Annotated in this window: 58 protein-coding genes (2 of these 58 running past the window's edge); 33 read left to right on the top strand and 25 right to left on the bottom strand. The window is 70.3% G+C overall.

Annotated features, from left to right (window positions below; translation table 11 throughout):
• A protein-coding gene (locus OG542_RS21565; protein ID WP_184599268.1) for a TetR/AcrR family transcriptional regulator crosses the window boundary here: on the bottom strand, positions 1 to 450 show its 5' portion. It extends 153 nt beyond the left edge of the window; 450 of the gene's 603 nt are visible here — the first part of the coding sequence; its start codon is at positions 448 to 450; its stop codon lies off the left edge, out of view.
• 72 nt (positions 451 to 522) lie between these two features.
• On the opposite strand from OG542_RS21565, the gene OG542_RS21570 reads away from it, so the two are divergent.
• The 3 genes from OG542_RS21570 (at position 523) to OG542_RS21580 (ending at position 3567) form a co-directional block, all read left to right on the top strand.
• Entirely contained in the window at positions 523 to 1446 is a 924-nt protein-coding gene (locus OG542_RS21570; protein ID WP_328413065.1) for an oxidoreductase, read from the top strand.
• A 187-nt stretch (positions 1447 to 1633) separates the two neighbouring features.
• Positions 1634 to 2641, top strand: coding sequence for a bifunctional lytic transglycosylase/C40 family peptidase (locus OG542_RS21575; protein ID WP_311126470.1), 1008 nt, complete (start codon positions 1634 to 1636; stop codon positions 2639 to 2641).
• Between the two features lie 221 nt (positions 2642 to 2862).
• A complete protein-coding gene (locus OG542_RS21580) occupies positions 2863 to 3567 on the top strand; it encodes a phosphatase PAP2 family protein (protein WP_328413067.1) in 705 nt (234 codons plus the stop codon).
• Positions 3568 to 3694: 127 nt separating this feature from the next.
• Here OG542_RS21580 and OG542_RS21585 read toward each other — a convergent pair whose 3' ends face one another.
• Positions 3695 to 5251 carry an FAD-binding oxidoreductase gene (locus OG542_RS21585; protein WP_328413069.1) on the bottom strand — a complete coding sequence of 519 codons (1557 nt, stop codon included), beginning with the start codon at positions 5249 to 5251 and terminating at the stop codon, positions 3695 to 3697.
• Between the two features lie 360 nt (positions 5252 to 5611).
• Here OG542_RS21585 and OG542_RS21590 point away from each other — a divergent pair, with 360 nt between their 5' ends.
• Both OG542_RS21590 and OG542_RS21595 read left to right on the top strand, forming a co-directional pair.
• Positions 5612 to 6463, top strand: coding sequence for a hypothetical protein (locus OG542_RS21590; protein ID WP_328413071.1), 852 nt, complete (start codon positions 5612 to 5614; stop codon positions 6461 to 6463).
• An 85-nt stretch (positions 6464 to 6548) separates the two neighbouring features.
• Complete coding sequence (locus OG542_RS21595; RefSeq protein ID WP_311126467.1) at positions 6549 to 6731, top strand: hypothetical protein; 183 nt, start codon at positions 6549 to 6551, stop codon at positions 6729 to 6731.
• A gap of 22 nt (positions 6732 to 6753) precedes the next feature.
• On the opposite strand, the gene OG542_RS21600 is transcribed toward OG542_RS21595, so the two are convergent.
• Complete coding sequence (locus OG542_RS21600; RefSeq protein ID WP_261680954.1) at positions 6754 to 7086, bottom strand: metal-sensitive transcriptional regulator; 333 nt, start codon at positions 7084 to 7086, stop codon at positions 6754 to 6756.
• 204 nt (positions 7087 to 7290) lie between these two features.
• On the opposite strand from OG542_RS21600, the gene OG542_RS21605 reads away from it, so the two are divergent.
• Positions 7291 to 7911 carry a DUF47 domain-containing protein gene (locus OG542_RS21605; RefSeq protein WP_062927701.1) on the top strand — a complete coding sequence of 207 codons (621 nt, stop codon included), beginning with the start codon at positions 7291 to 7293 and terminating at the stop codon, positions 7909 to 7911.
• A gap of 7 nt (positions 7912 to 7918) precedes the next feature.
• Entirely contained in the window at positions 7919 to 8917 is a 999-nt protein-coding gene (locus OG542_RS21610) for an inorganic phosphate transporter (RefSeq protein WP_193479609.1), read from the top strand.
• Positions 8918 to 9047: 130 nt separating this feature from the next.
• Here OG542_RS21610 and pstB read toward each other — a convergent pair whose 3' ends face one another.
• The 7 genes from pstB to OG542_RS21645 all read right to left on the bottom strand — a co-directional run bounded on the left by pstB (position 9048) and on the right by OG542_RS21645 (position 17285).
• A complete protein-coding gene (gene pstB, locus OG542_RS21615; RefSeq protein WP_311126466.1) occupies positions 9048 to 9824 on the bottom strand; it encodes a phosphate ABC transporter ATP-binding protein PstB in 777 nt (258 codons plus the stop codon).
• 43 nt (positions 9825 to 9867) lie between these two features.
• Complete coding sequence (gene pstA / locus OG542_RS21620; protein WP_328413074.1) at positions 9868 to 10929, bottom strand: phosphate ABC transporter permease PstA; 1062 nt, start codon at positions 10927 to 10929, stop codon at positions 9868 to 9870.
• A complete protein-coding gene (pstC, locus tag OG542_RS21625; RefSeq protein WP_328413076.1) occupies positions 10926 to 11927 on the bottom strand; it encodes a phosphate ABC transporter permease subunit PstC in 1002 nt (333 codons plus the stop codon). Before pstC ends, pstA begins: the two co-directional genes overlap by 4 nt.
• A 133-nt stretch (positions 11928 to 12060) precedes the next feature.
• The gene (pstS, locus tag OG542_RS21630) at positions 12061 to 13185 is read right to left on the bottom strand and encodes a phosphate ABC transporter substrate-binding protein PstS (RefSeq protein ID WP_328413078.1); all 1125 of its coding nucleotides are present in this window, start codon (positions 13183 to 13185) and stop codon (positions 12061 to 12063) included.
• 176 nt (positions 13186 to 13361) lie between these two features.
• Positions 13362 to 13856 carry an NUDIX hydrolase gene (locus OG542_RS21635; RefSeq protein ID WP_328413080.1) on the bottom strand — a complete coding sequence of 165 codons (495 nt, stop codon included), beginning with the start codon at positions 13854 to 13856 and terminating at the stop codon, positions 13362 to 13364.
• Positions 13853 to 14938, bottom strand: coding sequence for a CHAD domain-containing protein (locus OG542_RS21640; protein ID WP_328413082.1), 1086 nt, complete (start codon positions 14936 to 14938; stop codon positions 13853 to 13855). The genes OG542_RS21635 and OG542_RS21640 overlap by 4 nt, the downstream gene beginning before the upstream one ends.
• Entirely contained in the window at positions 14919 to 17285 is a 2367-nt protein-coding gene (locus OG542_RS21645; protein ID WP_184599282.1) for an RNA degradosome polyphosphate kinase, read from the bottom strand. Before OG542_RS21645 ends, OG542_RS21640 begins: the two co-directional genes overlap by 20 nt.
• Positions 17286 to 17632: 347 nt before the next feature.
• On the opposite strand from OG542_RS21645, the gene OG542_RS21650 reads away from it, so the two are divergent.
• The 5 genes from OG542_RS21650 to OG542_RS21670 are packed head-to-tail and all read left to right on the top strand — an operon-like array spanning position 17633 to position 22026.
• On the top strand, positions 17633 to 18184 hold the full coding sequence (locus OG542_RS21650) for an RNA polymerase sigma factor (RefSeq protein WP_311126460.1): 552 nt from the start codon (positions 17633 to 17635) through the stop codon (positions 18182 to 18184).
• A complete protein-coding gene (locus OG542_RS21655; RefSeq protein ID WP_311126459.1) occupies positions 18181 to 19017 on the top strand; it encodes a cupin domain-containing protein in 837 nt (278 codons plus the stop codon). Before OG542_RS21650 ends, OG542_RS21655 begins: the two co-directional genes overlap by 4 nt.
• The gene (locus OG542_RS21660) at positions 19014 to 19874 is read left to right on the top strand and encodes an ABC transporter ATP-binding protein (RefSeq protein ID WP_328413085.1); all 861 of its coding nucleotides are present in this window, start codon (positions 19014 to 19016) and stop codon (positions 19872 to 19874) included. Before OG542_RS21655 ends, OG542_RS21660 begins: the two co-directional genes overlap by 4 nt.
• The gene (locus tag OG542_RS21665) at positions 19871 to 21388 is read left to right on the top strand and encodes an ABC transporter permease (protein ID WP_328413087.1); all 1518 of its coding nucleotides are present in this window, start codon (positions 19871 to 19873) and stop codon (positions 21386 to 21388) included. The genes OG542_RS21660 and OG542_RS21665 overlap by 4 nt, the downstream gene beginning before the upstream one ends.
• Positions 21376 to 22026, top strand: a complete 651-nt coding sequence (locus tag OG542_RS21670; protein ID WP_328413089.1) for an ABC transporter — start codon at positions 21376 to 21378, stop codon at positions 22024 to 22026. The genes OG542_RS21665 and OG542_RS21670 overlap by 13 nt, the downstream gene beginning before the upstream one ends.
• Positions 22027 to 22179: 153 nt before the next feature.
• On the opposite strand, the gene OG542_RS21675 is transcribed toward OG542_RS21670, so the two are convergent.
• A complete protein-coding gene (locus tag OG542_RS21675; RefSeq protein WP_328413091.1) occupies positions 22180 to 22485 on the bottom strand; it encodes a DUF6300 family protein in 306 nt (101 codons plus the stop codon).
• The gene (gene dnaE, locus OG542_RS21680) at positions 22482 to 26078 is read right to left on the bottom strand and encodes a DNA polymerase III subunit alpha (protein ID WP_328413093.1); all 3597 of its coding nucleotides are present in this window, start codon (positions 26076 to 26078) and stop codon (positions 22482 to 22484) included. Before dnaE ends, OG542_RS21675 begins: the two co-directional genes overlap by 4 nt.
• Before the next feature lie 164 nt (positions 26079 to 26242).
• Here dnaE and OG542_RS21685 point away from each other — a divergent pair, with 164 nt between their 5' ends.
• Positions 26243 to 27178, top strand: coding sequence for a LysR family transcriptional regulator (locus tag OG542_RS21685; protein WP_328413095.1), 936 nt, complete (start codon positions 26243 to 26245; stop codon positions 27176 to 27178).
• Positions 27179 to 27212: 34 nt separating this feature from the next.
• Here the strand turns inward: OG542_RS21685 and mshD are convergent, their stop codons facing one another.
• Positions 27213 to 28139 carry a mycothiol synthase gene (mshD, locus tag OG542_RS21690; protein ID WP_328413097.1) on the bottom strand — a complete coding sequence of 309 codons (927 nt, stop codon included), beginning with the start codon at positions 28137 to 28139 and terminating at the stop codon, positions 27213 to 27215.
• Positions 28140 to 28285: 146 nt separating this feature from the next.
• Between mshD and OG542_RS21695 the strand changes: the two genes are divergently transcribed.
• The 4 genes from OG542_RS21695 (at position 28286) to OG542_RS21710 (ending at position 33558) form a co-directional block, all read left to right on the top strand.
• On the top strand, positions 28286 to 30109 hold the full coding sequence (locus OG542_RS21695; RefSeq protein WP_328413099.1) for a bifunctional metallophosphatase/5'-nucleotidase: 1824 nt from the start codon (positions 28286 to 28288) through the stop codon (positions 30107 to 30109).
• Between the two features lie 58 nt (positions 30110 to 30167).
• Complete coding sequence (locus OG542_RS21700) at positions 30168 to 31445, top strand: LmeA family phospholipid-binding protein (RefSeq protein WP_328413101.1); 1278 nt, start codon at positions 30168 to 30170, stop codon at positions 31443 to 31445.
• 131 nt (positions 31446 to 31576) lie between these two features.
• Positions 31577 to 32386: a hypothetical protein gene (locus OG542_RS21705; RefSeq protein ID WP_328413103.1), complete on the top strand. Its 810-nt coding sequence runs from the start codon at positions 31577 to 31579 to the stop codon at positions 32384 to 32386.
• Between the two features lie 137 nt (positions 32387 to 32523).
• Complete coding sequence (locus OG542_RS21710) at positions 32524 to 33558, top strand: glycoside hydrolase family 5 protein (RefSeq protein WP_311126448.1); 1035 nt, start codon at positions 32524 to 32526, stop codon at positions 33556 to 33558.
• 74 nt (positions 33559 to 33632) lie between these two features.
• On the opposite strand, the gene OG542_RS21715 is transcribed toward OG542_RS21710, so the two are convergent.
• From OG542_RS21715 to OG542_RS21730, 4 genes are all read right to left on the bottom strand, one after another.
• Positions 33633 to 35687 (bottom strand): pectinesterase family protein, encoded by a 2055-nt coding sequence (locus tag OG542_RS21715; protein WP_328413106.1) that lies wholly within the window; start codon positions 35685 to 35687, stop codon positions 33633 to 33635.
• A gap of 79 nt (positions 35688 to 35766) precedes the next feature.
• Complete coding sequence (locus tag OG542_RS21720) at positions 35767 to 36615, bottom strand: hypothetical protein (protein ID WP_328413108.1); 849 nt, start codon at positions 36613 to 36615, stop codon at positions 35767 to 35769.
• Between the two features lie 124 nt (positions 36616 to 36739).
• A complete protein-coding gene (locus tag OG542_RS21725) occupies positions 36740 to 37006 on the bottom strand; it encodes a hypothetical protein (RefSeq protein ID WP_328413110.1) in 267 nt (88 codons plus the stop codon).
• A complete protein-coding gene (locus tag OG542_RS21730; protein ID WP_328413112.1) occupies positions 37003 to 37218 on the bottom strand; it encodes a hypothetical protein in 216 nt (71 codons plus the stop codon). The genes OG542_RS21725 and OG542_RS21730 overlap by 4 nt, the downstream gene beginning before the upstream one ends.
• 140 nt (positions 37219 to 37358) lie before the next feature.
• Here OG542_RS21730 and OG542_RS21735 point away from each other — a divergent pair, with 140 nt between their 5' ends.
• Positions 37359 to 38186: a helix-turn-helix domain-containing protein gene (locus OG542_RS21735; protein ID WP_328413114.1), complete on the top strand. Its 828-nt coding sequence runs from the start codon at positions 37359 to 37361 to the stop codon at positions 38184 to 38186.
• Positions 38183 to 38359, top strand: a complete 177-nt coding sequence (locus OG542_RS21740) for a DUF397 domain-containing protein (RefSeq protein ID WP_328413116.1) — start codon at positions 38183 to 38185, stop codon at positions 38357 to 38359. The genes OG542_RS21735 and OG542_RS21740 overlap by 4 nt, the downstream gene beginning before the upstream one ends.
• Positions 38360 to 39248: 889 nt before the next feature.
• Here OG542_RS21740 and OG542_RS21745 read toward each other — a convergent pair.
• The 6 genes from OG542_RS21745 to OG542_RS21770 form a co-directional block, all read right to left on the bottom strand.
• Positions 39249 to 40715 carry a sensor histidine kinase gene (locus OG542_RS21745; RefSeq protein ID WP_328413118.1) on the bottom strand — a complete coding sequence of 489 codons (1467 nt, stop codon included), beginning with the start codon at positions 40713 to 40715 and terminating at the stop codon, positions 39249 to 39251.
• A complete protein-coding gene (locus OG542_RS21750) occupies positions 40712 to 41449 on the bottom strand; it encodes a response regulator transcription factor (protein WP_193479635.1) in 738 nt (245 codons plus the stop codon). Before OG542_RS21750 ends, OG542_RS21745 begins: the two co-directional genes overlap by 4 nt.
• A 100-nt stretch (positions 41450 to 41549) precedes the next feature.
• The gene (locus OG542_RS21755; protein ID WP_328413120.1) at positions 41550 to 41732 is read right to left on the bottom strand and encodes a hypothetical protein; all 183 of its coding nucleotides are present in this window, start codon (positions 41730 to 41732) and stop codon (positions 41550 to 41552) included.
• A 46-nt stretch (positions 41733 to 41778) separates the two neighbouring features.
• Complete coding sequence (locus OG542_RS21760) at positions 41779 to 42786, bottom strand: S1C family serine protease (RefSeq protein WP_328413122.1); 1008 nt, start codon at positions 42784 to 42786, stop codon at positions 41779 to 41781.
• 100 nt (positions 42787 to 42886) lie between these two features.
• Entirely contained in the window at positions 42887 to 43909 is a 1023-nt protein-coding gene (locus tag OG542_RS21765) for a LacI family DNA-binding transcriptional regulator (RefSeq protein ID WP_311126437.1), read from the bottom strand.
• 127 nt (positions 43910 to 44036) lie between these two features.
• Positions 44037 to 44816 (bottom strand): winged helix-turn-helix transcriptional regulator, encoded by a 780-nt coding sequence (locus OG542_RS21770; RefSeq protein WP_328413125.1) that lies wholly within the window; start codon positions 44814 to 44816, stop codon positions 44037 to 44039.
• Positions 44817 to 44987: 171 nt separating this feature from the next.
• Here OG542_RS21770 and OG542_RS21775 point away from each other — a divergent pair, with 171 nt between their 5' ends.
• From OG542_RS21775 to OG542_RS21810, 9 genes are all read left to right on the top strand, one after another.
• Complete coding sequence (locus OG542_RS21775; RefSeq protein WP_328413127.1) at positions 44988 to 45839, top strand: alpha/beta hydrolase; 852 nt, start codon at positions 44988 to 44990, stop codon at positions 45837 to 45839.
• A 37-nt stretch (positions 45840 to 45876) separates the two neighbouring features.
• Entirely contained in the window at positions 45877 to 46131 is a 255-nt protein-coding gene (locus tag OG542_RS21780) for a MoaD/ThiS family protein (protein ID WP_193479641.1), read from the top strand.
• Between the two features lie 2 nt (positions 46132 to 46133).
• A complete protein-coding gene (locus OG542_RS21785) occupies positions 46134 to 47180 on the top strand; it encodes a hypothetical protein (RefSeq protein ID WP_328413129.1) in 1047 nt (348 codons plus the stop codon).
• A 420-nt stretch (positions 47181 to 47600) separates the two neighbouring features.
• Entirely contained in the window at positions 47601 to 48338 is a 738-nt protein-coding gene (locus tag OG542_RS21790; protein ID WP_184599309.1) for an LmeA family phospholipid-binding protein, read from the top strand.
• Between the two features lie 204 nt (positions 48339 to 48542).
• Positions 48543 to 48623, top strand: coding sequence for a putative leader peptide (locus OG542_RS40755; RefSeq protein WP_350310325.1), 81 nt, complete (start codon positions 48543 to 48545; stop codon positions 48621 to 48623).
• A gap of 137 nt (positions 48624 to 48760) precedes the next feature.
• On the top strand, positions 48761 to 49606 hold the full coding sequence (locus OG542_RS21795) for a sulfurtransferase (protein WP_193479644.1): 846 nt from the start codon (positions 48761 to 48763) through the stop codon (positions 49604 to 49606).
• Between the two features lie 40 nt (positions 49607 to 49646).
• The gene (locus OG542_RS21800) at positions 49647 to 49934 is read left to right on the top strand and encodes a DUF1416 domain-containing protein (RefSeq protein ID WP_003991226.1); all 288 of its coding nucleotides are present in this window, start codon (positions 49647 to 49649) and stop codon (positions 49932 to 49934) included.
• Positions 49935 to 50019: 85 nt separating this feature from the next.
• Complete coding sequence (locus OG542_RS21805; protein ID WP_184599311.1) at positions 50020 to 50280, top strand: DUF3099 domain-containing protein; 261 nt, start codon at positions 50020 to 50022, stop codon at positions 50278 to 50280.
• Between the two features lie 20 nt (positions 50281 to 50300).
• Complete coding sequence (locus OG542_RS21810) at positions 50301 to 50696, top strand: VOC family protein (protein WP_328413131.1); 396 nt, start codon at positions 50301 to 50303, stop codon at positions 50694 to 50696.
• Here OG542_RS21810 and OG542_RS21815 read toward each other — a convergent pair.
• Positions 50690 to 51052: a DsrE family protein gene (locus OG542_RS21815; RefSeq protein ID WP_193479646.1), complete on the bottom strand. Its 363-nt coding sequence runs from the start codon at positions 51050 to 51052 to the stop codon at positions 50690 to 50692. The two genes, OG542_RS21810 and OG542_RS21815, sit on opposite strands and share 7 nt — an antisense overlap.
• A gap of 203 nt (positions 51053 to 51255) precedes the next feature.
• Here OG542_RS21815 and OG542_RS21820 point away from each other — a divergent pair, with 203 nt between their 5' ends.
• Genes OG542_RS21820 through ygfZ form a run of 3 tightly spaced genes read left to right on the top strand, consistent with a single transcriptional unit; the run spans position 51256 to position 53260 of the window.
• A complete protein-coding gene (locus OG542_RS21820) occupies positions 51256 to 51831 on the top strand; it encodes a heme-binding beta-barrel domain-containing protein (RefSeq protein WP_311126434.1) in 576 nt (191 codons plus the stop codon).
• A 15-nt stretch (positions 51832 to 51846) separates the two neighbouring features.
• Positions 51847 to 52284, top strand: a complete 438-nt coding sequence (locus OG542_RS21825; RefSeq protein ID WP_328413134.1) for a Fur family transcriptional regulator — start codon at positions 51847 to 51849, stop codon at positions 52282 to 52284.
• Between the two features lie 10 nt (positions 52285 to 52294).
• On the top strand, positions 52295 to 53260 hold the full coding sequence (gene ygfZ / locus OG542_RS21830; RefSeq protein ID WP_193479648.1) for a CAF17-like 4Fe-4S cluster assembly/insertion protein YgfZ: 966 nt from the start codon (positions 52295 to 52297) through the stop codon (positions 53258 to 53260).
• A gap of 19 nt (positions 53261 to 53279) precedes the next feature.
• Here ygfZ and dtd read toward each other — a convergent pair whose 3' ends face one another.
• Positions 53280 to 53705 carry a D-aminoacyl-tRNA deacylase gene (dtd, locus tag OG542_RS21835; protein ID WP_030242984.1) on the bottom strand — a complete coding sequence of 142 codons (426 nt, stop codon included), beginning with the start codon at positions 53703 to 53705 and terminating at the stop codon, positions 53280 to 53282.
• A 212-nt stretch (positions 53706 to 53917) separates the two neighbouring features.
• On the opposite strand from dtd, the gene OG542_RS21840 reads away from it, so the two are divergent.
• Positions 53918 to 54550, top strand: coding sequence for an RsiG family protein (locus tag OG542_RS21840; RefSeq protein WP_328413137.1), 633 nt, complete (start codon positions 53918 to 53920; stop codon positions 54548 to 54550).
• A 78-nt stretch (positions 54551 to 54628) separates the two neighbouring features.
• A protein-coding gene (locus OG542_RS21845) for a GNAT family N-acetyltransferase (RefSeq protein ID WP_328413139.1) crosses the window boundary here: on the top strand, positions 54629 to 55609 show its 5' portion. 282 nt of this gene lie beyond the right edge of the window; only the first 981 of its 1263 coding nucleotides appear in the window; it begins with the start codon at positions 54629 to 54631; its stop codon lies beyond the right edge, outside the window.

A 55609-nucleotide genomic window follows, 5' to 3' on the forward strand; every position in this document is an offset into this window, starting at 1 on the left:
GATGATCTCGCCGCGCTCCTGTGCGTCGGCGATGACCCGCTCCAGGGAGCCCACCGTCCGGTCGACGGCCGCGGCCATCTGCTCCGAGGCGTCCGGCTCGTGCTTGCGGGCGTACATGAGCTCCAGCAGCTCCGCGTTGTCGATCGCGAAGGCGAGATAGCTCCGGGCGAGGGCGGTGAGCCGCTGTTCCAGCGGGAGGGTGGCGTCGTCGGCGCCGTCCAGGGCCTGGCCCAGCCGGTCGTATCCGGCGAGCGCCAGGGCGTTGAGCAGGGCCTGCTTGTCCTTGAAGTGGCGGCCGGGTGCGGCGTGGCTGACGCCGGCCTCGCGGGCCAGTTCGCGCAGCGAGAGCGCGCCGGCCCCCTTCTCCCGCAGGGTGCGCTCGGCGCCGGCGAGCAGGGCGGAGCGCAGGTCTCCGTGATGGTAGGGGCGGCTCTCGGGCATGCGCACCATCGTATCCCGATGTTGATGCCGTCATCATTGTAGTCATTGACAGCATTGTTGGCGGCGCCTACATTCGAGAGCATGGCTGAGCAGAACACGAAGAGCAACGAGACATGGAACGCGCGCCGCCTGCCCGACCTCACCGGCCGGACCGTCGTCGTCACCGGCGCCAACAGCGGCATCGGTCTCACCGCGACCGACGCGCTGGCCCGGGCGGGGGCGCACGTCGTCCTCGCCGTGCGGGATCCGGAGCGGGGGCGGGCCGCGGCGGCGACCGTGCACGGCAGCACCGAGGTGCGCCGCCTGGACCTGGCGGACCTCTCCTCCGTGCGGGAGTTCGCCGAGGCCTGGCGGGAGCCGCTGCACGCGCTGATCAACAACGCCGGCGTGATGATGCTCCCCAGGCAGCACACCAAGGACGGCTTCGAGATGCAGTTCGGCACGAACCATCTCGGTCACTTCGCCCTGACCAACCTGCTGCTGCCGCACATCACCGACCGCGTCGTCACGGTCTCCTCGGGCGCCCATCGCTGGGGTGGCGCGCGGATCGGCTTCGATGACCTGGACCTGACGGCGAACTACACGCCGCAGCGCGCCTACGCCCAGTCCAAGCTGGCGAACCTCCTGTTCACCCTGGAACTCCAGCGCCGGCTGGCGGAGTCGGGCTCCACCGTCCGCGCCCTGGCCGCCCACCCCGGCTACTCGGCCACCAACCTCCAGAGTCACGCGGCCAGTCCGGCGGCGCGCGCCTTCATGCGCCTCGGCAACAGGTTCCTCGCGCAGGACGACCGGGCGGGTGCCCTCCCCACCCTCTACGCCGCCACCCAGGACCTGCCCGGCGCGAGCTACGTCGGCCCCGACGGCCTGGGCGAGATGCGCGGCGCCCCGACCCTGGTGGGCCGCTCCCGCGCGGCCAGCGACCCGCAGACGGCTCGTCGGCTGTGGCGGGTGTCGGAGGAGCTGACGGGCACGCTGTTCCCGCTGGCCGTGGGGGAACCGGCGTAAGAGGGGTGGGTCACCCGCTCCTGTGACGACCCCGTGCGCCGGTCCCTCCGGGCGTGCTTCCGCCGTGCCGCCCGTGCCGTGGCCGGTTCTTCCTTCCGCCCCCGACTCTCCTCTTCGTGATCATTCCTGAGTGCGGCAGCCCCCTCTACACTGACCAGGCGACGGACTCGCGTGCGGTGAGGGGCGGTTGACGGTGCGTAAGGCATGGATCGTGGCGAGTGTTGCGATCAGCTCCGCCCTGGCCTTCGTGATGCTGCTCGTCGTAGGGGTCTACATCGTCGCCGGGAACCTGGCCAACGGCGTGGGCGGTGGGGCGAAGGCGCTGGCCAAGGGGGCCGTGCCCGCCGCGTACTCGGACCTGGTGCAGAAGTGGGGCAACCTCTGTCCCGCCATCAGCCCGGCCCTGCTCGCCGCCCAGCTCTACCAGGAGAGCGGGTTCAACCCGAGGGCCCAGAGCCATGCCGCCGCGCAGGGGATAGCGCAGTTCATCCCCGGCACCTGGGCCTCGCACGGCATCGACGGGGACAAGGACGGGGACCGGGATGTGTGGGACCCCAAGGACGCGATTCCCTCTGCCGCGTCGTACGACTGCGAACTCGCCTCGTACGTGAAGAAGGTTGGCGGAAACCAGACCGAAAACATGCTGGCCGCGTACAACGCCGGGGCGTACGCGGTGATCAAGTACGGGGGCGTGCCGCCGTACAGCGAGACCCGGAACTACGTGAAGCGGATCACGACGCTCTCGGAGAGCTTCGCGGCGCCCGTCGGGCGGGTCGACCCCTCCGAGCAGGCCGCCGGCGCGATCGAGTACGCGCAGAAGAAGCTCGGCACGCCCTATCTGTGGGGCGGCACCGGTACCGCTGAGCAGGGTGGACGCTTCGACTGCTCGGGGCTGACGCAGGCCGCCTACGAGACCGTGGGCATCAAGCTCCCGCGCGTCGCCAACGACCAGTACAACGCGGGACCGCACCCGAGCCGGGACGAACTGCTCCCCGGCGACCTCGTGTTCTTCTCGGACGACCCCACCAATTCACGGGCCATCCGGCATGTCGGTATTTATGTCGGAGGCGGGTACATGATCGACGCGCCGCGTACGGGTGCTGTGATCCGGTTCGACCCGATCGACACCCCCGACTACTTCGGAGCCACCCGAGTCACCGAAGATGGCGCGAAAGCACTGCCCACGACGGTGTGAGCCGAGCGTGAACCCACCCCCTGAGCTGCGAAGACGTATCTCTCTTCGATAACGTCTGCGTGATCATTCGGTGGAGTGTGGAACGTATCAACGGGGACCATGCGTTCCTGATGACGTAGCCGAGCGGACGTCAGTGCGGAAGCGGATCTACAACCACGGGGGTGGCAGGAGCGGCGCACGCACAGGTGCGCCCGAGAGACGACGAAGGGGCCCGCAGCACCATGGCTGGACTCGCCGAATCCGGGTCGAACCCTGACGTCGACCTGCTCTACGACATCAATGGCCTGGCCAAGGACGCGCCGGGGTGGTTCGACCGGGTCATGGAGTTCGTGGGCGAATACGGGCTGCTGCTCGCCATCGTCCTGCTCGTGGTCTGGTGCTGGTGGACCGTGCGACGCCGGGGGGACGAGGACGCGGCGTCCTCTGTCGCGGCGCTGGTCTGGGCGCCGCTGGCGGCGGGGATCGCCGTGCTGGTGAACGTCCCGATACGGGGGTTCGTGGAACGGCCGCGGCCGTTCCTCGACCATCAGGGGCTCGAGGTGCTCGTCTCCGGCAAGACCGACTACTCGTTCGTGAGCGACCACGCGACGATCGTCATGGCGATGGCGGTGGGGCTGTTCGTCGCCCACCGGAAGTTCGGGCTCGTCGCGTTGGTGCTGGCGGTGTTCGGCGGGTTCATCCGTGTCTACATGGGTGTGCACTATCCGACGGACGTCGTGGGCGGGTTCGCGCTGGGTACGGCTGTGGCGTTGCTGTTGTCGCCGGTGGCCATGGCGTTGCTGACGCCGGTGGTGCGGGCGGTTGAGCGGTCGGCGCGGGTGGGGTGGCTTGTGCGGGGCCGCGGGCGCGGGGCCGGTGACGGGGAGGGTGCGGTGATTCCCGGGGCTCGGCGGGAGCAGGCTTCTGAGCGGGACCTTGCTGCGTAGTGACCGGCGTTTCTGCTGAGGGCGGGTCGGTGCGCAGCCCGGCGTGGCGGGGTGCCGCTGCGCCCACCCGTGCCGCCCCTAGCGGCACGCATGCCCGCAGCTAAGCGGGACGGTGCCCGCAGCTGGGTCAGAGTGCTTGTGGGTACGTGAAGAAGTGGTTCGGGTCGTACTCGTTCTTCAGTTTGGTCAGGCGGGTTGCCGCTTCTCCGTAGTACGCCTTGCGCCAGTTCGGCAGGGTCGGGTCCGTGTAGTTCTGGTAGGCCGCGCCTGAGGCGTGGGGGCGCATGGACTTGTGGGCCGAGGCCAGCCAGTCGCGGGCCGTGGCGCCCGTCGTGGCCGGGCGCCAGGCGGCGATGTACTGGGCCAGCATGCGCGAACGGCGGTGGACGAAGGCCGTGGACGTCGGGGAGACGCGGTTGACCGCTCCGCCCAGCGCGGTGAGCGCGATGCTGCCCGTGCCGCCGCGTACCGAGCTGATCTGGGACAGCAGCGTGCGGATGCCGGCCGCGGAGAGGGAGCGGTCGAAGAAGTCCGACGCCGCGGCGTACGTCTCGCGGCCCAGCGCGCCCTTCGGGGAACGGCCCGGGGTCGAGCCGGGGAGATGGCACTGGGCGTCCGTCGGGAACGAGGAGCAGCCGGCGTACACCTCCATCGACTCCTCGTAGGAGCGCCGCTTCAGGGAGACGCTGCTCGCCGGGGCGCCGACGCGGTCGGCGAGGCGGTCGACCGCGTTCTTGAGCTCGCCGTAGGTGCCGAGGGAGAAGGCCGCGACGGAGACGGTCGGCCTGCCGCCGGCTGCGCTCGCCAGGTGGAGGGACGACCAGATCTCGTCCGGCTGTGACGGGCCCCACTCCTGCCAGGCCTTCACCACCGCGGCCGCCTTCGACGAGGGCCAGGACAGGTACGCCGAGACGCCCTGCGGGGCCGGGTGGGTCTTGAAGTGCAGTTCCGTCACGACGCCGAAGTTGCCGTTGCCGGCTCCGCGCAGGGCCCAGAAGAGGTCCTTGTTCTCGCGGGCGTTGGCGGTGAGCTGCTTGCCGTCCGCGGTGATCAGCGTCGCCTGGGTGAGGCTGTCGCAGGTCAGGCCGTACGCGCGGGAGACCACGCCGTGTCCGCCGCCGAGGGTGAGGCCGGAGACGCCGACGGTGGGGCAGGAGCCGGCGGGGATCGTGACGCCCTTCGCGGTGAGGGCACGGTAGACGTCGATGAGTTTGGCGCCGGCGCCGACCACCGCGGTGCTGCCGGAGGACCGGACGCGGTTGAGTTTCGAGACGTCGATGATCAGGCGGCCGTTGCCGGAGGACCAGCCGGCGTAGGAGTGGCCGCCGTTGCGGATCGCCACGCGCAGGCCCTGGGCGTGGGCGTAGGACAGGGCCGTGCGGATGTCGTCCGGGTGGTCCACGTACGCGACCGCGGCGGGCTTGAGGGTGTCGAAACGGGTGTTGTAGAGCTGCCGGGCCGTGGTCCAGGCGGTGTCGCCCGGGCGGACGAGGGGGCCGTCGAGGTCGCGGGCGAGGGCGGACCAGTTGGCGGCGGTGACGTTCGACTTCGTGCCGGTGGCCGCGGTCCTGGCGGTGGCTCTGGCCCCGGTGCCCGTGTCCGACTTCGTGCAGGCGGTGGTGAAAGGGGCTGCGGCCGCGGCTATGCCTGCCGTGCCGGCTGCGAGGAATGTACGCCGTTCCATGGGGCCTCCCGGTGGTTCCGTCGTGGGAGACGGGGCCGTGGGGGTGGGGGTTCCATGGTGTTCGGCCTTGTCAGCCCGCCGCGTGCTTCTCCGCGTCCGTGCGCGCCTGGCTTCTCGCTCTTCTCGCCGGGCCTCGCCAGCCGCAGGTGCAGTGGGCCATGCAGAAGCGGCCCTTCTCCGTTGTGCTCGTGAGGTGTTCCGGCCCGTCCTGCTGCGCCACGCGGACCACGTTACCCATCCCAGGTAAAGGGTTCGCATGGCGGCGGCCGCGTGCTCGCGTGACGGGGGGCACATACCCGTCGTTATCAGGAAACAACGAGGGGGCCCGTGACGGACGTACCGGCTGGGGGTAGGCAGGCGATGACTGGGCGGCAGCGGGAACGATGGCACAGGCGGACGGGTGCGGCGGTCGTCGCGGCCGGGATCGTGGCCGGGGTGGGGCTGGGGGCCGGCGGGTGTTCGGGCGGTGACGCGGCCGCCGGGGACTCCCGCGGCGGGGACCCGGTCGTCGTGCTGCACCGGGCCGCCGACCGGCTGGTGGAGGCGGGGAGTTCGAAGGCCCGTACGTCGATGGAGATGGCGGCCGGCGGGACCCGGGTGACCATCCGGGGCACCGGGGTCTACGACTACCGGAAGCGGATGGGGCGGCTGAAAGTGCTGCTGCCGCAGGATCCCGCGGGGGCCCTGGAGCATCGGCCCATCACCGAACTGCTCGCGCCCGGGGCGTTGTTCATGAAGAACCGGGGCGCCGGTGTGCCGCCGGACAAGTGGGTGCGGGTGGACACGCGGACCCTGTCCGACGGGAACCTCGTCACGGGCGGGGCCACCGATCCGTTCGCGGCGGCCGAGGTGCTGCGCGGGACGCGGTCGGCGACATACGTGGGCAGGACCGAGGTCGCGGGCACCGGGGTGCGGCACTACCGGGGGACGGCGGATCTCGTCGATGCCGCGAAGCGGGCCTCCGGTGGCAACAAAGGGGCCCTGGCCGCTGCGGCGAAAGGGTTCGCCACGGCCGAGGTGCCGTTCGACGCCTACCTCGACGACGAGGGCCGCGTCCGCAAGGTCCGGCACCGGTTCAGCTTCGCGGGCGGGCAGCAGAAGAGACCCGTCGCCGTCGCCTCGACCACGCTGCTCTACGATTTCGGGGCTTCGGTGCGCGTACGGTTGCCGGACGACGACGACATCTACGCGGGCAAGATCGCCGAGAACTGACCGGCGTGAACTAGCCCGTCCGTGCCATGCGCGGTGTGTAGGCCGCTCCCTACTCTAGGAAGTCGGTAACGGCAGAGACGAGGTGATGCACGTGGCTCCGGTCGGCGGTACGGCAGTTCAGGACCACGTGGCCCTCGCCGAGATCGAGCTGTGCGGAGAGCTGATCATCGCGGCCTCGGCCGCCCACGAGGAGCGGCTCAGCCTGGAGAGCATCGACGAGGTGCTGAAGGTGGCCGAGGAACGTAGCGCCTCGGCTTCCAGGCGGTAGCCGGTTCCAGGAGGTAACCGGCTCACGTCCGCAGCATGCGGGCGATCGCCTGGGTCGCCTCCTTGACCTTCGCGTCGATCTCGTCACCGCCCTTGAGGGCCGCGTCGGCAACGCAGTGGCGCAGGTGCTCCTCCAGCAACTGCAGCGCGAAGGACTGCAGGGCCTTGGTGGAGGCGGAGACCTGAGTGAGTATGTCGATGCAGTAGACGTCCTCGTCGACCATGCGCTGCAGGCCGCGGATCTGGCCCTCGATGCGGCGCAGGCGCTTGAGGTGTTCGTCCTTCTGCTTGTGGTACCCGTGAACACCGGCGTCAGTGACATTTTCGACATCGGTGGCGTCGGTCACGTCCGTCATCGGATCCTCCTGGTGGGCAGTGAGCCGACTTATACCCCTAGTGGGTATATGGTACCGAACTTTGCTGGGTATACGGCCCCTCGGACCGCCCCCGTGCTCACCACTGTGCCCGATGGGCGACACTGGGGGGCGGCCCGATAGCCGTGGCCGAATGATGCGCCTAGCATCGGCCTGACCGAAACCGAAGCACCCCGAGGACCCCACGTGCGCTTTCGTCTGACCCCCAGGGAGACGAGCTTCTACGACATGTTCGCCGCTTCCGCGGACAACATCGTCACGGGCTCGAAGCTCCTGATGGAACTGCTCGGGGCGGACGCATCCGCCCGGGCCGAGATCGCAGAGCGTATGCGGGCAGCGGAACACGCAGGTGACGATGCCACGCACGCGATCTTCCACCAGCTGAACTCCTCGTTCATCACGCCGTTCGACCGCGAGGACATCTACTCCCTCGCCTCGTCCCTCGACGACATCATGGACTTCATGGAGGAGGCCGTCGACCTGGTCGTCCTCTACAACGTCGAGGAACTGCCCAAGGGCGTCGACCAGCAGATCGAGGTACTGGCGCGCGCTGCCGAACTGACGGCCGAAGCCATGCCGCATCTGCGGACGATGGAGAACCTCACCGAGTACTGGATCGAGGTCAACCGGCTGGAGAACCAGGCCGACCAGATCCACCGCAAGCTGCTCGCGCACCTCTTCAACGGCAAGTACGACGCCATGGACGTGCTCAAGCTCAAGCAGATCGTGGACGTGCTGGAAGAGGCGGCGGACGCGTTCGAGCACGTGGCTAACACGGTGGAGACCATCGCCGTCAAGGAGTCCTGAGCCCTACATGGACACCTTCGCTCTGGTCGTGACCATCGCGGTCGCGCTCTTCTTCACGTACACCAACGGCTTCCACGATTCGGCGAACGCGATCGCCACGTCCGTGTCGACGCGGGCGCTGACGCCGCGGGCCGCGCTGGCCATGGCCGCGGTGATGAACCTCGCCGGCGCGTTCATGGGCTCCGGGGTCGCCAAGACCGTCAGTGAGGGGCTGATTCAGACGCCCGTCGGGTCGAAGGGGATGGGGATCCTCTTCGCCGCGCTGGTGGGTGCGATCGTCTGGAACCTCATCACCTGGTACTTCGGACTGCCTTCTTCCTCCTCGCACGCGCTGTTCGGCGGCATGGTGGGTGCGGCGCTGGCCGGCGGGACGACGGTCTACTGGAGCGGGGTGCTGGAGAAGGTCGTCATCCCGATGTTCATCTCTCCCGTGGTCGGTCTGCTGGCCGGCTATCTGGTGATGACCGCGATCATGTGGATCTTCCGCAAGGCCAACCCGCACAAGGCCAAGAGGGGTTTCCGCATAGCCCAGACCGTCTCGGCCGCGGGTATGGCGCTGGGGCACGGTCTGCAGGACGCGCAGAAGACGATGGGCATCGTGGTGATGGCGCTCGTCATCGCGGATGTCGAGGACTACGGCGATCCGATTCCGGTGTGGGTGAAGATCGCCTGCGCGGTGATGCTGTCGCTGGGCACGTACGCCGGTGGCTGGCGGATCATGCGGACGCTGGGGCGGAAGATCATCGAGCTGGACCCGCCGCAGGGGTTCGCGGCGGAGACCACCGGCGCGTCGATCATGTTCACCACGGCGTTCCTGTTCAAGGCGCCGATCTCCACGACGCATGTGATCACGTCCGCGATCATGGGCGTGGGCGCGACGAAGCGCGTGAACGCCGTGCGGTGGGGCGTCGCCAAGAACATCATTCTGGGCTGGTTCATCACGATGCCGGCGGCCGCGCTGGTCGCCGCGGCGTCGTACGGGATCGTGAGTCTGGCCTTCCTCTAGACGGCCGCCTGGAGCGCCGAACCCATACAGCACGCGAAAAAGGCCCGCCCCTGGGAGCAGGGGCGGGCCCTTTTTCGGCCTCGCGGTGGCACCGCCATGCAGCACCGCGAGGAGTCTCGGCAGGGCCGGATCAGCCGAAGCGGCCGGAGATGTAGTCCTCGGTGGCCTGGATCGACGGGTTGGAGAAGATGCGCTCCGTTTCGTCGATCTCGATGAGCTTGCCGGGCTGGCCGACCGCCGCGAGGTTGAAGAACGCCGTGCGGTCGGAGACGCGCGCCGCCTGCTGCATGTTGTGCGTCACGATGACGATCGTGTAGCGCTCCTTCAGCTCGCCGATCAGGTCCTCGATGGCGAGGGTGGAGATCGGGTCGAGTGCCGAGCAGGGCTCGTCCATGAGGAGGACGTTCGGCTCGACCGCGATCGCCCGCGCGATGCACAGGCGCTGCTGCTGGCCGCCGGAGAGGCCCGAGCCGGGCTTGTTCAGGCGGTCCTTGACCTCGTTCCAGAGGTTCGCGCCCTTGAGCGAGCGCTCGACGATGTCGGCGAGCTCGCTCTTCTTGTAGCTGCCGTTCAGCCGCAGGCCCGCCGCGACGTTGTCGAAGATCGACATGGTGGGGAACGGGTTCGGCCGCTGGAACACCATGCCGACCTCGCGGCGCACGGACACCGGGTCGATGCCCGACCCGTAGAGGTCCTCGTCGTCGAGCAGCACCTTGCCCTCGACGCGGCCGCCGGACGTCACCTCGTGCATGCGGTTCAGCGTGCGCAGGAACGTCGACTTGCCGCAGCCGGACGGGCCGATGAACGCCGTCACCGAGCGCGGCTCGACGGTCATCGAGATGTCCTCGATCGCCTTGTGGGAGCCGTAGTAGGCGGTGAGTCCGCTTACGTCGATTCGCTTGGCCATTAGTACGTCACTTCCAGACTCAGACAGTCGCTGTATGGCCGCGTCAGCGACCGGTCTTCGGGGCCTTCCAGCGGGCGATCCCGCGGGCCACCAGGTTCAGGAGCATCACGAAGGCGATGAGGGTGAGCGACGCCGCCCAGGCACGGTCGTAGGCCGCACCGGAGCCCGCGCTGTTCGCGTACTGCTGGTAGATGTACAGCGGCAGCGAGGCCTGCGCACCCTCGAAGGGGTTGGCGTTGATGAACGCGTTGCCCCACACCAGCAGCAGGACCGGGGCGGTCTCGCCGGTGATGCGGGCGATCGACAGCATGATGCCGGTGGTGATGCCGCCGATGGAGGTCGGCAGGACCACCTTCAGGATGGTGCGCCACTTCGGGATGCCGAGTGCCAGGGAGGCCTCGCGCAACTCGTTCGGGACGAGCTTGAGCATCTCCTCCGTGGAGCGCACGACGACCGGCATCATCAGGATTGCCAGGGCCAGCGAGCCGGCGAAGCCGAAGGGCTCCATGTCGAACATCAGCATGAGGCTGAGGATGAACAGACCCGCGACGATCGACGGGATGCCGGTCATGACGTCGACGAAGAACGTGATGGCCTTGGAGAGGTTCCCGCGGCCGTACTCCACGAGGTAGATCGCGGTGAGCACGCCGATCGGCGCGGCGATCACCGTGGCGAGACCGACCTGCTCCAGGGTGCCGAGGATGGCGTGGTAGATACCGCCGCCGGGCTCGGTGTCGGCGACGACGCCCATGGAGTGCGTCAGGAAGTAGATGTCGAGGACCTTCACACCGCGCACGACGGTCGACCAGACCAGCGAGGCCAGCGGTATGACGGCGAGCAGGAAGGCGACCCAGACGAAGGAGGTCGCGATGCGGTCCTTGGCCTGGCGCTTGCCCTCGACGGCTGTGGCGATGCCGTACGTGCCGACGAGGTAGAGGAGCGCGGCGATCAGGCCCCACTGGACCCGGCTGTGCAGGCCGCCGGCGACGCCGACGCCGATCGCGACGGCGACGGAGCCGACGGCGATGCCGTACGGGGCCCACTTCGGCAGGCGGGCGCCGCGCAGGGTGCTGGGGCCCTTGGGGGTGACGGTTGCGGTGCTCATGCGTTGGCCCCCGAGTACTCCTTGCGGCGGGCGATGATCGCGCGGGCCGCGCCGTTGACCAGCAGGGTGATGACGAACAGGACCAGACCGGAGGCGATCAGCGCGTCCCGGCCGAACTCGGTGGCCTCACCGAACTTGCTGGCGATGTTCTGCGCGAACGTGCCGCCGCCCGGGTCGAGCAGGCTGGTCTCGATCAGGAAGGTCGGAGAGAGCACGGTGGCGACGGCCATGGTCTCGCCGAGGGCGCGGCCGAGGCCGAGCATCGAGGCGGAGATGACACCGGAGCGGCCGAAGGGGATGACCGCCATGCGGATCACTTCCCAACGGGTGGCGCCGAGCGCCAGGGCCGCCTCCTCGTGCATCTGCGGGACCTGGCGGAAGACCTCGCGGCTCACGTTGGTGATGATCGGCAGGATCATGATCGCGAGCAGGATGCCGACGGTCAGCATGGAGCGGGGGGCGCCGCCCTCCCAGGAGAAGACGCCGGTCCAGCCGAGGTAGTCGTTCAGCCAGCTGAAGAGGCCGGTCATGTTCGGCACGAGGACCAGCGCGCCCCAGAGGCCGTAGACGATGGACGGCACGGCGGCGAGCAGGTCGATCACGTAGGCGATCGGGCCCCGCAGCCGGCGCGGGGCGTAGTGCGTGAGGAACAGCGCGATGGCGACGGCGATCGGGACCGCGATGACCATGGCGATGATCGAGGAGACCACCGTGCCGAAGGCCAGGACGGCGATGCCGAAGTTCGGCGGGACGAGGTTGGTGTCCCACTCGAACGTGGTGAGGAAGTTGCCCTGGTCCTTGCTGATCGCGAGGGAGGCGCGGTAGGTCAGGAAGACCGCGATCGCGGCCATGATCACCAGCAGCAGGATGCCCGAGCCGCGGGAGAGACCGAGGAAGATCCGGTCTCCGGGCCGGGTGGCCCCGCGCGCCGCGCGCTTGTCGGTGGCCGGTTGCGGAGCGGGGGGAGGTGCGTCTGTTATCTGTGTGGATGTGTCCATCAGGTTCTCCGGTCTGCGGAGCCGGGCGCGCTGTGCGGCGGCTCTGCGGAGCCGTACACGGGGTACGGCCACTGGCGGCGGTGCACCGGACGGTGCGGCCCGGTCCCGGGGAGGGAGCCGGGCCGCACTCGGGTCAGCTCAGGCCCTCGATGGTGGTGCGGACCTGGGAGATGATGTCGGCGGGGATCGGCGCGTAGTCGGCCTCGGCGAGGATCTTCTGGCCCTCTTCGGAGGCGATGTAGCGCAGGAACGCCTTGGTGGCGGGCAGCGTCTCGGCCTTGTTGCCCTTGTCGCAGACGATCTCGTAGGTGACGAGGACCATCGGGTAGGCGCTCTCGGCCTTGGTGCCGTAGTTCAGCTCCAGCGCGAGGTCCTTGCCCGTGCCGACGACCTTGGCCTCGGAGATGGCCTTGGTGGCGTTCTCGACGGTGGCCTTGACCGGCTGGGCGGCGCCCGTGTCGAGGTCGACGGTCGTCAGGCCGTCCTTGGCGTACGACAGCTCGAAGTAGCCGATGGCGCCGTTGGTCTGCTTCACCTGCTGGGCGACACCGGAGGAGCCGGAGGCGGACTGGCCGCCCTTGGCCTGCCAGGTCTTGCCGCCGTCGTAGGGCCAGTCCTTCTTGGCGGTGGCCATCAGGTACTTGGTGAAGTTGTCGGTGGTGCCGGAGTCGTCCGAGCGGTGGAACGCCTGGATCTTGAGGTCCGGAAGCTTCGCTTCGGGGTTCAGCTTCGCGATCGCCGGGTCGTTCCAGTTGGTGATCTCGTTGTTGAAGATCTTCGCCAGGGTGGAGGCGTCCAGGACGAGGCTGTCGATGCCGTTGACGTTGACACCGACCGCGATCGGGCCGCCGACCATCGGCAGGTCGATGCCCTGGCCGCCGGAGCAGGTCTTCTTGGAGGCCGTGACCTCGTCGGGCTTCAGCGCGGAGTCGGAGCCGGCGAAGGCGACCTGGCCCTGCGTGAACGCGGTGACACCGGCGCCGGAGCCGCCGCCCTTGTAGTTGATCTGCGTGCCCTGACAGGCGGCGGTGAACTGCTTGACCCAGGCGTCGATCGCGTTCTTCTGCGCGGACGAGCCGTCGGCCAGCAGCTGGCCCTGGGCGTCGTCGCACTTGATGCTGCCCGGCTTGGCGGCCGCGGACGAGCCGCCGCTGCTGGTGCCCGTGTCGTCGGAGCCGCACGCCGTGAGGGCCAGGGCGCCGGAGACGGCAAGAGCACCGAGAGCGAGGGCCCGCCGGTTCATGCGCTGAAGCTTCACTTGAGTTCCTTCCAGGAGCCGCCGTCCTGATTCGGCGGCGTGCGGTGTCCGGATGACGCGCGACGCTGACACGCGGCAGGCGCGGTTCGCGTCGGGTAAGGCTGAAATTAGGCAGATCAGGTGAAGCCGCCTATGGCCATAAATGAACGAGGGGTGAACCCCTGCCGAAGGTGCGGTTAGGTCACGGAACGCTTACGGAGAGAGCACGTGCGGGTTCCGCTTTCCGGGGCGGGTAACGCGAGCAGCGCGTCGACCAGGGGGCGGTCGTGGGGCTGCGTGAGACGGGCGCGGGCGGCGGCGGGTGTCAGCCACAGGACCCGGTCCACCTCGTCCGTCGGGGAGAACTCGCAGGTCATCGCCTCGGCAGCCCAGTAGCGGACCTGCTTGGGGCGGCCGTTCGCCAGATAGTGCTGGGTGGGCAGCTCGGCGCCCGGCACGGCCCGGCAGCCCGTCTCCTCCGCCACCTCGCGCAGGGCACCGGCGAGTGCCTCCTCGCCGCGTTTGAGCTTGCCCTTCGGCCAGGACCAGTCGTCGTATTTCGGCCGGTGGACGAGGCAGACCTCCAGCTCGCCCGTGACGGGGGAGCGGCGCCACAGGACGCAGCCCGCCGCCTGAACAGTGGTGTCGTCGTCGGAGCCCACCTGACCGCCTCCTGAGCCGTGGCCGGTCATGACGTGCTGACGGTTTCCTTCTGCCAGCACTGTTGAAACGCGAAACGCGCAGCCTCGACCTCGTGGCGCTGGTCGGCGTGGAGCACGCCGAGGGCGTACGCCGTCGCGGGGGCGATGCGGGGGGTCCGGGCCGCCTGGGCCGCCGCTGCCGCCGCCTCCGATGCGTCGCGGTGGAGGTTCAGGGCCTGGCCGGCGGAGAGCAGGCGCAGGTCGACGACGGCGTTGCCGTTGGGCTCGCCGCGCTGGGCCTCGCGGGCGTAGCGGTGCAGGCGCAGGAGCAGGCGGACCTGGTGCCAGGGGGCGTCCTGCGGGTGCGGGACGGTGTCCGGGGAGAGGCCGTGGACGAGGGCCGAGGCGTTGTACGGGTTTCCCGCGGTGACGAGTGGGAGGGCGGCCACGGCGTCCGTGAGGCGGCCCTCGGCCGCCGAGGCGAGGGGGCGGAGGTCGGTGGTACCGGCGGTCTTGGTGAGGGGGACCTCGCTGGCCAGCACCGCGACCTTGTCCGCGATGGCGTGGAAGCGGCTGCTTCCCAGGGCCTGCAGGGCCGTGGAGTGCGCTCGGGTCCGGGCGAGGTTGAGCTGGCGGTCGAGAAGGGCGCCTGCCTTGGCCGCGCCGACTGTGAGGTTGCCGCGTTCCGGTGCGGAGGTCGGGTGGGCCGGGGCACTGGCCTTGGCGGGTGCCGCCGCGGCTGCCGTTTGCCCTGGGAGCGCCGTGGAGCCCGACAGGCGGTGCAGCGCGCTCAGCAAACGTTCCAGGCGGGCGGTGTACGCGTGTTCCATGGCCAGGGTTCCCGAGACCCAGGCCAGTTCCGGGCGCATGCCCTCGCACCAGTCCGTGTCCAGGAGGGACTGGAACGTGTGCAGGCTGGCGCTGATGCGGCGGGCCGAGCGGCGCAGGGCGCGCGCCGCGTCGGCGGACCCCTCCGAGCCGCCCGCGCCCGACCCCGTCTCGCGGTGCAGGCGCAGCGCCCGGAGGAACTCCGTGGCCTGGGCCCGCAGGTAGCCCGCGAGGGCGTCCCCGGTGGGGACGGGGCCGGCGTGCCTGGACCGGGGATCCGTCGGGTCAAGGTGTCGCTGTGCCACGCCGGCGCCTCCGCGCGTCTATGAGCATCTCCTGGACGTTGCGCAGCGGCTGGCCGTCCGCGTCCGTCGCATGCCGGGTCCAGTCGCCGTCCGGGCCGAGGTGCCAGGAGGCGGTGCCGTCGGACATGCCGGTCTCCAGCAGCCGGTTCAGGGCTGCCCGGTGGGCCGGGTCGGTGACCCTGACCAGGGCCTCTATACGGCGGTCGAGGTTGCGGTGCATCATGTCGGCGCTGCCGATCCACACCTCGGGCTCGCCGCCGTTGCCGAAGCCGAACACCCGGGAGTGCTCCAGGAAGCGGCCGAGGATCGAGCGGACCCGGATGTTCTCCGACAGGCCCGCCACGCCCGGGCGCAGCGCGCAGATGCCGCGCACCCACACGTCCACCGGCACGCCCGCCTGGGCCGCGCGGTAGCAGGCGTCGATGACGGCCTCGTCGACCATCGAGTTGACCTTGATACGGACGTGCGCGGGCCGTCCCGCGCGGTGGTGCTGGATCTCCTTGGTGATCCGCGCGACCAGGCCGTCGCGCAGCGACTTGGGGGCGACCAGGAGACGGCGGTAGGTCTCGCGGCGGGAGTAGCCGGAGAGGCGGTTGAAGAGGTCCGAGAGGTCCGCGCCGACCTGGGGGTCTGCCGTGAGCAGGCCGAGGTCCTCGTAGAGGCGGGCCGTCTTCGGGTGGTAGTTGCCGGTGCCGACGTGGCTGTAGCGGCGGAGCGTCTCGCCCTCCTGGCGGACCACCAGCGACAGCTTGCAGTGGGTCTTCAGACCGACCAGGCCGTAGACCACGTGGCAGCCGGACTCCTCCAGCTTGCGCGCCCACTTGATGTTGGCGTGCTCGTCGAAGCGGGCCTTGATCTCGACCAGGACCAGGACCTGCTTGCCGGACTCGGCGGCCTCGATGAGGGCGTCGACTATGGGGGAGTCGCCCGAGGTCCGGTACAGGGTCTGCTTGATCGCGAGGACGTCCGGGTCGCCCGCCGCCTGTTCCAGGAAGGCCTGGACGGAGGTGGAGAACGAGTCGTACGGGTGGTGCAGCAGGACGTCCCGCTCGCGGAGGGCGGCGAAGATGTCCGGCGCGGACGCCGACTCGACCTCGGCGAGATCGCGGTGGGTGCCGGCGACGAACTTCCGGTACTTCAGCTCCGGCCGGTCGATCGAGGCGATCCGGAAGAGGCCCGTGAGGTCCAGGGGACCCGGCAGCGGGTACACCTCGGCCTCGCTGATCTTCAGCTCGCGCACCAGCAGGTCCAGGACCTCGCGGTCGATGGACTCCTCGACCTCCAGGCGCACCGGCGGCCCGAAGCGGCGCCGCATGAGCTCCTTCTCCAGGGCCTGGAGCAGGTTCTCCGCGTCGTCCTCCTCGACCTCCAGGTCCTCGTTCCTGGTCAGGCGGAAGGCGTGGTGCTCCAGGACCTCCATGCCCGGGAACAGCTCCTCCAGGTGGGCGGCGATGACGTCCTCGATGGGGACGTAGCGGCCCGGGGAGCTCTCCAGGAACCTCGACAGCAGCGGCGGCACCTTCACACGGGCGAAGTGCTTGTGGCCCGTGACCGGGTTGCGCACGACGACGGCCAGGTTCAGGGACAGGCCGGAGATGTACGGGAAGGGGTGCGCCGGGTCGACCGCCAGCGGGGTCAGCACGGGGAAGATCTGGTGCCGGAACAGGGTGAACAGGCGGGCCTGCTCCTTCTCCTGCAGTTCACTCCAGCGGACCAGGTGGATGCCCTCCTCCGCGAGGGCGGGGGCGACGTCCTCGTGGTAGCAGGCGGCGTGCCGGGCCATGAGCTCGCGGGAGCGGGCCCAGATCATCTCCAGCACCTCGCGGGGCTGGAGGCCGGAGGCGGAGCGGGTGGCCACGCCGGTGGCGATACGGCGCTTCAGACCGGCCACCCGGACCATGAAGAACTCGTCCAGGTTGCTGGCGAAGATCGCGAGGAAGTTGGCCCGCTCCAGCAGGGGTGTGCTCGGGTCCTCGGCGAGTTCGAGCACGCGCTCGTTGAACGCCAGCCAGCTGCGCTCCCGGTCGAGGAAACGTCCCTGTGGCAGCTGGGGCCCGTCGTACGGCGACTCCTCGTAGGCGTCGAGGTCGGCGTCGATGTCGGGTTCGAGGTCGGAGACGGCCGCCGCGATGGTGTGCGGGCGGTGGGCCGCGATGGAGCCCACGGAGGGCTGCGCGTGCTGGACCTGTGCCTGGGTGTTCGGCTGGCTCATGGACCCATTCTTCCGCGCCGCGAGCATCACGGGCGCGTCGGACAGCGCGGGCGGGATCGGGGGCGTCACATGAGTGTTCCCGTTCCCCGCTGGCCCCTCTCGGGGTGGCGAAGGCTCTGGCACGGCGGGATTCATTGCCCGAGCTTCGCAAGCTCGTCTGAATCGATGGTTACGGAGACATGACGTGCGGGATAGCGGGGGGCGGCTCGCGGGGGTCCGGGGTTGCCCACAGGCTGTGGATGGTCCCTGGCGCCCGGCCTGCCCGGAGTGTCTCCGAGAGACGTGCCGCGCGTCCACTCCCCGGGGGAGGAGACGGGGGCGGGGGCTTGGGGGATGTCGGTTGCTGGGCTGGTGGCTCTGAAGTGTCCGGGAGGGCGGGCCGTGGCGTTTCCCGTCGTGCCCGAGGGGCTGTCGCCCGTCCAGGACGGAATGTCGTGCGTGGTTTCGTGAACCGTTCGCACCGGGTGGTCCGATGAGGAGACGTGAGCGAAACGAGAAGCGACGGGGAGCTGCTGCGGGCCATTGCCGTGGACGCCGACCGGCGTGCCTTCGAGGAGCTGTACCGGCGGTACGCGCCGTGGCTCCGGGCCCGGCTGCGGGGGCGGTGCGCCGATCCGGGGGTCGTCGACGACGTCGTACAGGAGACCTTCCTCGCGGTGTGGCGGGGCAAGGCCCGCTATCGGGAGGACGAGGGTGGCGCGGACGCGGCCGGGTGGCTGTGGCGCATCGGGTCGCGGCGGCTGGTGGACACGCTGCGCGGTGACGGGGCACGGGGGCGGTTGCGCCAGGCCCTGGCACGGCTGCGGCACCGGGAGGAGGTGTCGGCGGAGGAACGCGTGCTCGCGGGGGTGGAGCACGGGGACCTCGCCGGAGCCCTCGTCCGGCTGTCGCCGGAGTTGCGGGCGGTGCTGCAGGCGACGGTCATCGACGGGCTCACCACCCGGGAAGCGGCCGTACTGCTCGGGATTCCGCCGGGGACGGTCAAGACGCGGGCGATGCGGGCTCGCAAGCAGTTGCGGGAGGCGTTGGCATGAGTTGGCACGTGCCGGAAGAGGACCTGCGCGCCTATGCGCGGGGAGAGCTGGCGGCGCCGGCTCTCTGGTCCGCCGATGCGCACCTGGGGGCCTGCGCCCGGTGCCGGGGGGCGCTGGGCGAGGTCAGTGACCCGGTCGCCCTCGACGCGGGGTGGGAGCGGCTCGACGCCGAGCTGGACGCACCCCGGACGGGGGTACTGGAGTCGCTGCTCGTGCGGCTCGGGGTGCCCGGGCACACCGCGCGGCTGCTGGCGGCGGCGCCGGTGCTGCGCAGGTCCTGGCTGGGAGCCGTCGTCGCCGTGCTGCTGCTGAGCGTGGCGGCGGGGCACCTCGTACGGGGCGGGGAGTCCCCCACGCTGTTCCTCGCGCTCGCGCCACTGCTGCCGCTCGCCGGTGTGGCGTTGTCGTACGGGCCCGCGCTGGATCCGACGTACGAGATGGCCGTCGTCGCGCCGATGCACGGGTTCCGGCTGCTGATGATCCGGACGGTGGCCGTGCTGGGCGTGGTGCTGGGCCTGAACGGGCTGGCGACCCTCGCGCTGCCCGACTACGGACTGCGTGCGCTGGCCTGGCTGTTGCCCGCGCTGGCGCTCACCGCGACGGGGCTCGCGCTGACGCCCCGGCTGGGACCGGTGCTCGCGCCGTCCCTGGTCGGTGGGGCGTGGGTCGCAGTGCTGGTGCTGGCCGATGTGCTGAGGGCGGGCGCGCATGCGCCGCTCGCGCCGTACACCGCTGCCGGGCAGGGCGTGGCGGCGGTGGTCGCCGCGCTCGCCGCCGGGCTGCTCTTCCTGCTTCGTGACCGATTCGACCTCTTCCAGGGACGTGCCGCATGACCCCCACCGTGTCCGCCTCCGGGCTCAGCCTCCGCTACGGCGGTACCCGCGCCCTCGACGACGTGTCGCTGCGCCTGTCCGGCGGTGTCACCGGGCTGCTCGGGCCCAACGGCGCCGGCAAGACCACGCTGCTGCGGGTGCTCGCCACGGCCCTGCCCGCCGACCGGGGTGCCTTCACCGTGCTCGGGCATGACCCGGGCACCGCGCGGGGCCGGCAGGAGGTACGGCGCCGGCTGGGCTATCTGCCGCAGACGCCGGGCTTCCATCCGGACTTCACGGCCTTCGAGTTCGTCGACTACGTGGCGATCCTGAAGGAGATGACCGACCGGGCCGGCCGGCATCGGGAGGTGCGGCGGGTGCTGGAGGAGGTGGGGCTGGCCGACGTACGCGGGAAACGCATTCGGAAGTTGTCGGGCGGGATGCGGCAGCGGGTCGCCCTGGGGGCTGCCCTGGTCGGTGATCCAGGATTCCTGGTCCTGGACGAGCCGACCGTGGGTCTGGACCCCGAACAGCGCATGCGGTTCCGGGAATTCATCGCCGGAGCGGGGGAGGGTCGGACGGTGCTGCTGTCCACCCACCAGACGGAGGACGTGGCGATGCTCTGTCACCGTGTGCTGGTCATGGCCGGTGGCCGGGTGCGGTTCGAGGGCACACCGGCCGAGCTGACCGCGCGGGCCGCGGGGCACGTGTGGAGCAGCGCCGAGCGGGACCCGGGGGCGAAGGCGGGGTGGCGCACGGGCACCGGCTCCTTCCGCAACGTCGGCGATCCGCCGGCCGGGGCCGATCTCCTCGAACCCACCCTGGAGGATGGCTACCTGCTCACCCTCGACGGCGCCGGGGCGGAGGTGGCGGCATGACCACGGTCGTGGAGAAGCCGGTCGCGTCCGGCGAGCGGAGCGAGCCGCGTGGATCGTGGGCCGCCGTGATCGCCCTGGCCCTGGTCGAGACGCGCCTGCTGCTGACGAGGCTGCCGGTGATGATCGCCTTCCTGGTGTACGGCGGCTGGACCGTATGGCGCAGCGGAAGGGACTGGGACGGTTATCCGGCCCTCCAGGACGTCGACCGCGCCACCCAGGGCGCGCCGATGCTCGTCGGGCTCGCGGTGCTGCTGTGCGTCAACCACGCCGCGCTGCGCTCGCGGCGGCACGGGACCGAGCATCACTTCGCGGTGCTGGTCCTCCAGCCGTGGCGGCGTACGGTCGCCCATGCGCTGTCGGCCGTCGCCGCGGCCCTGACCACCGGCGTGTGCGTCGCCGCGCAGTTCGGCTGGGAGGCGCTCAGGCCCGGCGCGATCGGGCAGGGTTCGGTGAGCGAACTGCTCGCGGGGCCGCTGACCGTGCTGCTGTTCGGGCTGGTCGGGCTGCTCATGGCAGGGCTGGTGCGGTCGGCTCTCACCGCGCCGCTGCTGGTCGTGTTCCTCCTGTTCGTGTTCCTCTTCCTCTCGGGCATGAGGGAAGACTGGAGCCGGTGGCTGCTGCCGGTGGTCGCCGAGGCGACCAGCAACACCCTGCCGTCCGACCTGATAGGCCGGCCCGCCGCCTGGCACGCCCTGTACCTGTCCGGGCTGGCGCTGTGCGCGGGCCTGGCGGCGGTGCTGGTCGCCGGTGGCCGCAAACCCGTGGTCGTGGCGGGTGTCGCCGGGGCGCTGGCCATGACGCTGGTGGGCGGGGTGGCCCAGGCGCGCGGCGATTCGCCCGAACTGGTCCGGGCCCGCGAACGGGCCTCGGCCACCCCCGAGCAGGTGCAGACCTGCGTCCGGCGGGACGCGTCGACGTACTGCGTGTTCCCCGAGTGGGGTCCGCGGGTCGGGGACTGGGCCGGGGTGGTGGACCGGGTGCGGTCCCTGGCCGGGGGCGGCGCGCGGGAGCAGAAGATCGTCGTACGGCAGCGGATCGAGGCCCGTTACGGCATCTCCACCGACAGTGCGCTGACGCCGCTGGAGCGCCCGCACGAGGTGACGGTGGGCACCGAGTGGGGCGGCAACCGCGTCCCCGAGTTCTCGGCCGCCGTCGCCGGAGTGCTGGTCGCGGGCGACGAGAAGGCCGCGACCTCGATCTGCGACGGCCGCATGGTCACCGTGATGTGGCTGGCCCTGGGCTGGGAGTCCGACCCGGTGGCCGCGCTGCGCCGGGTCCGCCTCGACGACAGCGACACCGGCTCGGCCCTCGTGCTCCAGCCGACGAACGGGATGTACATGACCGACGCCCAGACGGAGGTGCTGCGCGCGCTGCTCGACCGGCCCCGGGGCGAGGTCACCGCGCGGGTCAAGGACCACTGGGCCGAGCTGACCGCGCCGAAGGTGTCGGCGGCCCGGGCCGCGGAGCTGCTGGGCGTGGCCGCATCCGAGGGGGACGACAAGTGCCTCGACTGAGGAGGGAGTTGGTCGGCGCCGTCTGCCGGACCCTGCCGTTGGGGCTGGTGGGGGCGGCCGGTGCGACGGGGCTGCTGATGGCCTCGCTGACCCGGGCCACCGGCGAGGCGGGGGAATGGCTCGCGCTGTCTCTGCTCCGGGCGGCGATCCTGGCCTTCGCGATGGGCCTGGTGTTCCTGCTGGACGACCCGGCCCGGCACACCACGGCCACCGTGCCGACCCCGCGTCCGGTCCGGATCGCGCTGCGGGTGGCGCTCGTCGTCCCGGTCGCGGTGGCCTGGTGGACGGCGGCGCTGCTGCTGGTGCCACGGGACCTTCGGCCGCCGGTCGCCGACATCACGCTGGAGGCCGCGGCGGCCTTCGCGCTGGCGGTGTCCGCCGCGGCGGTCGCGGTGCGCCGCAGCGACCTCACGCGGCCCGGACCGCGGCTCGCGGCCGGCCTGCTGACCTCGGCGATGCTGGTCCTGCTGTTCTGGCCCGGGCGGTGGGCGCTGCTCGTGCCGGTGGAGGACGAGCGGTGGGCGGCGGCGCATGATCGGTGGGCGGTGGTGTTGGCCGGGGCCGTGCTTGTGGGGGTGCTGGGGGCGGTGGAGCCGGTGCGGCGGTGGTCGTGGCCGGTGTCACTGGGGCGGGGGTGATCGGTCCGGCGTGTTGGTGCTGAGGGCGGGTGGGCGCGCAGCCCGGCGTTGCGGGGTGCCTCCCCCACTCTCGGCTTCGCTCGAGCGGGGGGACCCCCACCGCCCACCCGTGCCGCCCCTAGCGGCACGATTGCCCGCAGCTGGGTGAGCCGGCTACAGGTCGCCGGTCCGCCAGAGGGTCTCCTCCGTGTCGAGGGTGGCGGGGTCGGGGATGCGGTGGCGGGCGGTGGTCAGCCAGGCGTCGACGGCGTCAACGAGGCCGGGCGGGGGCGGCGGGCCGTCCTCGGCGAGGTGGGCAAGCAACGCGGCCGCCGCCGGGTCGTCCGTGTCGCAGGACCCGCACAGCACCGACTCCCTGAGTCCCTCCACCCGTTCGCCGGAGCTGTTGCGCCAGGCGTGCGGGTAGCGCACGGCGAGCAGGGCCGGGGCCGCGCAGCGGGCGCAGACCAGGGGCGTCACGCGAGGCCCACCCAGGCGTCCGCACCGAACGTGCCCTTCACGTCCGAGGCGACGGTGCTGGGATCCACCGTGGTGTGCAGGGCGTAGACGGTCGTCCTGCGGGTGCCGCGGACCCGGAGACGGACCGGGGTGCCGCCGGGATGGTCGGTGAGGATCCGCTTCAGTTCGTCCACGGACTGCCGGGTGATCCGGTGCGCCGGCAGGGCGAGATGGACCGGGGGACTGCCGTCTTGCTCGGCCAAGGACACGTCCAGCACGGCGAGTTCCCTGCCGAAGAGGCTCAGGGTGCCGTCACGGTCCTCGATCCTGCCGCGTACGGAGACGACGTCGTCCTCGGTCAGCGCGTGCTGGACGAGCTGATAGGCCGCGGGGAAGAACAGCACATCGATACCGCCGTCCCGGTCCGTGAGGTGGACGACGGCCCAGGCGTTGCCCTGCTTGGTCACCTTGCGCTGGACCCCGGTGATCAGCCCCGACAGCCGTACCTCCCCCGAGGTGCGGCCGGAGGCGCGGAGTTCGGCGATGGAGCAGTCGCGGGCGCCGGCGAGGATCCGCTCGGCACCGTCCAGAGGGTGGGCGGAGACGTACAGGCCCAGCATCTGCCGTTCGGTCGCCAGCAGTTGGCGGCGCGGCCACTCCTCCTCGTCCACGGGGAAGTCCAGGCCGAAGGCCGGAGTGTGCGCAGCGGACGTGCCCAGTCCGGCGAACAGGTCGTCCTGGCCGAAGCTCGCCGCCTTCTTCACCGGGATCACCGCGTCGATCGCGGCCTCGTGCACGGCGGTCAGGCCCTTGCGGGAGTGCCCGAGCGAGTCGAAGGCGCCCGCCTTGACCAGGGACTCCACCGCCCGCTTGTTCAGCGCGGGCAGACCGGCCTTGTGCAGGAAGTCGGAGAAGGACGTGAACCGCCCGTTGCCCAGGCGGGCGTCGACGACGGCCTCGATGACACCGTCGCCGACGTTGCGCACGGACCGCAGACCGAACCGTACGTCGTCCCCGACCGCGGCGAACTCCGCCACCGACTCGTTCACGTCGGGCGGCAGCACCCGCACGCCGTTCGCCCGAGCGTCGGCGAGATAGAGCGCGGCCTTGTCCTTGTCGTCGCCGACCGAGGTGAGCAGGGCGGCCATGTACTCGGCGGGATGGTTGGCCTTGAGATAGGCGGTCCAGTAGGAGACGAGGCCGTACCCGGCCGTGTGGGACTTGTTGAAGGCGTAGCCGGAGAACGGCAGCATCACGTCCCAGAGCGCCCGGACCGCCTCGTCGGAGTAACCGTTCGCCCGCATGCCGCCGTGGAACTTCTCCCACTCTGCGGCCAGCACCTCGGGCTTCTTCTTGCCCATCGCCCGGCGCAGCATGTCCGCGCCGCCCAGCGTGTAGCCGGCCAGTTGCCGGGCGATGGCCATGATCTGCTCCTGGTACACCAGCAGGTGGTGGGTGGAGCCGAGGATCGGGTCGAGGGCGTCCTTCAGCTCCGCGTGGATCGGGGTCGGGGCCTGCTTGCCGTTCTGGCGCAGGGCGTAGTTGGTGTGCGCGTTGGCGGCCATCGGGCCGGGGCGGTACAGGGCGTTGGCCGCGGCGATGTCCTCGAAGCGGGTGGGTGCCATCAGCTTGAGCAGGGCGCGCATGCCGCCGCTGTCGAGCTGGAACACACCGAGGGTGTTGGCGTCGGCCAGCAGCCGGTAGGTGCGGGCGTCGTCGAGCGGGATGACGACGGTGCCCGGGTCGCCGTCCCCGGGGTCGACGGTGGCCAGCCGGATGCCCCGGTTCTCCCGGACGTTCTCGATGGCCTGGTCGATGACGCCGAGGTTCCGCAGCCCCAGGAAGTCCATCTTCACCAGGCCCATCGCCTCGCACGACGGGTAGTCGAAGCCGGTGATGCGCGCACCGTCGGAGGCCCGCAGATGCAGCGGGATCCGGTCGGTCAGCCGGGTCTTGGAGAGGATCACCGCGGCGGCGTGCACACCGGTGCCGCGCGTCAGGCCCTCCACGCCACGGGCCGTGTCGATCACCCGCTTCACATCCGGCTCGCCGTCGTACAGCTGCCGGATCTCGCCGGCCTCCGGATAGCGTGGGTGGGAGGAGTCGAAGATCGCGTCCAGTGGGGCGGGTTTGCCGTTCTGGTCGGGCGGGAGCGCCTTGGTGATCCGCTCGCCGTGGGCGAAGGGGTAGCCCAGGATGCGCGCGGAGTCCTTGATCGCGTTCTTCGCCTTGATCCGGCCGAAGGTGTTGACCAGGGCCGTGTACTCGTCGCCGTACTTGTCGATGACGTAGCGGACCATCCGGTCGCGCTGCCGGTCGTCGAAGTCGAGGTCGACGTCGGGCGGGTTGATGCGCTCGGGGTTCAGGAACCGTTCGAAGAGCAGCCCGTGCTCCAGCGGGCACAGTTCGGTGATGCGGGTGGCGTACGCGACGAGGGAGCCGGTGGCCGAGCCGCGGCCCGGGCCGAGCGGGATGCCGTTGGCACGGGCATACCGGCAGATGTCGGCCACGACCAGGAAGTACGAGCTGAAGCCCATCGGCCCGATGACCGCCATCTCGGTCTCGAACCGCTCCAGGACCCGCGTCGGCACCGGATCCCCGTAGCGCAGGATGAGGCCCGTCAGGACCTCCTTCCGCAGCCACGACTCCTGCGTCTCTCCCTCCGGCACGTCCGGGAACCGCGGCATCTCGTCGACCTGGCCGAAGACCTCGTCGTACGACTCGACGCGCTCGGCGACCAGCAGCGTGTTGTCGCAGGCCTCGGGCAGGTCGGCGAAGAGGGCGCGCATCTCGGCGGCCGGCTTCAGGTAGTAGCCGGAGCCGCTGAAACGGAAGCGGCGCGGGTCGTCCTTGTTCTTGCCGACGCCGATGCACAGCAGGTTGTCGTGGGCGTCGGCCTGGTCCTCGGTGACGTAGTGGGCGTCGTTGGTGGCGAGGAGGGGAAGGTCCAGGTCCTTGGCCAGGCGCAGGAGCCCGTCCCGGACCTCGCGCTCGATGGCGAGGCCGTGGTCCATCAGCTCCAGGAAGTAGTTCCCCCGGCCGAAGATCTCCTGGTAGGCGCCCGCGGCGGCCCTGGCCTCCTCGTACTGCCCGAGCCGCAGCCGGGTCTGGACCTCCCCGGAGGGGCAGCCGGTGGTGGCGATGATGCCGTCGGGCCGCTCGGCGATCAGTTCACGGTCCATGCGCGGCTTACCGGCCGGGAACTGCCCCTCGTAACTGGCCTGTGTGCTGAGCCGGAACAGGTTCCGCAGCCCCCGGGCGTTGTACGCCCACATGGTCATGTGGGTGAAACGGCCGCCGCCGGACACGTCCTTCGAGCCCTCCCCGTCCTCCCCGACGGCCCGGCGACCGCCCGGCCCCCAGAACTCCTGCCTGCGCGAGAACCGGGAGGAGGGCGCCACGTACGCCTCGATACCGATGACGGGCTTCACCGTCCCGAAGCCCTTCGCGGTCTGCGCGAACTCGTAGGCCCCGAACATGTTCCCGTGGTCGCTCATCGCGATCGCGGGCATGCCCTGCCGGGCCACCTCGGTGAACATCGGCCGCAGCTTCTGCGCACCGTCGAGCATCGAGTACTCGGTGTGGTTGTGCAGGTGGACGAAGGAGTCCGGCATGTGGGGCGCACCTCCGAGAACAGGGAAGGTTCTGATACAACTGATAGTTGTTCATGCCGTCTCCGGGGAGACGGCTACTCATCAAAACGAACCCGTCACCCCGGGATCAAACAACCGACACGCGTATGCTGAACAACCTCTTGTTGTGTGGCTAGGCTGTCGACGTGGACCTCAAAGCCGTACGAGCGTTCGTCGCGATCGCCGACTCCGGGCAGTTCCAGAAGGCCGCCCTCGATCTGTCCCTCACCCAGCAGGCCGTCTCCAAGCGGATCGCCGCGCTGGAGAAGGACCTCGGGGTGCGGCTGCTCGTGCGCACGGCCCGGGGAGCGGACCTCACCATCGACGGGCAGGCGCTCCTGCCGCACGCCCGGGCCCTGCTCCAGGCCGAGGAACGGGCCGTGGCCGCGGTGAGCCCCGGGGACCGTGCGCTACGGGTGGATGTCGTGGGGCGCCGGGTCGCCACGGCCGGGCTGGTCCGGGACTTCCACCTGGCGCATCCGGAGATCGCCCTGGACGTCGTCACGCTGTTCGGCGCCGATACGGCGCTGACCGCCGTGCGGGACGGGGCCGTGGACGCCACGTTCCGTGCCGTCACCATGCCCGGGCATCGGCTCCCCGACGGCGTCGAAGCCGTCCCGGTCCTCGACGAGCCGCTGCGCCTGTGCGTCGGGCCCGGCCACGAGTTCGCCCGGGCCGCCTCGGTGACACCCGCGCAACTGGCCGGACACCGGATCTGGATGCCGGGCAACGAGCCCGGCACGGAGTGGGCCGCGTACTACGACGAACTCGCCGCGACCTTCGGCCCGACCCTCGACACCATCGGCCCCAACTTCGGCGTCGAGGCCCTCCTCGACACCATCGCGGCCTCCCCGACCCTGGCGACCTTCCTCAGCGAACGAACGCCCCTCGTCTGGCCGACCGACCACGACCTGCGCCTCGTCCCCGTGCGTGACCCGATGCCGGTCTACCCGCACGCACTGCTCTGGCGCACGGACAACCCCCACCCCGGCCTCGCCGCCCTCCGCGACCACCTCCTGGCGACGCGCCCACGCCCGACCGAGGGGGAGACCTGGCGCCCGTCCTGGGCGCAGCGGCCTTAGAGCCTGTCGTAGCTCCCCACCCCGCCCGACTCCCTCACGTCTCGGTCCGGTACATCAGATCCACCTCGTGCGTCTCGAACCCCAGCCGCTCGTACACCGTCACCGCGGCCTTGTTGTCGGCGTCGACGTACAGCATCGCGGTCGGCAGGCCCTGCCCCGCCAGATGCCGCAGGCCGATCGTGGTCAGGGACTTGCCGAGGCCGCCGCCCTGGGCGCCGGGGCCGACGCCCAAGACGTAGACCTCGCCGAGGCCCTCCTGGGCGTGGACCTTGGTCCAGTGGAAGCCGACGAGTTCGTCGCCGCGGAAGGCGAGGAAGAAACCGGCGGGGTCGAACCACGGCTCGGACTTGCGGTCGTCGAGGTCCCGCTGCGTGAGGGAGCCCTGCTCGGGGTGGTGGGCGAAGGCGGCGGCGTTCACGGCGAGCCAGGCCGCGTCGTCCTGGCCGGGGACGAAGGCGCGGACGGTGACGCCCTCGGGGAGCACCGGCTCGGGTGCGTCGAAGCCGGTCAACGGGCGTCGCATCTGACGCAGTTCACGGAACAGGGTCAGGCCCAGGACCTGCGCGAGATGCCGGGCCGCGGAATGGCCGCCGTGCGCCCACACCCGCAGCCGCTTGCCGGACGCGGCCAGCAGGGCGGACCCGAGCGCCCGCCCGTGCCCGTGCCCGCGATGCCCGGGGTGGACGACCAGCTCGGCGGCCGGCGGCTCCACCGGGTCGGTGTCCTCCAGCTGGGCATAGCCGACGAGTTCGCCGTCGACGGTGAGCAGCAGATGGGACACGCCCTCCCGCTCGCCGCCACGCAACTGCAACCGGCCCTGTTCGGACACCGCCTGCTGCCCGTCCGTACGGGCGGCCTCGGCGAGCAGCCCGAACACGGCCTCGGTCTGCTCCGGGGAGAGCGCGGCAAGGGTCTCGATCGAGCGGGGGCGGCCGGGCCGTACGGTGTCGTCGCTGGTCATGCGTACGAGGGTACGGCGCCCCACCGGCAAATCGGCGGCAAAGAAGCAACCAGGATGTAACCACGAAACACCTGTCGCGCTACGCGCGTTGACTCTAGGCTGCGCCGGACGAGATCACTGTCCCAGCAGACCCAACAGGGGGGCGTATGCCAGCCACTTCACCGGCACCGGTGCACCAGGAGCGCCGTAGACGTCGTACGAACCGTTTCGCCGCTCTCGCCGCCGGTGTCGTCACCGTCGGTGCGCTGGCCGCCGCGGGGCTGCCGGGGTCGGCGACCGCGGGCGAGGACCACCGCAAGGGCGGCCACTGGCCCGGCCGCTACCAGGATGTCCAGCTGCTGTCGTTCAACGACCTGCACGGCAACCTGGAGCCGCCGGCCGGTTCTTCCGGCCGGGTCACCGAGCAGCAGCACGACGGCACGACGAAGACCATCGACGCGGGTGGCGTCGAGTACCTCGCCACGCATCTGCGGCAGGCCCGCAAGGGCGAGAAGTACTCCGTCACCGCCGCCGGCGGCGACATGGTCGGTGCCTCCCCGCTGATCTCCGGGCTCTTCCACGACGAGCCGACCATCGAGGCGCTGAACAAGCTCGACCTCGACGTCACGTCCGTCGGCAACCACGAGTTCGACGAGGGCGCCAAGGAGCTGGGCCGGCTGCAGAACGGCGGCTGCCACCCGAAGGACGGCTGCTACACGGACAAGAGGTTCAAGGGCGCCGACTTCCCCTACCTGGCCGCCAACGTCCTCGACGAGAAGACGAAGAAGCCGATCCTCAAGCCCTACTGGGTGTGGAAGAAGAAGGACGTCAAGGTCGGCTTCATCGGCGTGACCCTGGAGGGCACCCCGGACATCGTCTCCGCCGAGGGCGTCAAGGGCCTCTCCTTCAAGGACGAGGTCGAGACGATCAACAAGTACGCCAAGGAGCTCCAGAAGAAGGGCGTGAAGTCGATCGTCGCCCTCATCCACGAGGGCGGCTTCCCGGCGTCGACGTCGTACAACTACGACTGTGACGCCCCGGGCGCGGGCGACGGCATCTCCGGGCCGATCGTCGACATCGCCAAGAACGTCACGCCGCAGGTGGACGCGCTGGTCACCGGCCACACCCACAACGCGTACGTGTGCAGCGTCGAGGACCCGGCGGGCAAGCCCCGCATGGTCACCTCGGCCGCGTCCTTCGGCCGCCTCTACACCGACACCACGCTGACGTACGACCGGAAGACCGGCGACATCGCCCGTACGGCCGTGAAGTCGGCGAACCGCGTGGTCACCCGGGACGTCCCCAAGGCGCCCGACATGACGCGGCTGCTCAGCAAGTGGAACACCCTGGCCGCGCCCATCGGCAACCGTGCGATCGGTTACGTCTCCGGCGACATCGGCAACACCGGCAGCGAGTCCCCGCTCGGTGACCTGATCGCGGACGCCCAGCTCGCCCACGGCAAGCAGCTCGACCCGGAGACCGACCTGGCGCTGATGAACCCGGGCGGTATCCGGGCACCCCTGACGTATGCGGCCAAAGCCGGTGAAGGCGATGGTGTCGTGACCTACGCGGAGGGCTTCACGGTCCAGCCGTTCGCCAACACCGTGAACCTCCAGGACTTCACGGGCGCCCAGCTGATCCAGGTCCTCAAGGAGCAGGTGACCGGCCCGAACGCGGCGGCACCGAAGGTTCTCCAGGTGTCGTCCGGTCTGACCTACACGCTGGACCTCACCAAGTCCGGTGCCGACCGGGTGGTCACCGACTCGGTCAAGCTGGACGGCAAGGCCATCGACCCGGCGGCCACCTACCGCGTCGCGACGAACAGCTTCCTCGCGGGCGGCGGCGACGGCTTCCCGACGCTGGGTCAGGGCACGAACGACGTCGTCGGCCTCGACGACCTGGCCGCGCTGGAGCAGTACCTGACGGCCAACTCCTCGGCGTCGAACCCGCTCGCACCGCCGAAGGCGGACCGGATCACGATCGTGAACTAAATCGCATACATGGGGTTCAGGTTGCGAGGTGGGGCGGTGCGCATGGTCGGATGAGACGATGCGCACCCCCCACCGCATGGACACGCGACATCCCGACGACCCCTCCGAGCAGCCCCAAAACCCCTCCGGGCAGCCCCTCGACGCCTACGAGCAGCCCCGCAATCCCTACGACGAACTCGGCGCCCTCGACGACGGGCCTCTGGAGGCGACCCCTCTGCAGGACTTCCTCGGCGAGGACGCGGAGCAGCGGGACGAGCAGGAGCCGGAGTGGTCGCCGCCCGATCACCGTCGCGGCGGCCGACGTCGAAAGAATCGTTTCGCCGGGCTGCCGCTCGCGGTGAAGGCGGTGGTGGGCCTGGTCGTCCTCGCCTCGTTCGCCGCCCTCGGTGACCGCTGGGCGGTGCTGTACGCCGAGCACAAGGCGGCGGACACCCTCAAGGACCGCCTGGACCTGGCCGCCGCGCCCGAGGTGGAGATCGGCGGCTTCCCCTTCCTCACCCAGCTCGCCGACAAACGGCTGGAGTCGGTGAAGCTGACCGTCCCGGACGTCGCCGCCGACCGCGTCTCGCTGGCGAGGGTGTCGGCCACGGCCCATGACGTACGGCTGAACGCCGACGGCCTGACCTCCGTGCGCGGCGCCGATGTCCCCCAATTCGACGGGGACGTCATGCTGTCCTTCGAGGACCTCAACCGCGAACTCGGCGCCTCCCAGGTGACGTTCACCGGCGAGGGCCGGGACCGGGTGCGGGCGCGCGGCACCCTGCCGGTCGCCGGGCACAACCTGAAGCTGCGGGCCGAGGCCCGGATCCAGCGGCAGGGGGAGCGGGGCATCGCCACGGAGATCGGCGGCATGCGCCTGGACATCGGGGACCTCGCCACCTACCGCCCCGGCAAGCGCGCCTCGGAAGGACTGCATCTGACGCCCAAGGCGTCCGCCGACCTGGCCCGGGAGACCCAGAAGGCCAAGGCGCTGCTGTCGGTCCCGGCCATCGTGCAGCGCATGGGCGTGCCCGAGGCGACCGTGAACGAGGCCCTGGCCGACAACGGCAAGCTCGCCGAGCTGACCGGCTCCCCGCGCTTCGCCCGCCAGGCCGAACGCCTCAACCTCATCGACCTGGCCCTGAACAACCCCGAGGTGCTCAAGCGCCTGGGCCTCGACCCCGACCTCCTCGGCGAGTTGTCGGGCCTGACCCGCCCGGTCCTGGCCGACCGTCTCGCGCTGGCGTTCGAGCTGCCGAAGCCGGAGCAGGGCGACGTACAGCTGGAGGACGTACGGGTGGAGGAGGACGGCATCCGGGTGCGGCTGTCGGGCTCGGGGCTGTCGGTGGGCGGCTGAGCCACAGCGGCTCCGAGGGCTTTTCGCGCAGCGGAACGTGCCCGGAAGTCTGGCCTTCGGACACTGTCCGCACCTTGTGATCACCCGGAGACTGGGGCGCGCGCACCGGACCCGAGACGAGGAGGATGCGGATGCACAGGCACGGTAGGTCCCCGGAGTCGGAGGCGGACGCGCGGGCCGGACACCCCCACCGGCCCCTGCTCCGGCCGCACGACGACAGTGCCCAGGCGGCCCGGCTGGCAGCCGGGGGGCAGCTGACGCCGGACGCGGCCGTCTCCCTCCAGAGCACGGCCGGCAACGCCGCGTTCGTGGCCGTTCAGCGCATGCCCCAGGGCGGCAACGGCGAAGGCCCGGCCGAGGAGAAGCCGATGGACGGGCTGAGCCGGTTGCGCAGGGCCCACGAGCGGGAGAAGAAGCGCGGCCAGACAGCGCCCACCTACGGACCCGGCCAGAGCCCCTTCGGTCCCTACACGGTGAACAAGGGGCGAGGTGCCGCCCCGTACATCACGTCGAACGTGAAGCACCAGCACCCGGGGAGCGAGAGCCTCGGGACCACGTACGACGAGTTGATCAAGGCGCTCGACGCCGAGCACCATCCTCTCGTCGCCGCCGCCCTGAAGGGCCAGGATCCGACCGAGGAGGACCTCGCCGGCATGAGCGCGACGCAGCGGCGAGCCGCCGCCATGCTCTACGGGATCACGAAGGACTCCGAGCCGCTCAGGTTCGCGGGGGCAGGCAAGGCCGCGCGCAGCGCACTGAACAAGCAGGGTGACCCGTACCACGAGGCGGAGGAGTACGAGAAGGACTTTCCGATGGCCCAGGTCGGAGGGGCGCAGTCCTACCGGAAGGCGCTGGCCGGGGAGACGCAGCTCTCCGCCGAGGCACTCAAGAACCTGAAGGACATGTCGGAATCGTCCTCAGACGGGGAGAAGTCCTCCTGAGGTCCGGTGTCGCTGCCTGGATGAAACTTTGTGTGCAGATGTGTTGACCTCTGTTCGAGTTTCCTTCTAGCTTCGTGCTCCACTGAGCGGTCCGACTGCGGGCTGCTCACCTTCGCACATGCTCAGAAGGGGATGTCGTGTCTCAAAAGAACCATCGCGGGACAGCTTGCGTGGGGGCGCTGCTGGCCTGTGTCACGGCATTCGGCGGAGCGCTCGCTTCCCCCGCTGCCGCCTCGCCTGCCTCCCGTCCCGCCACACCGCCGCCCGTCAGCGACTTCAAGGGCGTCAACTGGGCCGACCCGCGCGACAACTACGCCGACGACGCGGTCGTGCCCTCGGGCCTGTCCACCTCCGACAGCTACGCCACCACCTACGCCAAGTCCAAGGCGATCATCGGCGGATTCTCCAAGCTCGGCGCCAACACGGTCCGGCTCCCGGTGAACCCGACCTCGGTGAACGGCCCCTTCTGGAAGTCGTACCGGGGCGCGATCGACGCCGCCACCGCCAAGGGGTTCAAGGTCATCCTGGGCTACTGGGAGGCCGACAACGCCAAGGACGGCAAGATCGACAACCAGGCCTCCTGGGACCAGATGTGGGCGCGGATCACCTCCGCCTACGCCCGCGACTCCAAGGTGTACTTCGAGCCGATGAACGAGCCGTTCGGCTACACCGCCCAGGAGTGGACCGACATCGCCGCGACGTGGGTGAACACCCACCGCAACGTGCCCCGTGACCGGATCCTGATCGGCGGCTACAAGTACAGCGAGGACGTCAAGCCGGTCTGCGCCGACCCGCGCCTCAAGGGCACCCGCCTCGCCCTGCACAACTACGGCTTCTGGCACACCGACTGGACCAGCGTCGACCAGTGGAAGGCGGACTTCAAGTCGCGCATCGGCGACTGCGCCTCGCGCACGATCCTCGACGAGTTCGGCGCTTCCATGACCACCGGCCTGGACTACAACGGCCCGGTGGGCACCTCCAACGAGGTCGCGTACATACAGGCCGCGACCGACACCATCCGGGAGCTGGGCCTGGGCTCGGTCTACTGGCCCGGCCTGCGCAACGGTGACACCTACTCCCTCACCACGCTCCAGGGCACGGGCACGAACCTCAGCCTGACGGTGAACAACCAGAGCGGCCTGGACCGGCTGCACTACGCCTGGAAGCAGTAAGGGTCCTTCGAAGGGTCACCATGGTGACCCTTCCGGGTCCGGCGCGCTTGTCAGCCGGACCCGGAAGGGAGCCGTCAGGACGCCGAAGGCGTCCAGCCCGCGAGCCAGTCCGCGACCTCCTGGCCGGCGGCCTGCGCGTCGCTCAGATGCGGCCGGTTGGAGTTCGCCGACCCGGAACCCGCACCGGAGTTCTTGTATTCGGCGAACCGGTCGTCCTTCCACGAGAAGCCGCTCATGTCGGTCCACGGCGTGGACTTCACCGCGGCACTGAGGCTGGTGTTGCGGACCGTGGTCTGCGGGTCGAGCGAGGCGTCCCCGCCCGCGTGCCAGGGCCGGCCGAGGTAGAAGCTGCCGTTCGACACATCGCCGTTGACCGTGGTGTTGGCGATCAGGATGCCCTTGCGGTTGGCGGCCGTGCTGGGAGCCGTGACGTAACCGGCCGAGGTGCCGTCCCACCGCTTCTTCAGCGTGATGACGGACTTGTCGACGACGGCCGTGGCCCGCCCGAAGATGAAGTCGACGTTGCCGACGACGTAGGAATTGCTGACGTAGACCCGCCCCAGCTTGTCCTTGGCGGCGGTGTCGAGCAGCAGCGTGTCCTGGTCGCCGCTGACGATGATCCCGTCCAGGAACACCTTGTCGGCCGCGGTCCGCAGGGCGACGGCCTGATGCCCGCTGAGGCTCTGGTTGGCCTTCTCGTCGAAGTCGTTGGAGATGGTCAGGTTCCGGGCCTGGAAGTCGTCGGCCTCGACGGCGACGGTGGCGCTGCCGCCGGTGCCGTACGTACCGCCGCCGGGCTTGGGCGTACCGGCCGCGTTGTTGTAGACGATGGTCGTGTCCTTGCGGCTGCCGCCGGTGCCCTGGATGGTGACGTGCGGCTTGTTGGACGGCACCTTGACGAGTTCCCGGTACGTCCCCGGCTTCACGGCGATGACCACGCGGGCGGGGTTGTTCGCCGGTACGGCGTTCACGGCGGCCTGCACGGTCCGGTACTGACCGCTGCCGTCCGCCGCGACGGTGAGGGTCGTCGCCGCGGCCGCCTTGGTGGCGGCCGTCGTACCGACGGAAGCGCGCGGCCCGACACCGGACTTGAGGATCGAGGGGAGGTCGGCGGCCTGGTCGAGGGTGTACGGGTAATAGGTCTTCGGGTCGAAGGCGCTCCCGCCGCTCTCGTTCCTTCCACTGGTACCGGAGAAGACGCTCCCCCGCTGCACGATCGCGGCACCGCTGTCCTTGATGACGGGGTTCTTCACGCCCTTGAAGTAGGAGTTCTCCAGGACCATCTTCGTCGCGCCGCGCGAGTAGTTGCCGTACGACGACTTGATGTCGGTGCCCGCGGCGTCCTCGAGGAAGTTGTTGTAGAGGTGGGCGTGGGCGGCGTTGTCGGTGGAGGGGTTGCGCTGCTCGGTCTCGCGGATCCAGTTGTGGTGGATCGTGATGTCGGTCTTGACGTTCTCGGTCCAGCCGATGCCGAAGGTCTTGTTGTTGTCGCTCAGCTTGTTCCAGGAGACGGTGACGTTCGTCGAGTCCTTGCGGACGTCGATGAGCCCGTCGGCCATGTGCCGCAGATCGTTGTGATCGATCCACACATGGTGGGCGCCGTCCATCTGGATGGCGTCGAAGTCATGGTCCTTGTCGTTCCAGACACCCTGGTACGCGTCCCGGATGGTCAGATTCCGGATGATCACGTTGTGCACGCCGGACCCGAGGAAGAACCCACCGCCGACGATGTGCCCGGAGGTCCCCTGGCCCACGATGGTCTTGTCGGACTGCACCTTGATCTCTTTGCCGACCGGGTTCATGGCGATGGTCCCGGCGACGACGATGACGTACGGCTCGGCGGCGGTGGCGTACTTCTCCAGCTCGGCCTGCGTCTTGACGATGACGGTCTTGCCGTCCCGCCCGCCGTACGTCCCGTTCTGCCCGAGGGAGTTGACGGAGGCGAATCCGTCGGCGGTGTCGGCGGCCCAGGCCGGGGCGGCGGCGGAGGCCTCCCGGCCGGTGCCGCCGAGGACGCCGAGGTCGGTGCCGTAGGCGAGGGTGCCGGCGGCGGTCAGGGCCAAGGGGACCGTGACGGCCAGGGCGGTGCGGCTTCTGCGGTGACGGGCCTTGCTGCGCGGCTCACTCATACGGCGATCCGTTCCGTGTGGGGGGAATGACCGCTGATCAGTCGCCGCCCCACACGGAAAGGTTGCCGGTGTATCCGCCTTACTTGACGCAGGACTCGGGGTCGAGCTTCTCCTCGATCTTGTCCTCACGGCCGTCGGGCTGGCCGCTCGGGAGGAGCTTGTCGGAGATGCCGTCGATGTAGTACCCGTGCGAGTAGATGGTCTGGTACCCCCGGTCACGCCAGCTGTGCACGGTCCGGTCGCCGTCGCCCTTGTTCCACTGGTAGTCCTCAACGTGGAAGACGGGGTTCACGCGCACCACGCGCTGATACGGCGTCCAGGTCACGGCGACCTGCCGACAGGGCGGAATGGTCTTCTCGCTGCGGGTCTCGAACTTGGACTCCTTCTCCCAGCCCCACTCGTAGCCGGCACTGCCGCCGACGGTGCCGGAGAAGATGCTCTTGGCGAGCGAGAGGCTGATGGTTCCGCCGACACTCTTCTTGGCGAACGTCTTGGTGCTGTAGCTGCTGACGAAGGTCTCCTTGTCGTCGGCGGAGCCCTTGTTGCCGATCCACCGGGACGTGCGGACGGTGTCGCCCTTGATGGACCAGGTCGAGGCCTCGGCGTATCCGCACCAGCCGCGGAACAGCTCCCACGGCCCGGCGGGCTTCCACAGCCCGAAGACGTCCCGCAGGTACTCGTCCTGGGTCTTGAACTCACCGGTGTCGACGTTGAGGGCGCCGTAGACGCCCGTCAGGCTCGTCTCCTGACCGCAGAGCCGTTCGATCATCCGGTCGGTGTCACCGGGGTCGACACCCCGGATGTTGGTCGCCCCGGCGGGCCCGGCGGTTGCGGTCCCCGCACCGGCGAACAGGCCGGTGATGGCGAGGGCGGTGGAAGCGGCAACAAGGCCGCTTTTCTTGAGAGTTGACTTACGAATGAGACGCATGGGGGTCGCTCACTCCTGCCTGTGGTTCTGTGACGGCAGTGAAGATGTCAGAACATGAGCGGGAGTTTGCGGTACTGGTGAGTACGACAGGACATTGACAGCTGGCCGGTTGTCATGTCCCGCTTTATCGGGCGTCACCCTCCCCGCGACTGACCGCGACACGCAGCACGTCTCCCAGGGACTCCACGGCCCTTGTCAGCGCGAAACGCACGGCGCGTTCACCGGACTTGGGGTCGTTGAGTACGGCTCTGGCGCCGGCGAGTACCTGTTCGGCGGAGGCGAGTTGAGCCGCTTCGATGTCGTCGGCTAGGTGCGAGAGAAGGCTGTCGGAATCGTCGGTGGAGAGATAACAGGGCTTGCCGTCGGTGCCGGTCCAGGGGAGCAGCCTCATGCGTAGACCTCCAGGGTGTGGAGGTAGGGCCGGACCAGCGGGGTGTCCATGACGAGGGGCTCTGCGTCGAGGAGGCGTGGAGGGGGATCGGGTAGAGGGGGTGGCCGATGGCCGGGGGTGGCTCGGTGGCGCCCTTGGGCAGGGAGCAGGAGTCGTACGAGGGTCAGGAGCAGGGACTCGCAGAGTTCGGCGGCGCGGAGGCGTAAGCGCATGACGATGTGTCCCTTTCGGGCGGCAGGCAGGGCCTTGACGAGCGGTGATTACCGTTCGTGCCTCGATGGTTACGGCTCGCGCGTACGCTGCGGAAGGGGTCAGGTGTTGCCTGACGCTCCAGGCAACGGTGAGGGGTGACGTGGGCGAAGCGGTTGACGGGGAGCGGGAGGCGGGGCGGGGAGTTCTTGGCAGGACGCTGAAGTTCTTGCGGGAGCAGGCGGGGAAATCGCTGGGGCATCTGGCCGAAGACACCGGATACGACAAGAGCTACCTGGGCCGCCTGGAGAAGGGAGAACGGCTCTCCAAACGGGCGGTCATGGAGGACCTGGACAGCTACTACGGGTGCGCTGACCTGCTGGTGACCCTCTGGAGGATGGCGCAGCTCGACGCCTTCAAGGACAAGTACAAGACGTACATGGAGCTGGAAGCGACAGCTCGGATTCTGCGCGTGTACACGCCTGACGTGCCTGGACTTTTGCAGACAGAGGACTTAACCCGTGAGGTGTTGTCTGGGCCACAGGCAACAGCAGGCAACAGCGATGACGTCGAAGAACAGGTGGCCGCGCGCTTGGGACGGCAGCTTCTGCTGCGCAAAAACCCGGCACCCAGTGCCCGATTCATCATCGACGAGCCCGCATTCCGCCGCCCCTCGGCCAACGCGGAGATCTGGGATGGTCAGTTGCTGCACATCGAGGCAGTGGCCCAGTGGCCCAACGTCGCCGTGCAGGTACTGCCGTTCTCCGCTGGGGTACATCCCCTCATGGGGAAGGGGTCTCTGACCCTGCTCTGGCAGGAAGACGGGAGCTCCGCAGCCTACACAGAAGGAGACAGCAGCGGTCTGCTGACGGATGATCCGGAGGCTGTCCTGCGCCACCGTTTGTCCTACGATCTGCTGCGGGATCTGGCGCTGTCCCCGTCGGACTCGCTGACGTTCATCCGGGACGTACTGGAGGAGCACAGATCATGAAGCCCACCTGGCGCAAGTCGAGCTACAGCGACGGGGGAGCCAACAACTGTGTCGAGGTCGCCGACAACTGCCCTGGCGTAGTTCCCGTCCGGGACAGCAAGCGGTCGGACAGCCCTGTGCTCGTGTTCCGGTCGGGTTCCTGGGCGTCCTTCGTCACGTACGTCAAGAAGTAACTGTCGGGGCCGCCCGCTTCTTTGGCAGTGTCGTGCTTCCACGGCCTGCATCAAGGGCGCTTCGCGTCGCCTTCGGCGATCGGCCTGCGGCCGACCCTTGACCCAGGCCGTTCCAGCACGGGAGAGAAGCGAGCGAGCGGCCCGGAAATGCGGGGGGCCGAGCCTGTTTGCGGGCTTGGCCCGTCGCTTTGCTGAGCGGCGTTGACGTGCGCGCTCGCGCCTCGCCTGGACGCCGGGTTGGCTTAGCGGCGAGCGGTGGGTGGGTGGTGCGGTGGCGCGTCCGCAGGGGTGGGGCACGCCGGACGGGGCAAGCGGCGAGCGGCGAGTGGGGGCTTGGGAGGGACTCGGAGGGGCAGTTGGAGCGTTTGGGCACCGTCCAGGTGATAACCCCAGGCAGACAGAGTCGGCAGTGGCCCATACGCTCCAAAACCTGAGCTTGGCCCCGTGAGCGGCGGCTTGCCACCACGCCCACACACCGCAAGCCGCCAACAGGCCCGACCTGCCACTGCCAATCGCCGCCAACTCACCCGGCGTGCCCGGCACCGCCGGCGCGATCCCACCCCCACCGCACCACCCGCCCAGGGATCGCCGCTCAGCTCACCCGGCGTGCAGGCGGAAAGCGGCTGCGCCCACCCTCATCGCCGAGCGGCCGGACAAGCGACCGAAGGGGCCGTTTTCCCTGGCCACCCGCCTTTCCGGGCCGCTCGCTCGCTTCTCTCCCGTGCTGGAGCGAGTTGAGTCAAGGGTGGCCCGGAGGGGCATCGCCGAAGGCGACGCGGAGCGCCCTTTACTCGGCTCGTGGAAGCACGACACTGACAAAGAAGCGGGCGGCCCCGGCAGTTTCGTTCGACGTGCTGTAGCCGCCCAGCCGCCCTACCCGACCCGACCTTCAGGGAAGGGGCAGATCCTCCGGTGGAGGCACAGCCGCCCCCGGCAGTCGTACCGTCGCCACCGTGCCGCCCCCCTCGGCGTGGGACAGGGACACCTCGCCCCCCGCCTGCTGCACCGTCCGGGCCACGATCGACAGGCCCAGTCCCGAGCCTGGCAGGGCGCGCGCCCTCGGGGAGCGCCAGAAGCGGTCGAAGACGTGGGGGAGTTCGTCGGCGGGGATGCCCGGGCCGTGGTCGCGGACCGTGAGGGTGCCTGAGGCGAGGCGTACCTCGATCGTGCCGGACTCCGGGCTGAACTTCACCGCGTTGTCGAGGATGTTGACCACCGCCCGTTCCAGGGCGGAGGGCTCCGCGCGGACGAACCAGGGCTGGACATCCGCCGTGATCGTCAACTCCGGGCCGCGCAGCCGGGCGCGGCGCAGGGCCGACTCGACGGTGTCCTGCCACGCGACGATCTGGGTCCGGGCCGCGTGCTGGCCGGTGTCCGGGCGGGAGAGTTCCTGCAGGTCGCCGATGAGTGCGGCCAGTTCCGTCATCTGCGCCTTCACCGAGGCCAGGAGCGCCTTGCGGTCCGCCTCCGGGATGGGGCGGCCCGTTTCCTCGCTGCGGGTGAGGAGTTCGATGTTGGTGCGCAGTGAGGTGAGCGGCGTGCGTAGCTCGTGGCCCGCGTCCGCGATGAGTTGTTGCTGGAGTTCGCGGGAGCTGGCCAGGGCCGAGGTCATCGAGTTGAAGGAGCGGGAGAGGCGAGCCACCTCGTCGTCGCTCGCGTCGTCGACCGGGATACGGACGTCCAGGTCCTCCGTGCGGGCGACGTGCTCGACCGCTTCCGTGAGTTTGTCCACCGGACGGAGGCCCGCCCTCGCGACCGTGAGGCCGGCCGCACCGGCGCCGAACACCCCTACGCCCGAGACCAGCAACAGAATCAGCGCGAGTTCGTTGAGCGTGGACTCCGTTCCCTTGAGCGGGACGGCGATGACCAGCGCGTAGTCGGCGGCCACGCCCTGCTGGAACGGGCCGTCCTTCACGACCACCGCCGTGGTCAGCACGCGCACCGAGTTGCCGTCGCTGTCCGTGCCGTTGCGCAGTACGGCCGTCCTGTAGTCGGGATTCTTGGCCACGGCCTTGTCGCCGCTCGTCACGTTCACCTGGGGCATGAGGCTGCTGAAGCGGCAGACCTTGCCGTCGGTCCTGACCACCTGCGCGTAGGTCTGCGGCCGCGGCGCCCCGCCGAGCGTGTTCGACGGGTTCTGGGGACACGTCTTGGTCAGCGCGTCGAACTCGTCCGCCTGAATCGTCCGGAACGACGACTGCAGGTCATCGTCCACCTGGTCGTACAACTTCCCCTGCACGATGAACCAGCACGTCACCGACACCGCCGCCACCGCGAACGCCACCGCCGCCGCCACCAGCAGCGCCAGTCGGGACCGGATCGGCAGGGAGCGGAACCGGCGTACGACCTTGTTCACTCCGCGCCGCCCGGCCGCAGTACGTATCCGACACCCCGCACCGTGTGGACGAGGCGCGGTTCGCCGCCCGCCTCGGTCTTGCGGCGCAGGTACATGACGTAGACGTCGAGGGAGTTCGACGACGGCTCGAAGTCGAAGCCCCAGACCGCCTTCAGGATCTGCTCCCGCGTGAGGACCTGGCGCGGGTGTGCCATGAACATCTCCAGGAGCGTGAACTCCGTGCGGGTCAGCTCCACCTGGCGGCCGGCCCGTGTGACCTCCCGCGTCGCGAGGTCCATGCGCAGATCGGCGAAGGTGAGCGCGTCCTCGTCGGCCGGGTTGCCCGCGCCCACGGCCGCCGCGTAGGAGCTGCGGCGCAGCAGGGCGCGGATGCGGGCGAAGAGTTCGTCCAGTTCGAAGGGCTTGACCAGGTAGTCGTCGGCGCCCGCGTCGAGGCCCGTGACCCGGTCGCCGACCGTGTCGCGGGCCGTGAGCATCAGGATCGGCGTCAGATCGCCGGTGGCGCGGATGCGGCGCGCGGCGGTCAGGCCGTCCATGCGGGGCATCTGGATGTCGAGGACGACCAGGTCGGGCCGGTACGCGGCGGCCTTCACCAGCGCGTCCGCGCCGTCGACGGCGACCTCGGTCCCGTACCCCTCGAAGGCGAGACTGCGCTGAAGTGCTTCGCGTACCGCCGGCTCGTCGTCGACGATCAGGATGCGCTGGGGGTCACGGTCGCCGTCTGCGGGGCTCATGGGCTCGGGGTCCTCGGGTGTGAAGGGGAGGGGCGGGGCGTCTGACGCTCTCAGCCTCGCACGCGCACGAGCACGAGCGCGGGCGGTGCCGGGAGGAGCGTCAGGCCCGTGCCGTGCGGCGCCGGGCGGCGGCCCGGCCCGCCCGCCGGGCGGCCGTGGCCGTCGGGATCGCCACCTCCGGTGCCCGGCCCGTCGGCGCGTGCAGTTCGTACGCCACCGCCAGGGCCAGCCCGACCCCGGCCGGATCGCCGCCGGACTCCGTGTGCGCGATCTGCTGGATCATCGCGGTACTCCTCATTCGGTGGAACTCGGTCCGTATTCGGTGCAACTCAGTCCGTGGAACCGGCCCGCAGCGTGGCGAGGTCGGCCTTGACGGTGTTGATCGGGATCGCGAAGCCCAGGCCCACGCTGCCCGCGGCCGCGGAGGAGGAGGCGCCCGCCGCCGAGTACATCGCGGAGTTGATCCCGATGATGTTGCCGTTCATGTCGATCAGCGCGCCGCCGGAGTTGCCCGGGTTGAGGGACGCGTCGGTCTGGAGCGCCTTGTACGTCGTCGTGTCCGAGCCGGTGTCGCCGTTGAACTCCCGGCCGCCGAACTCGAACGGCCACTCGCCGCCCTGCTGCCCCTGTCCCTGCTCCTGGCCCTGGCTCTCGTCCGTGGAGACCGTGACGTCCCGGTCGAGGGCGGAGATGATGCCGCTGGTGACGGTACCGGTCAGGCCCTCGGGGGAGCCGATCGCCACGACCTGGTCGCCGACCCCCACCCCGGCCGAGTCGCCGAGTGTCGCGGTCTTCAGGCCGGAGGCGTTCTCCAGCTTGATCAGCGCGAGGTCCTTCTTGCTGTCGGTGCCGACGACCTTGGCGGTGTAGGACTTGCCGTCGTTGGTCCTCACCTTGATCTGCGAGGCACCGGAGACGACGTGGTTGTTGGTGATGATCTCGCCGTCACTCGTGATGATCACGCCGGAGCCGGTGGAGGACCCGGCGTTGGAGTCGGCGCTGATCTCGACGATGCTCGGGCTGACCGCCTTGGCGACGCCGGAGACCGTGCCCTTCTGGCTGGACGGCACCACGTTGGTGCTGGTGGAGCTGGAGGCGACGGTGTCGTTGCCGGTCAGCTCCTGGATGCCGTAGGCGGTGCCGCCGCCTATCGCCGCGGCGACGATCGCCACGGCGGCGAGCAGGGCTACGGGGCCACGCTTGCGCTTCTTCGGAGCTGGCGCCGGGGCGTACGCCGGGGGAGGCGGCCACTCGGGGTTCACGGGCGCCGTGGCGTACTGCTGGTCGCCCTGGTACGGGTTCTCGTACTCGCCGCTGTCGCGGAGGCTTTCGGTCATGGAACTGAGCTTGTCGCCCGACCATGAGAGCTGCCTGAGCGCTTCCTGAGAAGCCCGACAGAACCTCGTATGCCCGATATAAACGCGCGTCCTGACCGGACTACGCGCAGCCGCAGGACCGCCGTGTCACCAATCTGGACGGGAACACCTTCAGCCGCTCCCGACGGGCCCCCGCGACCCGCAGGCCGTCGTCGAGGACGAGGTCCACCGCGGCGCGGGCCATCGCCGGGCGGTCGGAGGCGATCGTGGTCAGGGGCGGGTCGGCGAGCGCCGCCTCCTTGATGTCGTCGAACCCGGCCACCGCCAGCTCGCCGGGGACGTCGATCCGCAGCTCGCGCGCCGCCCGCAGCAGGCCGATCGCCTGGTCGTCGGTGGAACAGAAGATCGCGGGTGGGCGGTCGGGGCCGGAAAGGATCTTCAGGGCGGTCTGGTAGGCGTCGTAGCGGTTGTAGAGGGCCTCGAAGAGGCGGCCTTCCGTGGAGATGCCGGCCTCGTCCATCGCGCGCCGCCAGCCCTCGACGTGGTCGGAGACCGGGTCGCCGACCACGGGGGTCTCCGCTATGCCGCCCATACAGGCCACGTACTCGTAGCCGTGCTCCAGCAGGTGCCGTACGGCGAGCTGGGCGCCGTCCAGGTCGTCCGTGACGACGGCGACGTCGTCGATGGCCTCGGGCCGCTCGTGCATCAGCACGACCCGGGCGTCCCAGGCCTCGATCTCGGCGGCCGCCAGGTCGTTGAGCGCGTGGCTGACGAGGATGAGCCCCGAGACGCGCATGCCCAGGAAGGCCCGCAGATAGTGGACCTCGCGCTCGCCGATGTAGTCGGAGTTCCCGACGAGCACCATCTTTCCGCGCTCGGACGCGGCCTGTTCCACGGCGTGCGCCATCTCCCCGAAGAAGGGCTGGCGCGCGTCCGGCACGATCAGGCCTATGAGATCCGTACGCCGGGACGCCATGGCCTGGGCCACCCGGTCGGGCCGGTACCCCAGTTCCTTGATCGCGGCGAGGACACGCTCGCGCGTGGCCGGGGCGACCGGCCGGGGTCCGTTGTTGATGACATAGCTGACCACGGCAGTGGAAGTCCCTGCCAGCCGCGCCACATCATCCCGAGTCACCTTGGCCACGCGCGGAGTCTACGCGGATATACCGGCTCTGGGCAGGGCGTAAAGGAGGTTCCGTACGATATCCCGACCGCCGTCCGGAGCCGCCCTCGCGGAAAGCGATGCCCAGGTGGGCATCGCGATACGCCTCTTACGCCTTGGTGCGTGCCTCGGCGGCATCCAGGTCGGTCGAATTGTCCGCTGCGTCCTGCTTTGCCTTGGCCGCCTTGGCCTTCGCCTCCTCGGCCGCGCGCTCCACCTTCTCCGGCGTAACGAATCGATAACCGACGTTCCGGACGGTGCCGATCAGCGACTCGTGCTCCGGCCCGAGCTTGGCGCGCAGCCGCCGTACGTGCACGTCGACCGTGCGCGTACCGCCGAAGTAGTCGTAGCCCCACACCTCCTGCAGCAGCTGGGCGCGGGTGAAGACGCGGCCGGGGTGCTGCGCGAGGTACTTCAGGAGCTCGAACTCCTTGAAGGTGAGGTCGAGGACGCGGCCCTTCAGCTTGGCGGAGTACGTCGCCTCGTCGACCGACAGGTCGCCGTTGCGGATCTCCATCGGGGAGTCGTCGCTGACGATCTGCTGCCGTCCCATGGACAGCCGCAGCCGCGCCTCGACCTCCGCCGGGCCGGCGGTGTCGAGCAGAACGTCGTCGATGCCCCAGTCCGCGGTGACGGCGGCGAGACCGCCCTCCGTGACGACGAGGATCAGTGGACAGCCCGGGCCGGTCGACCGGAGCAGCTGGCACAGGCTGCGGACCTGTGGCAGATCGCGCCGGCCGTCGACGAGGATGACATCGGCACCCGGGGTGTCGACGAGGGCGGGTCCCTCCGCGGGGGCCACTCGCACGTTGTGCAGAAGCAGGCCGAGGGCGGGGAGCACCTCCGTCGACGGCTGGAGGGCGTTGGTCAGGAGCAGCAGAGAACTCATACGTCTGGTTCCTCCTCGGTCCCTGCGAGGACGTTTGTTGGTACAGCACCGCTCTGCGATCCCGAAGGCCCGTACACCTGCGGTTTCCCGCTTCGTATACAACGCTTCCGAAAGCACAAAAGGACCCGGGGGCAACGCTGCCCGAGTCCTCTGCCCAGCAGAATAGCCCACATGAGCTCTGGTCCGGCAGGTCATGTGGCGCGTTCCACCGATGGTCCGAACTCCGAGACGACCGCCAGAACGCCTGTGCGGACTCCCGCGCGGACCTTTTTGCGCACCGCCGACGGCGTAACGATCGACGCCGTATACGACCCGGGTACCGCTGTATACGACGCCTCCGGGACACTTTCCGCTCATCCCGTGTTCGTCGTCGCCCACGGCTTCACCGGTGCCGTGGACCGGCCGCACGTGCGGCGGGTGGCCCAGGCGTTTGCCCGGCACGGGGCCGTGGTCACGTTCTCCTTCCGGGGCCACGGGGCGTCCGGCGGGCGGTCCACGGTCGGGGACCGGGAGGTGCTCGACCTGGCGGTGGCCGTGCGGTGGGCCCGGGAACTCGGGCACGCGCGCGTGGCGACGGTGGGGTTCTCCATGGGCGGGTCGGTGGTGCTGCGGCACGCGGCGCTGTACGAGGCGGGCACGGACGCGGTGGTGTCCGTCAGCGCGCCCGCACGCTGGTACTACCGGGGGACGGCGCCCATGCGCCGGCTGCACTGGCTGGTGACCCGGCCCGAGGGGCGGGCGGTGAGCCGGTACGGCTTCGGTACGCGCATCCACCACCGGGACTGGGACCCGGTCCCCCTCTCCCCCGTGGAGGCGGTGCCGAGGATCGCGCCCACGCCCCTGCTGATCGTGCACGGCGACGCCGACGGCTACTTCCCGCTCGACCACCCCCGCATGCTGGCCGCGGCCGCCGGTGACCAGGGCGAACTGTGGCTTGAGCCGGACATGGGGCATGCCGAGCACGCGGCGAGCGACGCGTTGCTGGCGCGCATCGGGGAGTGGGCCGTCGGCCGGGCGGGCTAGCCTGACGGAGTTCACCGACGAGCGATTGAGGAAGCAGATGCCAAAGGTCACGGTGCGCTACTGGGCCGCCGCCAAGGCCGCGGCCGGGGTGGCCGAAGAGCCGTACGAGGCGGTCACGCTCGCCGAGGCGCTCGCCGGGGTGCGCGAGCGACACCCCGGCGACCTCGAGCGTGTCCTGCGGCGATGCTCGTTCCTCGTCGACGGTGACCCCGTGGGCACCCGCGGACATGAGACGGTACGGCTGGCCGACGGCGGCACGGTCGAGGTGCTCCCGCCGTTCGCAGGAGGATGACGATGAGCAACCAGCCGTATGAGGGCTATGACCCTTACGGGCAGCAGCCGCAGGCGTGGCCCGGGCAGCAGCCGTACGACGATCCGTACGCCGCTCAGCAGTACACGCAGAACACGCAGCAGTGGCAGGGACAGACCTGGGAGACGCAGACGCGGCAGCCGGTGACGGCGGCGGAGACGGCGTATCTGCCCCAGCAGGGGTACGCGGCTCCGGCCGCCGGTGAGGTCCCTGCGGCTCCGGCGCCCGAACCCGCTCCCGACTCCGCGTACGGCCCCGCCACCGTCGGCGGGAACACGCGCGTCACGGACGCGCAGCGGGCGCGGGCGGAGGGGCGGTCGCCGGTCATCGAGCCGGGGATGCAGCCGGCCGCGCTGACGGCGCTGCTCGGGCTGTTGCTGGCGGGTGCCGCGGCCGTGGGCACGTACGCGCTGCTGGTTCCCCTCGTCGCCCTCCAGGCCGTCACCGCGGCGGGCTGGTTCCGGCTGAACGGGATGTGGCCGGCGCGGCAGGGCATCGCGCTGGGCTTCGCGGGGGCGCTCGCCGCGGACGCGGCGCTGCTGGTGTCGGACCGCTCGCCGTCGGCGATCCTGGGCACGCTCGGCGTCTGGGTCCTGCTCTCCCTCGTCCTGCAACTGCGCTCGCACGCCGACCCGGACGAGCGGATGTACGGCCTGATGGCGACGGTCGCGGCGGCGGCGCTGGCGATCGTCGCGGGCGGCTATCTCGCGGCCGAGGCGGACGCGGTGACGGTGGGTGCGATCGCGGTGGCGGTCGCGGTCCTGGCCCGCGCCCTACCGCTGCCGACGCCGGCGTCCGTGGTGGTGGCGCTGCTCGCGGCGGCGGGCGCGGGCGTCGCGGCCGGCGCGATGACGGGCCTCGGCACGCCGGGCGCCCTGCTGGGAGCGGGCGCGGGCGCCTGCGCCCTGATCGGCCACCGGGTCGCGAGCTACGACTACCCGTCCCGCTTCGTCCACTTCACAGCGGGGGTGGCCCTGCCCCTGTCCGCAGCGGCTCCGGCGGTGTACGTGCTGGGGCGGGCCCTGGTCTAGCGCCCGCCTCCTCGCGGGTGGTGGGTCGGGGCCGCGTCGGGGGGTGTCCGTCCTCGGAACGGCGCGATGGGGTCGGACGCCGACTGACTGTCCGTTGACGCGCCAACCGCTGCGGGCGGACACCCCCCGACACGTCCCCTTCCGTGCGTACCTAGCTGCGGGCAATCGTGCCGCTAAGGGCGGCACGGGTGGGCGGTGGGGGTCCCCCCGCTCGAGCGAAGCCGAGAGTGGGGGAGGCACCCCGCTACGCCGGGCTGCGGACCCACCCGGCCCCAGCCCCGACGCCCGGCACCCGCCTGTCACAGATGATCGACAAATCCAGGGCGCCCACAGCCCACGGAGTTACCCTCACGCTTGGACGGCCACCCGGTCGTCAGGGACCGGACCGCCGTCCAACCGCCGAGGTGGGGGAAACACCGTATGCGCGCACTGCGAATACTGCTGATCGTCGTCGTGATCCTGGGCGGGCTCTTCGTGATCGCCGACCGCGTCGCGTTGAACTTCGCCGAGGACGAGGCCGCCGACCGCCTGAAGACGACGGAGAACCTCTCGGCGACCCCCGACGTCTCCATCAAGGGCTTCCCGTTCCTCACCCAGGTCGCCGGCGGTTCGCTGGACGACATCGAGGTCGGCATCCAGGACTACGAGGCCGCCGCGGGCAACGGCGGCCAGAAGATCCGCATCGACGACCTCAAGGCCGACATGCAGGGCGTCGAGTTCTCCGGCGACTACAGCTCCGCCACCGCCACCAGCGCCACCGGCACCGCGACCATCGCCTACGACGAGCTGCTGAAGACGGCGAAGTCCGAACCGACCCAGGTCGCCCCGGGCGTCACCGCCAACGTCGTCGGCCTCTCCGACGGCGGCAACGGAAAGATCAAGGTCACCGTCGAGGCCACCGTTCTCGGCACCAAGCTGCCCGAGCCGGTCTCCGTGCTCAGCTCGGTGACGGTGGTCGACGGCGAAGTGCGGGTGAAGGCCGACGGTCTGCCCAAGTTCGGCGGCGTCGACATCGCCGAGTCCCGCGTCCGGGCCATCACCGACTTCCAGCAGAAGATCGACGGCCTGCCCGGCGGCATCCAGCTGGACAAGGTCCAGGCGGCGCCGAACGGCGTGGAGATCACGGTGAAGGGTTCCAACGTCCGGCTGGCCGGGTAGGGAAGGCGCAAGGCGGCACCGACCAGGGCTGTCCGGTGGGCGAGACGGTGAAGTCCGTAGCGTAGATGTGACGGCGAATACAGGCGGGCCGAAGCCGTGCGGGAGACGCACGGACAGGTCGCTGATCCCATATGGCGGATCTTTGCGTCTCAATATGCGACACACCGGTGACACGCGCACCCTGCCGTCCCTACGATCGACGGCATGAAGCGACAGGCGGATCTCACGAAGCGGCGGGCAGTAGACCTGTGCCGCGTCGCCGCCATGCTCTGTCGCACCTTCTGAGCGACCGCGTCGGCCCGCTCCGACGCGCGCATCCCCGCCGCCCTGCATCAAGGGCATCCGTGCGCCGCCCTCGTCATGGGCGCGCGCCCTTGCATACCTCGCACGCCCCGCCGTAACTGCCCCGGAGGAGAAAGAGCATGAGCCGCAGCGACGTCCTGGTAGACGCCGACTGGCTTCAGGAGCACCTGGACGACTCGAGCATCGCGATCGTCGAGGTGGACGAGGACACGTCCGCGTACGAGAAGAACCACATCAAGAACGCGATCCGCATCGACTGGACCAAGGACCTCCAGGACCCGGTGCGCCGTGACTTCGTCACGCAGGAGGGCTTCGAGAAGCTCCTGTCGGACAAGGGCATCGGCAACGACCACACGGTGGTCCTGTACGGCGGCAACAACAACTGGTTCGCCTCGTACGCGTACTGGTACTTCAAGCTGTACGGCCACGACAACGTCAAGCTCCTCGACGGCGGCCGCAAGAAGTGGGAGCTCGACGCCCGCGAGCTCGTCGCCGGCGACGAGGTGCCCGAGCGGCCGAAGACGGACTACAAGGCCAAGGCCCAGAACACGTCCATCCGCGCCTTCCGCGACGACGTCGTGGCGGCCATCGGTTCGCAGAACCTGGTCGACGTGCGCTCGCCCGACGAGTTCTCCGGCAAGCTGCTCGCCCCCGCCCACCTGCCGCAGGAGCAGTCCCAGCGCCCCGGCCACGTGCCGAGCGCCCGGAACATCCCGTGGTCCAAGAACGCCAACGACGACGGCACCTTCAAGTCGGACGACGAGCTCAAGGAGCTCTACGCCGAGGAGAGCGTCGACCTGGCCAAGGACACCATCGCCTACTGCCGCATCGGTGAGCGCTCCGCGCTGACCTGGTTCGTGCTGCACGAGCTGCTCGGTGTGGAGAACGTCAAGAACTACGACGGCTCCTGGACCGAGTACGGCTCCCTGGTGGGCGTGCCGATCGAGCTCGGCGCCAACAAGTAAAGAACCGACCGACCTTTCCAGACCCCTTCAGGAGTACGACATGTGTGGTGCGAAGGCCGGCGGCCCCGACGCCTCGACGATCAAGCCCGGTGAGACCACGATCCAGGGTCAGGTGACCAAGGACGGCGAGCCCGTGGTGGGCTACGTGCGTCTGCTGGACTCGACCGGCGAGTTCACGGCCGAGGTGCCGACCTCGGCGACCGGACAGTTCCGCTTCTACGCGGCCGAGGGCACCTGGACCGTTCGTGCCCTCGTGCCCGGCGCCACCGCCGACCGCACGGTCGTCGCCCAGCAGGGCGGACTGGCGGAGGTCGCGATCGCCGTCTGACGGCGACAGGTTCTCAAGGGCCGCACCCCCCGGGTTGGACGCCTGGGGTGCGGCCCTTCGGCCTGCCCGGACCTACGCTGGACGTATGTACGCACGACGGCGGCGCACGTACTTCGCGATGATGGGCGGCTGCATCGCCCTCTTCGTCCTGGCCTGGGGCGTCGTACGCCTCTGGTCGATTCCCGTGGCCGTCGGCATGTGCGTCGTGGCCATGGTCATCCCGCCCGTGGCCGCGATGGTCGCGAACCGCCGGGGCCCCGACGACCGCTGGTGGGACGACCCGTCCGGGGATCCCCAGTCCGACGAGTGGTGGGACGAGCTGGACGGCAAGAAGCGCCGACGCTGAACCGACCAGGGGGAGGGCCCATGCGCCTGACGGCGGCGACACTGGACGCACCGAACGCCCGTGAGCTGGCCGCCTTCTACCTGCGGCTGCTGCCGGGCTGGCGGGTGTGGCGTGGGGAGGATTGGCAGGACTGGGTGCACATCCGGCCGCCGGACGGCGGCACGGGACTGTCCTTCCAGACCGAGCCCGCCTACCGGCCGCCCGTCTGGCCGAGCGCGCCGGACCGGCAGCAGATGATGATCCACCTCGACATCGAGGTCGACGACCTGGAGCGGGAGACCGCGCGGGCCGTCGCCGAGGGCGCGCGGCTCGCCACGTTCCAGCCGCAGGCCGACGTCCGGGTGCTCCTCGACCCGGCGGGCCACCCGTTCTGCCTCTACACGGAGGCCACGGAGGCCACCGATGCGGCTCAGTAGACGAGGGCCTGGGTGTCGTCCGCCAGAGACTCCTGGACGAAGACCTGGGCGCCGGCGATGCGGACACCCTCGATGACGTCCTTCTCCGTGATCTCGCGGCGGGCCGCGCACTGCGTGCACAGGGTGATGCGGCCGGCCGCGAGGACCGAGTCGAGCAGGTCGGGCAGGGGCGCCGCGTGCGGGAGGTCGAAGTCGGCGGCGCGGCCGGGGAGGGCGTACCAGGCGGATTCGCCGGTCAGCCACAGGGAGACCTCGACGCCGCTGGCGACGGCGACCGCCGCCACCGTGAACGCCTGGGAGCACCGCTCGGGGGCGTCGGCCCCCGCCGTCACCTTGATCACGAGCTTCTTCGCCATAGCCGGAATCGTAGTGCCGAAGACGCCCGCGTAAGCTGGCCTCGGCCCTGTGCACCCATTCGCACCTCGCTCAAGGAGCACCCCGTGGAGCTTTTCTTCGAAATCCTGTTGGTCCTGGTCGCCGTGGGCGTCCTCGCCTTCGCCGGACTGACCGTGAAGAAGCTGTACCAGGGCCAGCGCTGACCCCCGTCTAGGAAGTTCCCATGATCGAGATCCCGTCCGACCTTCACAAGGACCTCGTCCCGCTCGCCTTCCTGCTCGGAAACTGGGCGGGTGCCGGTGTGCACGACTTCCCCGGCTCCGAGAAGTGCAACTTCGGGCAGGAGGTCACCTTCACCCACGACGGCCGGGACTTCCTGGAGTACCACTCGCACTCGTGGGTGCTGGACAACGACGGCAACAAGGTCCGTCCGCTGGAGTCCGAGCACGGCTTCTGGCGCATCGACGCAGGCCGCAAGGTCGAGGTGACGATGACCCGCGACGACGGCGTCATCGAGATCTGGTACGGCGAGCTGGCCGACCAGAAGCCCCAGATCGACCTGGTCACCGACGCCGTCGCCCGCACGGCCGCCTCCCAGCCGTACACCGGCGGCAAGCGGCTCTACGGCTACGTCAAGAGCGACCTGATGTGGGTCGGCGAGAAGCAGACCCCCGAGGTCGAGCTGCGCCCCTACATGTCCGCCCATCTGAAGAAGGTCGTCACCCCGGAAGAGGTCGAGCGCTGGGCCAAGGCCCTCCCCGACGACATGCCGGACGACGGCATCGCCTTCTTCAAGTAGTTCTAGACTCGAGGTGTGGTGAGCACCGACTGGAAGAGCGATCTGCGGCAGCGCGGCTACCGGCTGACCCCGCAGCGGCAACTCGTGCTCGAAGCCGTGGACACCCTGGAGCACGCGACCCCCGACGACATCCTCGTGGAAGTGCGGAAGACGGCGTCGGGGGTCAACGTCTCCACCGTCTACCGGACCCTGGAGCTCCTGGAGGAGCTCGGGCTGGTCAGCCACGCCCATCTGGGACACGGGGCGCCGACGTACCACCTCGCGGACCGGCACCACCACCTCCACCTGGTCTGCCGTGACTGCCAGAACGTCATCGAGGCGGACGTCTCCGTGGCCGCCGAGTTCACCGGCAAGCTGCGGCAGTCGTTCGGCTTCGACACCGACATGAAGCACTTCGCGATCTTCGGCCGATGCCAGGACTGCGCGCTCAAGGCTTCAACTACCGAGTCGTAGGCTTACGTATATGAAGAGCCCCCTGCTGACCCTGCCCGGCGCCGTCCCCGCCGAGGGCGTGGACGAAGGCGTCGCCGCCCACTACGGCGATCTGTTCCGCGAGCAGCGTGCCCTCGCCGACGGCACCGGTTTCGTGGACCTCTCGCACCGGGGGGTCGTCGCCGTCACCGGCGAGGACCGGCTGGCCTGGCTGCACCTGCTGCTCACCCAGCACATGAGCGAACTCCCCGCGGGCCGGGCCACCGAGGCGCTGATCCTCTCCGCGAACGGCCACATCGAGCACGCCCTGTATCTCGTCGACGACGGCGAGACGGTCTGGGCCCATGTGGAGCCGGGCACCCAGGACGCGCTGATCGCGTACCTGGAGTCGATGAAGTTCTTCTACCGGGTCGAGGTCGCCGACCGCACGGCCGACACCGCGGTGGTGCACCTGCCGGCCGGCTCCATCGCCGAGGTGCCGCAGGGCGTCGCCGTACGGGAGACGCCGCACGGCCGGGACCTGTTCCTGCCCCGTGCCGACCTGGAGGCGTACGCCGGGCAGGCCGGGCCGCCGGCCGGGATCCTGGCCTACGAGGCGCTGCGCGTGGAGCAGCACCGGCCCCGGCTCGGTTTCGAGACCGACCACCGCACCATCCCGCACGAGCTGGGCTGGATCGGCTCGGCGGTGCACCTGCAGAAGGGCTGCTACCGGGGGCAGGAGACGGTCGCCCGCGTGCAGAACCTGGGCAAGCCGCCCCGCCGGCTGGTCTTCCTGCACCTGGACGGCAGCGAGGTCCACCTGCCCGTGGCCGGCACCGAGGTCCGGCTCGCGGACGACGGCCCCGACGGCCGGAAGATCGGCTTCATCACGACCTCCGCACGCCACCACGAGCTCGGCCCGGTCGCCCTCGCACTGGTGAAGCGGAACGTGGCCCTGGACGCCCGGCTGGTGGCCGGGGACACGGCCGCGGCCCAGGAAGTCGTCGTCGCGCCGTAGGACTTGTAGATCTTTCGGGTCAGATTTCGATCTGCACGGTGAACGGGCCGTCGTTCGTCAGTGATACGCGCATCGCGGCGCCGAAGCGGCCCGTGGCCACCGTCGCGCCCAGTGAGCGCAGCTGGGCGACGACCTCGTCGACGAGCGGCTCGGCGACATCGCCGGGGGCGGCGGCGTTCCAGGTGGGGCGGCGGCCCTTGCGGGCGTCGCCGTAGAGGGTGAACTGGCTGATCACCAGGAGCGGGGCGTCGATGTCGCTGCATGACTTCTCGTCGTGCAGCATGCGGATCGACCACAGTTTGCGGGCCAGCTGGGCCGCCTTCTCCTTGGTGTCCTCGTGCGTGACGCCGACGAGGACGCACAGTCCCTCGCCCTCGATCGCGCCCACGGTCTCGCCGTCCACGACGACGCTCGCGCCGTCCACCCTCTGCACCACTGCTCGCATACGTCCATCATGCAGGGCGGTGAATGCGCGACCGCGAGCGGTGCTCGCATGGCACGAACGGGTGGTTTGCGCCGGGCGCCAACGGGCCCCGCACGGCCGTATTTTGCTGCTTAACCGCCCATCTGGGGTCTATCGGGGGCACTCGTTCCCATAGCGGCCAGTTGGGGTGGCACGATGCTTGCACACACCGGTCGAGGGGACGGTTGAGGCACATGAGCACATCAAGCACCGGGCAGCAGTCGGGGACTGTCTGGTCGGCGTACACGGGGATCGGGGCGCCGGAGTACCACCGGCCGCCCACACAACGCACGGACAGCCCGCGGCTGCCCTCGGACGCTCCCGAGCCCGATCAGACCGCGCTGAGCCTGCCCGCGCTGCGCACACTGCGCCGCGAGGCCCAGCGCGACGAGGCCGACCTCAGCTACGTACGGCGGCTGCTCCAGGGGCGGATCGACATCCTGCGCGCGGAGTTGGCACGGCGTGCACCGGCGGACGTGACCGCCGTCGCCGCGCCGGCGGAGGCGTCCGTCGTCGAGAGGCTGGCGGAGATCCTGCGGGACGCCCCGGCCCGGCACCGCTCCTCCGCCCGTCATCTGACCCTGGGCGTCCCGCAGGGCGAGGAGTCCCGGCGGCTGGCCGCGGAGATGCTCGGCGAGGTCGAGCTGTCCGACCTGGACGCGCGCACGGACCTGGAGCTGAACACGGCGATGGTACGGCTCGTGCGCTACGAGCAGCAGGTCTCCCGGCGGCGGCAGCGGCTCCAGCGCACGGCCGACGAGTGCAGCGCGGAGATCGCCCGCCGGTACCGCGAGGGGGAGGCACAGGTCGACGACCTGCTGGTCTGAGCCCGCTCGGGGGCTCCTGGGGGAGGGCCGGTCGGATATTTGCGCGACACCGACCGGCCCTCCGCCTAGCGTGAGCTTATGGCCCCCACTTCCCGCGCCGGCGACATCGACGTACGCCCCATCTCCGAAGCCGAACACGCCGAATGGCTGCGTGCCGTGCACACCGGCTTCCTGCGGGGGCCCGTCGTCTCCGCGGAGGAGATCGAGGGCCGTCGCCGGAACTTCGTCCCGGGGCGCTTCCTCGGCGCCTTCGACGGCGGCCGGTGCGTGGCCACCTTCCGGTCCTTCGACCAAAAGCTCACGGTCGTGGGCGGCGCGAGCGTCCCCGCCGACGCAGTCACGGGGGTCACCGTCACCGCCACCCACCGCCGCCGCGGGCTGCTCAGCCGGATGATGGCGCGGGACCTGGCGGCCGCGAAGGACCGCGGGGACGTCGTGGCGACGCTGATCGCCGCCGAGTACCCGATCTACGGCCGGTACGGCTTCGGGCCTGCGGCCTGGATGGCCGAGTGGACGGTCGATGTGCCGCGCGCCGGCCTCGACGCCCGCTGGGCGGGCCCGGCGGACGGCGGGCGGATCGACCTGGTGGACGGCGACGACGTCCGCAAGCTCGGCCCCGAACTGCACGAGCGGCTGCGCCGTACCCAGCCCGGCGTCATCGACCGCGACGAGCTGTGGTGGAAGGTGAACACCGGCGCCGTACGGTTCGACCCGGCGTGGACGATGCCCTTCTTCGCCGTGTACCGCTCGGCGTCAGGCGAGGTCGAGGGCATGGCCGCGTACGAGGTGGACGACAACTGGGGCGAGGCCAAGCAGCCGTTGAACACGGCGACCGTGAGATGGCTGATCGGGGCGACCCCGGCCGCGGAGCGCGCCCTGTGGCACTACCTCTGCTCCATCGACTGGGTCGTGAAGGTGAAGAGCGGCTGGCGGGCGCCCGACGACCTGCTCCCGCACTTCCTGCCGGATCCGCGGGCGGCCAGGATCACGTCGCTGGCGGACTTTCTGTGGGTGCGGATCCTGGACGTCGTACGGGCGCTGGAGGCGCGGACGTACGAG

Source organism: Streptomyces violaceus (assembly GCF_036014075.1).
In the GTDB taxonomy this organism is placed as follows: Bacteria; Actinomycetota; Actinomycetes; order Streptomycetales; family Streptomycetaceae; genus Streptomyces; species Streptomyces violaceus.

Coding starts and splice junctions, on each gene's coding strand:
- OG542_RS21570 (WP_328413065.1), top strand. CDS start 523: ATGGCTGAGCAGAACACGAAGAGCAACGAGACATGGAACGCGCGCCGC.
- OG542_RS21580 (WP_328413067.1), top strand. CDS start 2,863: ATGGCTGGACTCGCCGAATCCGGGTCGAACCCTGACGTCGACCTGCTC.
- OG542_RS21585 (WP_328413069.1), bottom strand. CDS start 5,251: ATGGAACGGCGTACATTCCTCGCAGCCGGCACGGCAGGCATAGCCGCG.
- OG542_RS21590 (WP_328413071.1), top strand. CDS start 5,612: ATGACTGGGCGGCAGCGGGAACGATGGCACAGGCGGACGGGTGCGGCG.
- OG542_RS21595 (WP_311126467.1), top strand. CDS start 6,549: ATGCACGTGGCTCCGGTCGGCGGTACGGCAGTTCAGGACCACGTGGCC.
- OG542_RS21600 (WP_261680954.1), bottom strand. CDS start 7,086: ATGACGGACGTGACCGACGCCACCGATGTCGAAAATGTCACTGACGCC.
- OG542_RS21610 (WP_193479609.1), top strand. CDS start 7,919: ATGGACACCTTCGCTCTGGTCGTGACCATCGCGGTCGCGCTCTTCTTC.
- pstB (WP_311126466.1), bottom strand. CDS start 9,824: ATGGCCAAGCGAATCGACGTAAGCGGACTCACCGCCTACTACGGCTCC.
- pstA (WP_328413074.1), bottom strand. CDS start 10,929: ATGAGCACCGCAACCGTCACCCCCAAGGGCCCCAGCACCCTGCGCGGC.
- pstC (WP_328413076.1), bottom strand. CDS start 11,927: ATGGACACATCCACACAGATAACAGACGCACCTCCCCCCGCTCCGCAA.
- OG542_RS21635 (WP_328413080.1), bottom strand. CDS start 13,856: ATGACCGGCCACGGCTCAGGAGGCGGTCAGGTGGGCTCCGACGACGAC.
- OG542_RS21645 (WP_184599282.1), bottom strand. CDS start 17,285: ATGAATCCCGCCGTGCCAGAGCCTTCGCCACCCCGAGAGGGGCCAGCG.
- OG542_RS21655 (WP_311126459.1), top strand. CDS start 18,181: ATGAGTTGGCACGTGCCGGAAGAGGACCTGCGCGCCTATGCGCGGGGA.
- OG542_RS21660 (WP_328413085.1), top strand. CDS start 19,014: ATGACCCCCACCGTGTCCGCCTCCGGGCTCAGCCTCCGCTACGGCGGT.
- OG542_RS21665 (WP_328413087.1), top strand. CDS start 19,871: ATGACCACGGTCGTGGAGAAGCCGGTCGCGTCCGGCGAGCGGAGCGAG.
- dnaE (WP_328413093.1), bottom strand. CDS start 26,078: ATGCCGGACTCCTTCGTCCACCTGCACAACCACACCGAGTACTCGATG.
- mshD (WP_328413097.1), bottom strand. CDS start 28,139: ATGACCAGCGACGACACCGTACGGCCCGGCCGCCCCCGCTCGATCGAG.
- OG542_RS21695 (WP_328413099.1), top strand. CDS start 28,286: ATGCCAGCCACTTCACCGGCACCGGTGCACCAGGAGCGCCGTAGACGT.
- OG542_RS21700 (WP_328413101.1), top strand. CDS start 30,168: ATGCGCACCCCCCACCGCATGGACACGCGACATCCCGACGACCCCTCC.
- OG542_RS21705 (WP_328413103.1), top strand. CDS start 31,577: ATGCACAGGCACGGTAGGTCCCCGGAGTCGGAGGCGGACGCGCGGGCC.
- OG542_RS21715 (WP_328413106.1), bottom strand. CDS start 35,687: ATGAGTGAGCCGCGCAGCAAGGCCCGTCACCGCAGAAGCCGCACCGCC.
- OG542_RS21720 (WP_328413108.1), bottom strand. CDS start 36,615: ATGCGTCTCATTCGTAAGTCAACTCTCAAGAAAAGCGGCCTTGTTGCC.
- OG542_RS21725 (WP_328413110.1), bottom strand. CDS start 37,006: ATGAGGCTGCTCCCCTGGACCGGCACCGACGGCAAGCCCTGTTATCTC.
- OG542_RS21730 (WP_328413112.1), bottom strand. CDS start 37,218: ATGCGCTTACGCCTCCGCGCCGCCGAACTCTGCGAGTCCCTGCTCCTG.
- OG542_RS21740 (WP_328413116.1), top strand. CDS start 38,183: ATGAAGCCCACCTGGCGCAAGTCGAGCTACAGCGACGGGGGAGCCAAC.
- OG542_RS21750 (WP_193479635.1), bottom strand. CDS start 41,449: ATGAGCCCCGCAGACGGCGACCGTGACCCCCAGCGCATCCTGATCGTC.
- OG542_RS21755 (WP_328413120.1), bottom strand. CDS start 41,732: ATGATCCAGCAGATCGCGCACACGGAGTCCGGCGGCGATCCGGCCGGG.
- OG542_RS21760 (WP_328413122.1), bottom strand. CDS start 42,786: ATGACCGAAAGCCTCCGCGACAGCGGCGAGTACGAGAACCCGTACCAG.
- OG542_RS21770 (WP_328413125.1), bottom strand. CDS start 44,816: ATGAGTTCTCTGCTGCTCCTGACCAACGCCCTCCAGCCGTCGACGGAG.
- OG542_RS21775 (WP_328413127.1), top strand. CDS start 44,988: ATGAGCTCTGGTCCGGCAGGTCATGTGGCGCGTTCCACCGATGGTCCG.
- OG542_RS21780 (WP_193479641.1), top strand. CDS start 45,877: ATGCCAAAGGTCACGGTGCGCTACTGGGCCGCCGCCAAGGCCGCGGCC.
- OG542_RS21785 (WP_328413129.1), top strand. CDS start 46,134: ATGAGCAACCAGCCGTATGAGGGCTATGACCCTTACGGGCAGCAGCCG.
- OG542_RS21790 (WP_184599309.1), top strand. CDS start 47,601: ATGCGCGCACTGCGAATACTGCTGATCGTCGTCGTGATCCTGGGCGGG.
- OG542_RS40755 (WP_350310325.1), top strand. CDS start 48,543: ATGAAGCGACAGGCGGATCTCACGAAGCGGCGGGCAGTAGACCTGTGC.
- OG542_RS21795 (WP_193479644.1), top strand. CDS start 48,761: ATGAGCCGCAGCGACGTCCTGGTAGACGCCGACTGGCTTCAGGAGCAC.
- OG542_RS21800 (WP_003991226.1), top strand. CDS start 49,647: ATGTGTGGTGCGAAGGCCGGCGGCCCCGACGCCTCGACGATCAAGCCC.
- OG542_RS21805 (WP_184599311.1), top strand. CDS start 50,020: ATGTACGCACGACGGCGGCGCACGTACTTCGCGATGATGGGCGGCTGC.
- OG542_RS21810 (WP_328413131.1), top strand. CDS start 50,301: ATGCGCCTGACGGCGGCGACACTGGACGCACCGAACGCCCGTGAGCTG.
- OG542_RS21815 (WP_193479646.1), bottom strand. CDS start 51,052: ATGGCGAAGAAGCTCGTGATCAAGGTGACGGCGGGGGCCGACGCCCCC.
- OG542_RS21820 (WP_311126434.1), top strand. CDS start 51,256: ATGATCGAGATCCCGTCCGACCTTCACAAGGACCTCGTCCCGCTCGCC.
- ygfZ (WP_193479648.1), top strand. CDS start 52,295: ATGAAGAGCCCCCTGCTGACCCTGCCCGGCGCCGTCCCCGCCGAGGGC.
- dtd (WP_030242984.1), bottom strand. CDS start 53,705: ATGCGAGCAGTGGTGCAGAGGGTGGACGGCGCGAGCGTCGTCGTGGAC.
- OG542_RS21840 (WP_328413137.1), top strand. CDS start 53,918: ATGAGCACATCAAGCACCGGGCAGCAGTCGGGGACTGTCTGGTCGGCG.